Raw genomic sequence first — 57,671 nt, forward strand, 5'->3', positions numbered from 1 at the left:
CGATCACGTTGAACGCGGCAAGTTACTTTTGACCGGCGTGCAGATCATGGTGGTGGATGAGGCAGATCGGATGCTCGATATGGGTTTCATTCCAGATATTGAGCGGATCTTCAAACTCACCCCCTTCACCCGCCAAACCCTATTTTTTAGCGCGACAATGGCGCCAGAGATCGAGCGGATCACCAATACGTTCCTCTCAGCGCCTGCAAAAATAGAGGTGGCCCGCGCCGCCACCACCTCCGATACCATCACCCAATCTGTCATCATGTTCAAAGCCAGCCGCAAAGATCGTGATGGCAAAGAGAAACGGGCACTCTTGCGGGGCATGATTGCCAGCGAAGCGGAAAACTGCACCAATGCCATTATCTTTTGCAATCGTAAGATGGATGTGGATGTAGTGGCCAAGTCCATGCAAAAATACGGCCTTGATGCAGCGCCAATTCATGGCGATCTGGATCAATCTAAGCGCATGGAAACGCTTGATAATTTTCGATCCGGCGCCCTGCGATTTCTGGTGGCCTCTGATGTGGCGGCGCGCGGGCTTGATGTGCCGAATGTGAGCCATGTTTTCAACTATGACGTTCCCAGCCATGCGGAGGACTATGTCCACCGCATCGGTCGCACAGGCCGGGCCGGAAAGTCTGGCACAGCGATGATGATTTGCAGCCCCCGAGATGATAAGAATTTTGCCGCAATCGAAGGGCTGGTGAAAATGGAAATTCCCCGGATGGAGCACGCGATGTCTGGCAAGACTGCCGAGGCTGAAACAGCTTCCGAGGATCGCACAGAAAAGAAACCGGCAAGACGCGGCCGCACTGTCAAAGCAAAGACATTACCTGCAGAGCCACCGTCCGAGGCGCAGGCCCTGCCAGAGGCAATCGATACGGCTTCGGCGCCAGAAGATGCTGCGCCGGCAGTCGTGGCCACAGCTGAAGACGCAGCGCAACCGCTCACCCCAGCACGCGAAGATCATAAAAACAAGCGCGGTGGCCGTGGACGTGGTCGCAGCCGCGACGCAGAGCCGCGCAACAACAATCGTGGTGGGGCGGCTTTGGATGCCTCCATGCCCAATTTTATTGCGCAAAGTTTCACCGAACGTTTGTTGGCAGAGGGCAGAGATCCATCGGCTTCCAATACCGCGCCCGAGGATGCTGAACAGCTCAGCAGCGACGGTGACACCGAAGATCTTAGCCTGACGGCCCAGGCGCCAGAGGACAATACGTCTTTTCAGGAAGACCACGCTTAAAGCGATCTGGGCATAACAGACAATTGCAGCAAATATTCCCTGCCCCCTGGCAACATCGGGCAGGGTCTGAAACGGTTTGCTTACGACAAACGGCTAATCACAACTGTGACTTCTGGCTTTTTGCCAATCTCCGATTGGGCGGAATGCCGTGCAATGCGGCGCAGCTCGTCTTCAAGCTTTTTATCGTCAAGCAACGTCTTGCGACCTGCACGCATCATAAATTGGTTCAAGTCTTCTTCAAGAACTTCGGCCAAACCAGCGCGGCTATTACCAATTTCTGGCAGACCCTTGATTTCACACCAAGGTTCGCCCAACGGGCCATCATCATCCAATATCACACTCACCATCACGTGACCGTTGAGCGACATGCGAATACGGTCGCGCACCACCCCATCCAAAGCACCGATCTGCACAGATCCATCAATATAGGTGCGACCTGTTTCAATGAATTCCTCAACCTTAGGCGCGTTGCCTGACAGGTTGATTACCATCCCATTGACCGCAACAACCGATTGCATCCCCTTGGCTTTGGCCAAATTGGCATGCGCACGCAGATGGCGGTGTTCGCCATGCATGGGCACCAAAATCTGTGGCTGCATCAAAGCGTGCATCGTCTCCAGATCCGGGCGGTTGGCATGGCCCGACACGTGATAAGCCCCGGTAGAGTCATCCACCACATCCACGCCAATTTCAGACAGTTGGTTAATGATCTTAATCACGCCACGTTCGTTGCCTGGAATGGTTTTTGATGAGAAGAGGAACAAATCCCCTTCCTTCAACTTATGCCCACGATATTTACCATTGGCCAATTGCGCAGAGGCTGCGCGCCGCTCGCCCTGACTGCCAGTGACCAAGAACATCAGATTGCCCCGCGGCACATCCAAAGCTTCCTCCAGGCTAATCACCGGAGGAAAATCTGATAAAACACCAGCTTCAAGCGCCGCTTCCACCATTTTGTTCATCGCACGTCCCATAAGACAGACCGAGCGCCCCGCACGGCGCGCTGCCTCTGCCAGGGTTTTGACCCGTGCCACATTGCTGGCGAAGGTGGTGGCCACCACCAATTGATCGGCGGATGCCACCAATTGCGTGATATTGTCACCCAAAGTCGCCTCAGACCGTCCCGGGGACAAAGAAAATACGTTGGTGCTGTCACAAACCAAAGCCTTGACGCCGGGTTTGGCAATCTCGCCCCAAAGGACAGGATCCCAACCTTCGCCGACCAACGGCGTCTCATCCAGTTTGAAATCCCCCGTATGCACAACCCGCCCTTCGGGCGTGTCGATCACCAAACCCGAACTTTCAGGAATCGAGTGGCTGATGGGCAGGAAACCCACTTTAAACGACCCCAAAGCCACTTGGTCAGGCCAAGCTCCCATGACCGTCACCGCATTGGCGGCCACACCATGCTCCTCCAGTTTCCGCCGGGCGATATTGGCCGTGAAGGCGCGGCTGTAGATTGGGGCGCCCAGCCGGGCATATGTATGGCCGACCGCTCCCACATGGTCTTCATGTGCATGGGTAATGAACACGCCATCAATGCGGTCTTTGCGCGCCTCGAGCCAAGAAATATCAGGAATAATCAAATCAACCCCGGGGGAGCTATCCATATCTGGAAAGGTCACGCCAAGATCAACGACAATTAGGCGCTCTTTGTCTTGGGGTCCGTACCCGTAGACATAACAATTCATTCCCACCTCTCCGGCGCCGCCGAGAGGGAGATACATTAAACGTTCTTGGCTCATCAAATTTCCTTATTGAATTGATGGATCACGGTAAGACCGTGCATTGTAAGCTCATCTTCGTAAGCATCGAACAGATGAACTGAGTGTTGAAAAAGCGGCGCCAGGCCGCCCGTAGAGATAACTTTCATCGGTTTGCCGTGTTCTGCTTTGATCTGCTCGCAGATCTCCCGCACCAGGCCAACATAGCCCCAAAACACACCCGACTGCATGCAGGCCACAGTATTGGTGCCGATCACACGTTGGGGCCTTGAGATATCCACATGAGGCAGTGCCGCGGCCGCTTGATGCAATGCTTCAAGGCTGAGATTAACCCCCGGCGCAATGGAGCCGCCGACATAAGCACCATCGCTGTCGACCACATCAAAGGTGGTGGCTGTCCCAAAATCTACAATAATCAGATCGCCGCCGAACAAATCATGCCCAGCCACGGAATTGACCAACCGATCCGGTCCGACCGCCGTGCCCGCATCGACACGAACATCAATCGGAAGCCGGCAATCCGTACGCCCAACCACCAGCGGCCGCGTCCCAAAGTATTTATCTGCCAGAACCCTAAGGTTCAGCACAACCCGCGGGACGGTCGAGGAAATCACCATCTCATCAATGTCGCTGGCGATGCCATCGAGGGTCATCAACGTATTGAGCCAGACAAAATATTGGTCGGCTGTGCGTTTATGGGACGTGGCAAGCCGCCAGTTGGCGATGAACTGAGTGCCATCCCAAATCGAGAACACTGTATTGGTATTTCCGCAGTCAATCGCGAGTAGCATCTTTACGGGCCCTAGAAATAGATATCAGCGGCTGGTATGACCCTCTTGCCGCCTGCCGTCAACAGCAGCAAATTGCCCTGTGCATCCAGCCCTTCAAAACGGCCGGTGATCTCCTCTTGGCCTGTGCGCGCAGTAATATTCTCACCTAAACGCGCCGCATGCGCCGTCCATTCCGCGCGAACTTCGGCAAAGCCTTGCTCGTCTAAAACCGCCTCAACCGCTGCAAATTCTGCCGCAAGCATTGAAAGAAAGGCATCCGGGAAAAGGCTCTGGCCGGTCACATCCGCCACGCCAATCGGAGCAAAACTGGCCTGCGCGACATCCTGAGGCGCATGACTAAGGTTCACCCCTATCCCGATCGTCAACCGCTCCACCAGCTGTCCAGACCCGAAAGATTCAAGCAAGATCCCAGCGACTTTCCCGCCATTCAGCAAAACATCGTTTGGCCATTTTTGAGCCAGAGCCCCTGCGTCCACCACGCTGGCCAAAGCCCTCCGCAAAGCGCAGGCTGCAACGAATGACCGCTGCGCGGCCTTTGAAGGGGAGCAGCGAGGCTGCATAACCAAACTGGCAGAAAAGGCGCCGGCTGGGCTTAGCCAACTGCGCCCCTGCCGTCCGCGGGCATGAGTTTGCGTGCCGGCCAAGATCCAATGCGGAAATCCCTGGGCCCCGTCATAACTGCGCGCCAAATCCATTGTGGATGCCGCCCGCGCATGAAAACTAGCGCTGACGCCAGATGGCAAGTTAATTTGCAAGAGACTCCGCCGCCAATTGCGCCAAAGGCTCGATGCCAAATAGGCTAAAGGCTGCACCCACGGTGATTAGAGCGGTAGAGACCACCAAAATCAAAGTAAGCCGACGCGGCGTCTGCGTATCGAGCGGCTCACTGTCCGCGCCAAAATACATGAAGTAAACGATGCGTATATAATAGTAGGCGCCAATCACAGAGGCCACCACCCCGGCTATCGCGAGCCAAGCCAAACCCGCCTCATAAGCGGCACGCAGCACGTAGAATTTGCCGAAAAATCCAACCATCGGCGGGACACCTGCCATAGAGAACATAATGAAAACCACGCAAAGGGCGCGCAAGGGCTGATATTTTGACAGCATGCTAAGGGACGCAATGTCGCTCACGGGGCGGCCGTCTCGCTCCATGGAGAGGATCAGGGCAAACATGCCGATGTTCATGGAGATATAAATTGCCATATAGATCAGCATGGCTTGGACGCCGAACACGGTGCCCGCGGTCAGCCCCATCAAAGCAAACCCCATATGGGCAATCGAGGAGTAGGCCATCAGACGCTTTATGTCTTTTTGTCCAATCGCCGCCACTGCGCCAAGAAACATTGAAAAGACAGATAAAACGGCTACAATTTGCTGCCAGTCGGCAGTCACACCGCCGAATGCGTCATGCACAACCCGCGCAAATAGACCCATCGCCGCCATCTTTGGCGCCGTAGCAAAAAAAGCGGTGACAGGTGTTGGCGCCCCTTCATAGACATCTGGCGCCCACATGTGAAACGGCGCTGCAGAGACCTTAAAGCCCATGCCAGCGATCACGAAGACCAAGCCCAACAACAAACCGATGGATATATCCCCATCGCTGGTTGCGGCCATAATACCGGAAAATTCTACCGTGCCGGCAAAGCCATAGACCAAAGAGGTGCCATACAGCAGGAGGCCAGACGACAAGGCTCCCAGCACAAAATATTTCAATCCCGCTTCGGTCGATCTGGCACTGTCACGGCGGAAAGCTGCGATCACATAAAGCGCCAAAGATTGCAGCTCTAACCCCATATAGAGTGTCAAAAGGCTTCCAGCGGAGACCATCACCATCATACCGACAACCGACAGGGCCACCAACAGCGGGTATTCGAACTTCAGCATATCGTGTTTGGCCGCGTAATCCTGGCCCATGACCAAAATCAAAGCCGCCGACAGTAAGATCACGATTTTGCAAAAGCGCGCGAAGCTGTCATCCATGAACATCCCGTCAAAGGCGGCTGTGCCAGTTGGCGTACCCATCGCCAAGACCAACGCCAGAAGCAAAAATACACCGCTGGTCAACCAAATCGACAGCACCGCATGCCGATCCTTGCCGGTATAAACGAAAACAACCAAAGCCAGCATAGCATAAAGCGACAGAAGAACCTCAGGGAGAACAGTCGTGAAATCAGAAGCGATCATGATCCAAAATTCCCCTTTAATGGGACGCAGTGGATGCGGCCGAACTCACAATGCCGTGAGCGGCCACATTGCTGTGATAGGTTTCAACCAAAGCCGCAACCGACGGCCCAATGATGTCAAGAATAAGCGCCGGATAAACACCCAAAATCAGTGTCATTGCCACAAGAGGGGCAAAGATCATCTTCTCACGCGGCGCCATATCGGTAATGGATTTCAAGCTCTCTTTGATCAAATCGCCCAATACCACGCGGCGATACAGCCACAAAGCATATCCAGCCGATAAAATCACCCCAGAGGTCGCAAAGAGCGCCACCCAGGTGTTCACTTGAAAAATCCCCATCAGGGTAAGGAATTCACCCACGAATCCAGATGTGCCGGGCAGGCCAACATTGGCCATAGTAAAGAACATAAAGATCAATGCATAGCTGGGCATCCGATTGACCAAGCCACCATAGGCGTCAATGTCGCGGGTGTGCATCCGGTCATAAATCACCCCAACACACAGGAACAAGGCGCCAGAGATAAAGCCATGACTCAGCATCTGGAATATCGCGCCATCAATCCCTTGCTGATTGGCGGCAAATATTCCCATAGTGACATAACCCATATGCGCTACTGATGAATAGGCAATCAACTTTTTCATATCTTGCTGCGCCAAGGCGACCAGTGACGTGTAGACGATCGCAATCGCCGACATCCAAAACACCAAGGGTGCTAGAAAATCGGAGGCGACAGGGAACATCGGCAAAGAGAACCGCAGAAACCCGTAGCCACCCATTTTTAGCAAAATAGCCGCAAGCACCACAGAGCCAGCCGTGGGCGCTTGCACATGGGCGTCCGGCAACCAAGTGTGCACCGGCCACATCGGCATTTTCACCGCAAAAGAGGCAAAGAAAGCCAGCCACATGAGTGTTTGAGCCCCACCAATAATATGAAATCCTGCAACACTCAGAGTTTCAGATCCAAAATTATGGCTCAAAAGCACGACCATATCCGTCGTACCTGCATCAGCGAACATGGCCACCATGGCAACCAGCATCAGAACCGAGCCTAAGAAGGTGTAGAGAAAGAACTTGAACGACGCATAAATCCGCTCTTTTCCGCCCCAAATGCCAATGATCAGGAACATTGGGATCAAACACGCTTCAAAAAACATGTAAAACAATACCAGATCCAAAGCGCAGAACACGCCGATCATCAGGCTTTCAAGCACCAAAAAGGCGATCATGTATTCCTTTAAACGATGCGTGACATTCCAAGAAGCTGCAACAACCAAGGGCATCGTGAAGGTGGTCAGCAAAACAAATAACAGGCTTATCCCATCGACCCCCATCTTATACTGCATGCCCAACAGCCAGCTGCGCTCTTCGACAAATTGAAAGCTCGTATCATTTGGCTCAAAACCCGACAGCAGCATAAGGGAGGCCAGAAATGTAAACCCGGTCGCTGCCAGCGCCAAATATTTCACATTGTTTTGAGAGGCCTCACCATCCCCGCGGGCCAAAAGCGCCAAAATGATCGCTGCGACCAGAGGAATGAATGTAATTAGGCTAAGAAGGTTGCTCATTATTTACCTCCCGCGATGGTCATCCAAGTAACCAAGGCTGCGATACCGATGACCATGCCGAAAGCATAGGTGAAAATATAACCCGACTGCATGCGCCCGGCCCATTTGGTAAAGAAGGGGATAATCCCCATGGCCAAACCGTTGATGCCGCCGTCAATGATTTTGCCATCTCCAATTTTCCAGAAGCTCCGCCCCAACCATTGCGCAGGGCGCAGGAAGATCACATCGTAAATTTCATCAAAATACCATTTGTTGAGCAAGAAGCGGTAGAGCACGGGATTGCTCTCAGCCACCCGGCGCGGCAGGTCCAGTTTTGTCATGTAAAACGCCCAAGCCCCCGCAAACCCCAATACCATGGCGATAAATGGCGATAATTTGACCAACCAATGGACGTGATGGGCATCGTCAAGCACCGTGTTGCTTGGCGCCATATAGATGGCACCGCGACCCAGTTTGTCCTCGCCGCTGTCATGCGCGACCGCATCGGCGTCAGAGCGGCTGGCCGCGCTCGTGGCCGCATGTGCAGGCGCAATCAAGCTAAACCCATCCAGCCCATAGCCCTCGGCGTGATCTGCATCTTCCTGGATGATCCCAAAGAACACCTCAACCTTGTGATGATCGCCAAAAAACGGCTTGTAAAACACCATGCCAGAGAAAATCGCCCCAACCGCCAGCACCGCAAGCGGCACCAACATGACCTTTGGGCTTTCATGGGCGTGCTCATGGGTGTGTTTGTCACCACGCGCCGCGCCAAAGAAGGTCAAGAACATTAAACGCCAGCTGTAAAAACTGGTGAACATCGCAGCTATCACCAACATCCAGAAGGCATAGCCCCCCATTGTTCCCGCATAGGCACTCTCAATAACCGCGTCTTTCGACAGAAAGCCGGCAAAACCATAGTGCGTGAGGGGGATACCCACACCGGTGATCGCGAGCGTGCCGATCATCATAGCCCAGAATGTATACGGCAGTTTCTTACGCAAACCGCCATAATTGTGCATATCCTGCTCGTGATGCATGCCGTGAATAACCGAACCCGCACCTAAAAACAGCATCGCCTTGAAAAAGGCATGGGTTAAAAGGTGGAACATTGCCACGGAATAAACCCCAAGCCCTGCGGCGACAAACATATATCCCAGCTGCGAGCAGGTTGAATAAGCGATCACCCGTTTGATGTCATTTTGGACGAGACCGACAGTGGCCGCAAAGAAGGCCGTGGACGCCCCCAAAAAGACGATAAAGCTCATCGTATCGGGTGCAAACTCCATGATGGGAGACATGCGGCAGACCAAAAAGACCCCCGCTGTGACCATGGTCGCCGCATGGATCAAGGCAGACACAGGCGTCGGGCCTTCCATCGCGTCCGGCAACCAAGTGTGCAAGATCAACTGCGCAGATTTGCCCATCGCACCGACGAACAGCAAGAAGGCGATCAGGTTCGCCGCGTTCCAATCGCGCCACAAAAACTGCAGCTCCATCGTGGCCAGCTGCGGACCGATCAGGAAGATGTCCTCAAACTTGATACTATCAGCCACAAGATAAAGGCCAAAGATACCAAGCAAAAATCCAAAATCGCCAACACGGTTCACCACAAAAGCTTTGATCGCAGCCGCGCCTGCGCTTTGTTTGCGAATATAAAACCCAATCAGCAAATAAGAGGCCACGCCCACACCTTCCCAGCCAAAGAACAGCTGTAATAGGTTGTCAGAGGTCACCAACATCAACATGGCAAATGTGAAGAACGACAGATAGGCAAAGAACCTTGGCCGATAGCTCTCGCCGTCCCGGAAGTGATCATCATGTGCCATATAGCCCATGGAATAGAGATGCACCAAAGCCGAGACGGTGGTGATCACAATCAACATAATCGTCGTCAGACGGTCCATACGAATGGCCCAATCGGTCGACAAGGTTCCGCTCTCAATCCAGCGCAAAATATGAATGCTTTCAGTCTGGCCCGTCAAAGCTGAGGAACAGCACCCAAGACAAAAGCGCCGACAGAAACAAAAGACCAGTGGTCAAAACCTGCGCCGCTTTATCGCCGATAACCCCATGACCGAAGCCTGCAATCAAAGCCCCCACCAATGGAGCGAAAAGGAGTATAGTTTCCATAACGCCTTACCCTTTCATTACGTTGACGTCTTCAACGTCAATCGAGCCTTTGTTACGGAAGAAACACACTAAAATCGCCAAACCAATGGCCGCTTCGGCGGCTGCCACAGTCAATACAAACAGCGTGAAGATTTGCCCAACATAGTCACCAAGGAAGGCCGAAAAAGCAACGAAATTGATATTCACACTCAGCAGCATCAATTCGATGCTCATCAGCAAGATGATGATATTTTTGCGATTTAGAAACAGCCCAAAGATACCAATCACAAACAGGGCCGCCGCAACGGCCAAATAATGTTCAAGTCCGATCATAGTCCCTGCCCCGGTTTCACGTCTTTCAATTCCATAGCTTTTGCGGGATCACGCATCATCTGAGCGACCACATCCTGGCGCTTAACATCGACCCGATGGCGCAGCGTCAGAACAATTGCCCCAATCATCGCCACCAACAGAACCAAGCCGGCCAATTGGAAAATCAATATATAGTCATCATAAAGAATGACGCCCAGCTCGCCCGTATTGGTTCCAGCGCCGAATTCAGCGGCTAAGCGCCCCTCATATCCGGCGGAGTAGTCCCAAACGCCAAACGCAAACATCAACTGGATTAAGACAATCACGCCGATCACCAACCCGAGCGGCAGATATCTTGCCATCTCGGCTTTCAATTCAGCAAAGTCCACATCAAGCATCATCACCACAAAAAGGAACAATACCGCAACGGCCCCTACGTAGACGATGATCAGCAGCATGGCCACAAACTCCGCTCCCAGTAGGACAAAGAGGCCCGCCGCCGAGAGAAAAGCCAAAATCAGCCACAAAACCGAATGCACAGGGTTGCGCGCCACGACTGTGAAAATGCCCCCGATCAAAGTGGACATTGAGAATGCGTAGAACGCGAGTTCCGCGATACCCATTGTAATTCCTTCCCTTGGCCGCTTAGCGATATGGCGCGTCGAGTTCGAGATTGCGGGCAATCTCAGCTTCCCAACGGTCGCCATTTTCTAGCAGTTTGGATTTGTCGTAAAATAACTCTTCACGCGTCTCGGTTGAGAATTCAAAATTCGGTCCCTCGACAATCGCATCCACTGGGCAGGCCTCTTGGCAAAATCCACAGTAAATGCATTTTGTCATATCAATATCGTAACGGGTTGTGCGCCGGCTACCGTCATCGCGCGGCTCGGCGTCAATGGTTATGGCCTGCGCCGGGCAAATCGCTTCGCAGAGCTTACAGGCAATGCAGCGTTCTTCTCCATTCGGATAGCGCCGCAAAGCATGTTCACCGCGAAACCTCGGGCTTAAGGGCCCTTTTTCATGTGGGTAGTTCAAAGTCGCCTTTGGGCGGAAAAAATACTTTATGCCCAATTTGAACGCGGCCCAAAAATCTTGCAGCAAGAAATATTTGACCGTGCGTGTATAATCAATATTTGCCATTGGTTTAGCCTCCCACTGTCCAGCGGGCATAGACGCCCCAGAACCAACCAAATTTCGCTGCAAAGGCCACAAAGACCACCCAGACCAAGGAGAAGGGCAGAAACACTTTCCAGCCCAAACGCATCAGCTGATCGTAGCGATACCGCGGCACCAAGGCTTTGACCATGGCAATAAGGAAAAAGAAGATCGCCATCTTCCCAACCATCCAGACCGGACCATCGGCAATGAAAGGTACAGGCGACGCCCAGCCCCCGAAAAACAACAAGGTGATCAAAGCACACATCAAGAAAATCGCGATATACTCACCAGCCATGAAGAGCAAAAACGGTGTCGAGGAATATTCCACCTGATACCCTGCAACGAGCTCTGACTCGGCCTCAGGCAAATCGAAAGGTGGACGATTGGTTTCCGCCAAAGCGCTGATGAAGAACAAAAACACCATTGGGAAATGCGGGATGAAATACCAGTTGAAAAAGCCCAAATCGCCATTTTGCGCCGCCACAATTGCACCAAAATTCATGGATCCCGTCGAGATAATCACACCGATGATAATCAAACCCATCGAGACCTCGTAGGAAATCATCTGCGCGGCGGAGCGCAGAGAGCCAAGGAACGGGTATTTCGAATTGGACGCCCAGCCCCCCATAATGACGCCGTAAACTTCGAGCGATGACACTGCGAAAACAAAGAGTAGGGCCACGTTGATATCGGCCAAAACCCAAGTGCTATCAAAGGGGATTACGGCCCAAGCCAACATCGCCAATACAAAGGAAACGAGCGGCGCCAATATAAAGACAGGACGATCCGCACCCGCGGGGATCACAATTTCCTTAACAACATATTTCAAGGCATCGGCCACGGTCTGCAGCAAGCCAAATAGTCCCACAACATTTGGCCCGCGCCGCATCTGAACCGCCGCCCAGATTTTGCGGTCGCCATAAACCAAAAATAGCAAGCTGATCATCACAAAGCCAACCACAGCAAGGGTCTGGCCCAAAAGGATCACCGCGACCCCAAGGTTTGTGGAAAAGAATTCGTTCATACCTTTGGTATCCCTCGTTCCTTGCGTTCAGCAGTGCTGATGTGCGCCTGAATATTGGCTGACAGGACAGCCGGGTCGTTTGATGGGCTGTAAACCGTATCTTGTCTAAAAATACCAGCCTTCACCGCATGGTTTTTCGATGAAATTATCGCTCTTTGCGCCGCAAAACCGTTGCAGCCCCAAAGACCGTGCCAAGTCGCATCAATCTTTGGCCCGCAATAGCGGTCTTGCCGGTTCGTCAAAGACACATCCATGAGATTACTCCGCCGCAAGAGGCGCGGAATTCCGCGCTTTTGCATTGGCCGAAAGCTCCGCCATCAAAACACTGGCCCGTGCAATCGGATTGCTGAGATAATAATCACTTATCGCCTGTCCAAAATCACCCTGAGCCATTTTTACACTTGTCACGGCCTGCCATTCATTTTCTGGCACAACATCAATCGCAGCCAAATGGGGGACCGCTGCCACCATGTGCGTGCGCAACTGCGCCAAGTTATCAAAGGGCAGCGCTGCGCCCAACTCAGCCGACAGCGCCCGCAGAATAGCCCAATTTTCCTTGGCCTCACCCGGTGCAAAGCCAGCGCGCTGCGCCAATTGCGGCCGCCCTTCGGTGTTGACAAAAACACCGTTTTCTTCGGTGTAGGCCGCGCCTGGCAGGATAACATCTGCGCGATGCGCCCCGCGATCGCCGTGGCTGCCTTGGTATATCACGAAGGCCCCTGGAGCGATCTCCATTTCATCAGCTCCCAAGTTGTAGATGACCTCAGCGCCATCGACTGCCGCAGCAATACCCCCTTCGGTGGTGCATCCCAGATCCATGGCGCCCACCCGTGCGGCGGCTGTGTGCAGGATCAATAATTTGCTACTTGTTTTTTCACAAAGTTCCATCGTGGCCGCCAAAACCGCCGCGCCATCTTCGCCTTGCAAGGCCGCCTGCCCGAGAACCACGACAGAGGGCTGATCTAGAATGGCTTTATGATCTTTCTTGAGTAAGGCCTGCAAATCTGCGCGCCCTGTGCCAACATGCACATAGTCATAGGTCAAATCGACTGGCTCACCAATCAGACCAATTGTGGCGCCCCGGCTCCAAGCCTTGCGGATGCGGGCATTTAGGACCGGCGCTTCGATCTTGGGATTCGTGCCAATCAACTGGATCATCTGCGCTGTTTCGAGATCCTCAACCCGAGCGGTGCCGACATAGGCGCTCCGGTTGCCCTCTGGCAGTTTTGCCCCATCTGTCCGGCACTCAATTTTGCCGCCCAATCCAGATATCAGCTGCTGAAGCGCATAAGAGGCCTCTGTCGAGACCAAGTCCCCGAGCAAAGCGGTCACCCGTTTGCCCGCCATAGCCGCAGCCGCAGCTGACAGCGCTTCTGGCCAAGTTGCGGGGCGCAATTTGCCTGCCTCACGAATATAGGGCCGATCTAGGCGCTGACGGCGCAAGCCATCCCAAACAAAGCGCGACTTATCGGCCAACCACTCCTCGTTCACCCCATCATGGTTGCGTGGCAAAAACCGCATCACTTCCCGGCCCTTCGTATCCACACGGATATTGGACCCCAGCGCATCCATCACATCAACAGAATCGGTTTTGCTCAACTCCCAAGGACGGGCGGTAAAAGCATAGGGTTTGGACACCAAAGCTCCAACCGGACACAGATCGATGATATTGCCCTGCAAGTTGCTATCGAGCGTTTGGCCAAGATAGCTTGTGATCTCAGAGTCTTCACCGCGCCCGGTTTGGCCCATCTGGGTGAGACCGGCCACTTCGGAGGTGAAACGCACGCAGCGGGTGCAAGAAATGCAGCGCGTCATATGGGTCTCAACCAATGGCCCCAAATCCAAATCCTCTGTCGCCCGCTTGGGCTCACGGAAACGGCTGAAATCTACCCCGTAAGCCATGGCTTGATCTTGCAGATCACATTCGCCGCCCTGATCGCAAATCGGACAATCCAGCGGGTGGTTGATGAGCAGAAACTCCATCACCCCTTCCCGGGCTTTTTTCACCATCGGAGAATTCGTTTTGACAACTGGCAATTGGCCTTCCGGGCCAGGACGTAGATCGCGCACCTGCATCGCACATGAGGCCGCGGGCTTCGGCGGCCCTCCGACGACTTCCACCAGACACATTCGACAGTTGCCAGCAATGGTCAAACGCTCATGATAACAAAAACGCGGCACCTCGACCCCGACCTGCTCACAGGCTTGGATCAACGTCATCGCGCCGTCTACTTCGATTTCTTGATCGTCGATGATGATTTTTCGCAGGTCAGACATATCTACTTCGCTTTCAGCAATTTTCCGATCGCGGAGCCTGCTTCAATTTCAGCAAGCCCCAAGGTGCAATAGGTCGCGGGTTGTTCAGGGATAACCCCATGATCTGCAAGTCGCTCTTGAGCAATGCTCAAAACACGCTTTTTTTCCATGGGATCTTTGACAAAGGCCGTCACCTCTTGGGCCGAATAACCCAGCGATTGCGCCTCTGTCTCGAGAGTTTTAATGTAAAACAGAGCCTTGAGCATCCGTGCCGAGATACTGGGGCAGGTTTTACGAATGACATTGGCCATAGAAATCGCAATCAACCCTTCGTTGAGTGCAGCCTCTTGTGCCAAACCCTTCGCAGCACTCACCGGCGCCGGCACGCAGCACAGCGCAAAGGCACCAGCCTTTAGCGTGGTGCGGATAGCAGCAGGAGGTGAGGCGAATAGGGTCATTTTTATTCAGCCGCCACACCACGCCGGGGTTGACGCTTATGGGCGATACGCGCCTCGATATCGTCGCGGAAATGTCGAATGAGCCCCTGAATAGGCCAGGCGGCCGCATCCCCAAGGGCGCAAATTGTATGGCCCTCGACTTGTTTGGTCACATCCAGCAACATATCAATTTCTTCTGGCTCCGCATCACCGCTCACCAGCCGCTCCATCACACGCATCATCCAGCCTGTACCCTCGCGGCACGGGGTACACTGGCCGCAGCTTTCATGCTTGTAAAACTTTGCCAAACGCCAAACAGCTTTGACCACATCCGTCGATTGATCCATCACAATGACCGCCGCAGTGCCCAGACCTGAACGCTGAGCCCGCAGCCAGTCAAAATCCATAATCGCATCCTGCCGCATCACAGAGCCGGGCAACATCGGCACGGAAGATCCGCCCGGGATCACCGCTTTGAGATTGTCCCACCCCCCACGGATCCCGCCACAATGCTTGTCAATCAGCTCGTCAAACGGGATCGACATAGACTCCTCGACCACGCAGGGATTATTCACATGGCCGGAAATTGCAAATAGCTTGGTGCCCGTGTTGTTGGGACGGCCAAACCCTGAGAACCAGGCGCCACCCCGGCGCAAAATGGTGGGCACGACTGCGATAGACTCCACATTGTTCACCGTGGTCGGACAGCCATATAGCCCCGCCCCCGCAGGAAACGGTGGTTTCATCCGCGGCATGCCTTTCTTGCCCTCAAGGCTCTCCAAAAGCGCTGTTTCCTCACCGCAAATATACGCCCCTGCCCCATGATGCAGGTAAATATCGAAATCCCAGCCTGATTTGGCCGCATTCCTACCAACCAGCCCGGCGTCATAGGCTTCATCAATCGCGGCCTGTAGCGCTTCTCTTTCGCGGATATATTCGCCGCGAATGTAGATATAACACGCATGGGCATTCATCGCGAAGGAGGCAATCAGACAGCCTTCAATCAGCGTGTGCGGATCATGGCGCATGATTTCACGGTCTTTACAGGTACCCGGCTCAGATTCATCCGCATTCACGACCAAATAGGACGGACGGCCATCGCTTTCCTTGGGCATAAAGGACCACTTCAACCCGGTTGGAAATCCCGCCCCGCCGCGGCCGCGCAGCCCGGAGGCCTTCATCTCATCGATGATCCAATCGCGGCCCTTTTTGATCAAAGCGGCCGTGCCATCCCAATGGCCCCGCGCCTTGGCACCTTTCAATGTGCGCTCATGCATCCCATAGAGATTGGTGAAAATACGATCTTGATCTTTCAGCATGTCATTTAGCCTTTATCTGCATCGCGGCGCGCACGCCAAATTTGAAAAGTGACAACCAGTGACCAAACCATTGCAGCCATAACGGCTAAATCCAGCAACAGCATGTAACGGCTGGAAATATCAAGCTGCACAGCGGCCCATTGCATACCCAGCCAAATCAGCATCGCACCGGCAATGACCAGACTGGCTGTCCGGCCTTTCTTGGCTTGCATATGATCTTTTTGACTGTGCATTTCGTGTTTGGTCTTTCAACTCAGTGTCTTTGCCAGTGGGCGTTCGGTTATTTGGTCTCTTTCGCCTTGGCGGTTTTGGCCTTTGGTGCGGCCTTGGCTTTGGTCTTTGGAGTGGCTTTCGCTTTTGCTGCCTTCCCCAACCATGGGGTTAGGAGCGGCACTTCGCTGCCGTCAATGCGTTTGACCGTATCGCCCAAGTCGACAGCCAATTGCACAGAAGCGTTGAAAGCCGCTTTGCCGGCCTCGTGATCTTGCAAGGAGGTCAAGCCCATGGCCGGCTCTGCGGCGTAACGGCCGGTTTGCGATCCGGGCGTCGGCACTTTGCCTGCTGCCAAATCATCAATCAAGGCTGCAAATTTTTCCGCCGTAAGATCCTCATAGTAATCTTTGCCAATTTGCACCATCGGCGCATTTGCGCAGGCCCCTAAACATTCCACCTCTTCCCAGCTGAACTTCCCATCCCCCGAAACGACATGAGGCTTGCTGGCAATTTTTTCTTTGCAAATAGAGACCAAATCTTCTGCACCGCAAATCATGCAAGTGGTGGTGCCGCAGATTTGAAAATGCGCAATCTGGCCCACAGGCTGAAGCTGAAACATGAAATAGAAGGTCGCAACCTCAAGAACCCGAATATAGGCCATGCCCAAAAGATCAGCCACCGCCTCAATCGCTGGGCGTGTCAGCCAACCTTCTTGCTCTTGGGCGCGCCACAACAAAGGGATCACCGCACTGGCCTGCCGACCCTCAGGGAATTTGGTCATCTGCGCTTCCGCCCAAGCCTGATTGGCAGGTGTGAACGCAAAGGCGCTAGGTTGATCTGCGTGTAGACGACGAAGCATATAAGGCCCCTGTTATTTAAGCGTTCAAAGACGCGACATAGATTTCATAAGGAACGGCGTGGCAAGTCATCGGTCGATCTCTCCAAACACCACATCCATCGTACCAATTATTGCAGCCACATCTGCCAGCTGGTGCCCTTTGCACAGGTGATCCATCGCTTGCAGATGCAAAAATCCCGGTGCTCTAATCTTGCTGCGGTAGGGTTTATTCGTGCCATCCGCGACCAAATATACCCCAAACTCACCCTTGGGGGCTTCAACGGCGGCATAGACTTCACCCGCCGGAACATGAAAACCCTCAGTGTAAAGTTTAAAGTGATGGATCAAAGCTTCCATGGATTGTTTCATCTCACCGCGTTTTGGCGGGGTTATTTTCCCGCGCGCCATGACATCGCCCGGCTCCTGGCGCAATTTACCAATCGCTTGCTTGATGATCGACACAGATTGGCGCATCTCCTCCATGCGGCACAGATAGCGGTCATAACAATCGCCATGTTTCCCAACAGGAATATCAAACTCAAACTCATCATAGCATTCATAGGGCTGCGCCCGACGCAGATCCCAGGCAAAGCCAGAGCCGCGCACCATAACGCCGCTAAAGCCATATTTCTGGATATCGTCTTCTGTAACCACACCGATATCCGCATTGCGCTGCTTGAAAATCCGATTTTCTGTCAACATCGTGTCGATGTCTTGCAAAACTGCTGGGAAGGTCTGGGCCCATTCTTCGATATCATCGATCAAAGCATCTGGCAGATCTTGATGCACCCCGCCCGGGCGAAAATAGGCCGCATGCAGACGCGCACCGCAGGCCCGCTCATAAAAAATCATCAGCTTTTCGCGCTCTTCAAACCCCCAGGTCAATGGGGTCATCGCCCCCACATCCATTGCCTGTGTGGTCACATTGAGCAAATGGTTGAGCACCCGCCCAATTTCAGAATAGAGCACTCGGATAAGGCTGGCGCGGCGCGGCACAATTGTGCCGGTCAGCTTTTCGATTGCCAAACACCAGGCGTGCTCTTGGTTCATCGGCGCCACATAATCAAGCCTGTCAAAATAGGGCAAGTTTTGCAGATAGGTCCGGCTTTCCATTAGCTTTTCTGTGCCGCGGTGTAACAGTCCAATATGCGGATCACAGCGCTCCACAATCTCGCCATCCAATTCCAGAACCAGCCGCAACACACCATGCGCCGCCGGGTGCTGTGGACCGAAGTTGATATTGAAATTGCGTATCTTTTGCTCGCCGGTCAAAGCGTCGTCAAATTTGGAGCCGTCCATTATGCACCTCCCTCTTGGCCAAAGTTTTGGCCTGTGATTATCTGTAATATCATGCCAATAACTCCCGATTTTTCCGCCAATTTTCTGGCAGCTCTGCGAAATTATCAGCAAAAAAATCGTATTGCGCCTTCAAGAATTCCAACGCGTCCCGCCGCAAAGCTTCCAGAAAAGGCGCCACAACGCCCACATGTGCCGGTTTAATTTGACGCGCGCTTGTCGCGTTAATCCCCCAATAGGCGCACATGCTGTCAAACTTGGGACCATCCTGCAGGCTCTCCGCAAAACCGACCTGAAATTGCGAGCGATCAAAAACCGCCACAAAACGTGCTATGTTTGATCTATGATCGCCCCGTGTCACAATATGGGTTTCTTCTTGCGTGTAAAAAACACGTTGAAGGATATCTTGACAGTTGACTAAGAAATCCTGTCCTTCATTCAAGCTGCGTTTGGCCAACATGCGCACATTCGACCAGAGGCGTTCCAACGGGTCACGCATCAGATATTGCAACTTCACACGAATGGGCAAGGCCGAAATTCGGGCGATCTCCGCAGGTTTCAGCAAAGCATAGGCCGGCGTGACATCAAGCAACACGGTCTCATCCATCCGCCCAGCCTGCAGGTACTTCAGATAGGCGGAGTCGTCACCGCGATCGATCGATAGCGCCATGGTGATCGCCTTGGTGTCAGCAATCCGTAGGCTCAAGCTCACTATGCGGATGATATTATCCGCAGCTTCAGCCTCGATCAGCCGGGCCTCATATTGGACCACAAGCCGATTTAAAATCTTCAACTGACGAATTAACTTTTTAGATTTAAATTTTGAAAAATAGTGACATTCCTTCACCAATCTCACAAAACACTCCTCGTGATCACGCAAATAGCGATACATCCAAGACGTTCCTGCCTTAGTCGCTCCCACGCGGATCAGAAGTGTTGGATCAGCCATGGCTTATCCCTCGGCCCCATCCGTCTTCTCGTCGCCCGGCAGCACATATTTCGCTCCCTCCCAAGGAGACATAAAGTCAAATTGACGGTATTCTTGTACAAGGGACACAGGCTCATAAACCACGCGCTTTTCAGCCTCGTCGTAGCGCAATTCGGTATACCCGCTTGTTGGGAAATCCTTACGCAGCGGATGGCCGCGGAACCCGTAATCGGTCAACAATCGACGCAGGTCCGGGTGTCCAGAAAAAAGTATCCCAAACATATCAAAAATTTCGCGTTCAAACCAATTTGCCGAGGGGTGCACCTCTACAATCGAAGCCAGCATGTCATCAGCCCGCACAGCTGCCCGCAGACGTACGCGGTGGTTCTGATACATGCTGAGCAAATGATACACGACGTCAAAGCGTTTCTCGCGACCTGGGTAATCGACCGCCGTGATATCCACCAAGGTCGAAAACCGGCAGTTGCGGTTAGACTTCAGAAAATCGACCAGCCCGACTATATTTGACGGCGCGACTTCAATGGTCAGTTCACCGAAAGATACTTCATAGGACAGCACACAATCGGGCCGTTTTGATGCAATCAACGCACCCAATTCTTGTAATGCCTGTGTCATTTCACAACCTTCTTAGCCCGAGAGACGGCGCCAGCTTTCGGCGACTCCTGAGGCTGCAGGGCAACCAACGCGAACCATTCGCGTTGAACTGCCTGATCAACAAACCACGCACAGCGCGCATCCGCATGTTCGCCCAATTCTTCAAAGGTCACCAACGGACCACCACTCTTTAGAGACACAACCGAACCAAGCATAACTTGCATGACCTTACCTTACGATAGTTCCTGTTCTTCGAATTTTTCTTTGTAGCTGCAAAATACCGTAAAGCAGCGCTTCTGCGGTTGGCGGGCAGCCGGGCACGTAAACGTCGACCGGTACAATCCGGTCGCAGCCCCGGACAACAGAGTAACTATAATGATAATATCCGCCGCCATTGGCACAAGATCCCATTGAGATCACATATCGCGGCTCGGGCATTTGGTCATAAACTTTGCGCAGAGCCGGCGCCATTTTGTTTGTCAAAGTCCCGGCTACGATCATCAAATCGGACTGACGCGGGCTGGCCCGCGGCGCCGTGCCAAAACGCTCCAAATCGTAGCGCGGCGTGGAGGCATGCATCATTTCAACAGCGCAGCACGCCAGACCAAAGGTCATCCAGTGAAGGCTGCCGGTACGCGCCCAATTGATGATGTCCTCAGTAGATGTGACCAAAAAGCCTTTGTCCTGGAGTTCACTGTTGAGCTCTCGGGTTGCAACGTCGCGGTCAAAGCCAGCAGTATTCGCCCCTGCCATCACTCCCATTCCAAGGCCCCTTTCTTCCACTCATAAGCAAATCCGATGGTTAGAACCGCCAAAAATGCCATCATCGACCAAAAGGCCAACATACTTATATCCTTGAATGCGACGGCCCATGGGAAGAGAAACGCGATTTCAAGATCGAAGATAATGAACAAAATCGCCACCAAGTAAAAGCGCACGTCGAATTTCATCCGCGCATCATCGAAAGCATTAAACCCGCATTCATAGGCCGAGACTTTTTCCGGATCAGGATTGCGCACCGCGACCACGGCTGCCGCCAATAATAAAACAATGCCCAATCCGATTGCCACCGCCAGCAACATCAATATCGGGAGGTAATCCTGTGCAATATTTTCCACGTTGGCTCCTTACATGTGCCGCTTGTGGCACAGCTTGCTGCCTCTACTACGCGTCAGGCACAAAAGGGTCAACGCCCGGATTGCGCAATCCCAGCGGGTCTTACAAAAAAGTTACCCAAACCCGTCCTCAGATCTGCCAGCTGGGCGCAGTTTTGCCGAAGAAGGCCGCAATTCCTTCCTCCGCCTCCGGACTTTCCCATTGTGCAATCAAAGCTGTGACCGTCATTTCAATGGTCTGCGCATCAATGACCGGCCCGAGCCGCCGCGCCATTTTTTTTGCCGCAGCCACAGCCCCCGGCGCACAGCTCAAATAGGGTGTTACCTCTGCCGTCACCGCCAGATCAAGCGCGTCTTGGGCTACAGTTTTAGCCAAAAGCCCAAGACCTTGCGCGTCTAGCGCCGAAAACTTGCGTGCAGACATAAACACACTCCGCGCCTTCGCCTCGCCCATACGCGCAATCACGTAAGGACCGATGGTTGCGGGAATCAGCCCCAGCTTGGTTTCCGTCATCCCCATCCAAACTGTCTCAACCCCAATGGCTAAATCACAGATAGAGGCCAGCCCGACCCCGCCGCCAAAAGCATTGCCGTGAATACGGCCAATCACGGGCTGCGGCAGAGTGTTCCAGGACTGCAGCATCCCCGCAAGGCCCCGGGCGCCCGCTTGCCGGGTCGCGCGATCGGCGCGCATCTGGGTTTGCATCCACTGCAAATCCCCACCGGCACAAAAACTTTGGCCGCGTGCAGCCAAAATCACAACGCGCTCTGAGCCCTGGCGCAATATTGCGGCCATTTCGGTCAGCTCGTCGATCATCTGCGCCGATAATGCGTTGTGCTTCTCGGGCCGGTTCAGCCAAACCGTACAAACACCTTGTGCATCGGTTTCGCTGTCTATCGTATCAAATTTCATCTGCTGTGCCTTCTCCGCGTCTCAGAATTTTTCGCGCCAAGCGGGCCGCATGCGCCAATTTCATACGATCAGGCCTGCCGGAGATTTCATATCCGCGTGTGATGAGATGATCATAGACCAATTCGGTATCGACATTGCCCTTGGCTCCAGGCGCATAGGGACAGCCCCCCAAGCCAGCGATGGAGGCATCAAAAATCCGCAGCCCATACTCGAGTGACGCATCAATATTCGCTAGGGCCCGTCCAGCAGTATCATGAAAATGCCCAGCCAATGCTTCCACCGGCACCCGCTGCACCACAGCCTCCAACATACCCGCCACTTGCTCAGGATAGGCGGTGCCGATGGTATCGCCGAGGGAAATTTCATCACAGCCCGCGCGATGCAACAGCTCCGCAAGCCGGGCCACTTCGGAAGGGTCGACCGGCCCATCATAGGGGCATTCGGTGACGCAGGAAATGTAGCCGCGCAGCCGCACCCCCTCTGGCGCCTCGGTCGTGAACGCCGCGATCACCTCGTTCACACGCTCCACAGCACCCGCGAGCGAAACATTTGTATTGGCCCGGCTAAAACCCTCAGTGGCCGCGATGAACACACAAACTCCCCGAGCCGGGGTCGCCAACGCCGCCTGCAAACCCCGCATATTGGGGGCCAGCGCATAAAGCTGTGCCGCGCCAGGTGTCACCCCCTGCACCACCTGCGCCCCATCGGCCATTTGCGGCACCCATCTGGGGCTGACAAAACTGGCGCACTCGACCCGCAGCACGCCGGCGCCCGTCAAGGCCTCCGTCAAAGCGATTTTATCCTCTGAGGAGATAAAGGCCGGCTCATTTTGAAGCCCGTCGCGTGGGCCCACCTCAAAAATCTCAACCGCCCGCTTCATTACGCCTCCTCCCGCTCGGCTTGAATGACCGCCAAGACCACACCCGCATCCACTTGTTGATCTTGCGTCGCTGATAAATTTTCAACGCGTCCCGCGTGATCGGCGCAAAGCGTGTGCTGCATTTTCATAGCTTCGAGGACGACAATCGGATCTCCAGCCGCAACCTCTTGCCCCGCATGCACAAAAACCTGCTTGACCAAGCCAGGCATCGGCGCTGTGATCGCCCCGTCGCTGTGAACAATCGCAGTGCGCTCCAAGGGATCAATCACATCGAACACAAAAGTTTGCGCGCCAAAAAGATAGGCTTTGCCGGCGGCCAAGACCGCGGCGCACTGCGATAAGTCACCCAGCCCCAGCTCCACGGTCTCCCCAGCCACATCAACCACGGCCCGCCCCCCCGGGTGTAGGCTCACCGGAAGCGTTTGCAGCTGATCTTTGTGGCGCAGAGCCATGCTTTGGCGCAAGGGTGTAAATAGCGTGAAACCCACATCGCTCTGTCGATCGAGGCCTATGTCCAACAGCCCCATGGCGCACAGAGCAGCCCTTGCCCAATCTACTGCGGCCGGTGCCGGCGCAGAGGTCAGAGCCTCCAAGTCACGCGCGATCAAACCTGTATCAAACGTACCGGCGACAAAATCTTTGTGCTGCAATAGCGCAACCAAAAAATCGCGATTGGTCTTGAGACCTGCGATCTGGGTCAATTGCAATCCCCGCACCAAACGTTGCAGCGCACTGGCCCGATCTGGACCAGTGGCAATTAGCTTTGCAATCATTGGATCATAATAGGGCGTGACCTGCCCCCCCTGCGCCACACCTGTCTCAACACGCAGCCCAGGTCCAAATTTCAGATGGTGCAACTGGCCGATTGAAGGCAGAAAACCCTGATCGGAATCTTCCGCATAAAGCCGTGCTTCGATGGAATGGCCCTGCGCTTGGATTTGGTCTTGCATCAGTGGTAAAAAACCACCCGCTGCAACCTGAAGTTGCCAGGCCACCAGATCTATCCCCAAAATTTCTTCCGTGACGGGATGCTCCACCTGCAAACGCGCATTCATTTCCATGAAATAAAAACTGTCTCCGCGCAGGGGTACGCTGCCATCCACAATGAACTCAACTGTGCCGGCACTGACGTAACCAATCGCCTCAGCCGCCCGCACGGCCGCCTGTCCCATTGCATCACGAACCTCATTTGGCATAAGCGGCGCCGGCGCCTCTTCGATCACCTTTTGGTGACGGCGCTGTAAAGAGCAATCCCGCTCATAAAGGTGCACAGCGGTCTGCCCGTCACCGAAAATTTGAATTTCGATATGGCGCGGGTTGGCAATGAACTTTTCAATCAACACCCGCGCATTGCCAAAGGCACCTTGCGCTTCGGATTGTGCGGAGGCCAGATGGGCGGCAAATTCTTCAGGCCGATTGACACGGCGCATGCCTTTGCCACCACCGCCCGCCACAGCCTTGATGAGAACGGGATAGCCGATCTCTGCGGCGGCCTGTTGGAGCACCTGCAAAGACTGTGCCTCCCCATGATACCCCGGTACAATGGGAACGCCGACCTTTTGCATCAGCGCCTTTGCAGCATCTTTAAGCCCCATGGCCCGAATAGCCTCAGCGGGCGGACCGACCCAGATCAGGCCTGCCTCTTGAACCGCTTGGGCAAATTCAGGGTCCTCTGACAAAAAACCATAGCCCGGGTGAACCGCATCCGCGCCATGCTCTAGAGCCGCGGAAATAATCGCATCGCGGCGCAAATAGCTCTCGGCCGGATTGTGACCGCCCAAATGCACCACCTCATCACAAGACTGTACATGCAGCGCCTCTTCGTCTGCCGCAGAGGCAATCGCCAGAGTGGCAATTCCCATTTCACGGGCAGAGCGGGCAATGCGGCAAGCGATTTCGCCGCGGTTGGCAATCAGCAGCTTCTTTATCATTTCTGCGAGCTCTCTGCCCGATAGCTGCGGTAGCGCCGCCGGAAAATGAAATTGGGGCGATCCCCCTCAAATAGGTAGAAACATCCCCCCACAACCCCCAACGCGTTACACAGATCGTAATATTGCGCTGGTCCGCTTAAAAGCCCTCCATACCCTGAGGCTTGGCTAAAAAAGCGGATGAGAAAAATCATAGGCACAAATAAGGCCGCCAGATAGGCCTGACGGCTGCGCAGCACCAAGCCTGCGCCCGTCAGAAATAACACCACCCCAAAGACCAAACGCGGCAAAGAGCTGCTGCTGCCTAAGACGATCTCAAGACCCCCAATCGCAACAAACCAAAGGCAGATCAACCAAATAACCAGACCAAAACGCCCTTTGGTATGGTCGCGCACTTGCGCCTCGGTAACATAGACCCAATGGCGGCCAAAACTGTCCGGCTGGGTCATAACGGTCATTTCATCACTCATGTCATTACATCCTAAAGACGCCAAATTTTGTCTCGTTGATCGGGGCATTGAGCGCGGCGCGCAAAGACAAAGCCAAGACCTTGCGGCTGTCTCTCGGATCAATCACCCCATCATCCCACAATCGTGCGCTGGCGTAGAGCGGAGCGGATTGAGTCTCAAACATCTCAAGCGTCGGCTGTTTGAAGGCTGCTTCTTGCTCATCGCTCCAGCTGCCCCCCGCTCGCTCTATCGCATCGCGTTTGACGGTGGCCAAGACACCAGCCGCTTGCGCGCCCCCCATGACGGCCGTGCGCGATGTGGGCCAGCTCCATAGAAACCGCGGTTGAAAAGCGCGGCCCGCCATACCGTAGTTGCCAGCCCCATAGCTGCCACCCACAATCATAGTAATTTTCGGTACAGAGGTGCAGGCGACTGCTGTGACCATTTTCGCCCCATGGCGCGCAATTCCCTCGTTCTCATATTTCTGCCCCACCATGAATCCGGTGATGTTTTGCAAGAAAATCAATGGTGTTTTGCGCTGGGAGCAAAGTTCAACAAAATGCGCGCCCTTTTGAGCTGCCTCCGAAAACAATACGCCATTATTGGCAACAATACCTACCGGCATGCCCTCAATATGTGCAAATCCCGTGACCAAAGTGGTGCCAAACCGCGCTTTAAATTCATCGAATGCGCCGCCATCCGTCAAGCGGCAGATCACATCGCGAATATCATAAGGCGTGGTCAAATCACTCGGGATCACTTCAAAAATATCATCCATGCAGGGCGCTGGCACATCGTCCGCCTGCAAAAAAGCGGCTTGCGGCGCATCAGCAGGCAGGTGGCGCACCGCCTCCCGCGCCAACGCCAGAGCATGGGTATCATCCTCCGCCAAGTAATCGGCCACGCCAGACAGGCGCGTGTGCACGTCTCCGCCACCCAAGTCTTCCGCCGAAACCACCTCACCTGTGGCCGCTTTGACCAAGGGCGGACCCGCAAGAAAAATCGTGCCTTGTTCTTTGACGATAATCGACACATCCGCCATGGCCGGCACATAGGCGCCCCCAGCCGTACAAGACCCCATCACCACGGCGATCTGCGCCAAGCCTTTGGCGGACATCTGGGCTTGATTGTAAAAGATTCGGCCAAAATGGTCTCTGTCTGGGAAGACCTCATCTTGGTTGGGCAAATTGGCCCCACCGCTATCGACCAAGGAGACCACGGGCAGATGGCACTCCTGCGCGATTTCTTGGGCGCGCAGATGTTTTTTCACGGTCATCGGATAGTAGGTACCGCCTTTGACCGTGGCATCATTGCAAATGACCATCACATCGCGCCCATGCACTTTGCCGATACCGGTGATGAGCCCAGCGCAGGGCGCCGCGCCATCATACATGCCATGGGCTGCGGTTGCACCGATCTCTAAAAAGGCGCTGCCAGGATCCAAAAGATTGGCAACCCGGTCTCGCGGCAACATTTTTCCGCGCGCAACATGACGGGCCCGCGCCGCGTCTCCACCGCCCTGTGCGGCCACCGCTACGGCCTGCTCAACCCGCGCCAAGGCTTCCAGATGCAGCTGTTTGGCATTTGAGGCGTTCGTCTGTGTCACCGCAGCCCGCCTCTAATTTTTCAATACACAATAGTCTGCGGTGGAGCGCCCTTCGAGGCAGGCTGCATATTCACCGCTCAAACCGGCTAGTTCTGTGATCTGACAGCCAAGCTGTTTGGCCGCCAAAGGTAGGTTGCCTTCAGGATCCCCATCGGCCTGGCATTTCTGCGAGACATAGTTGATCCAGCCACTCAAAATACTCGCTAAATCTTCGGCAGATTTTACTGTGATGGCCTCCGTCACATCCTCCTGCAAAAGCCGCATAGACGCGGTCCAACCTTCGCGTTCGCTTTGCAGGCAAGCCACATGCGCCGTTGAGGCCACCTCAAAGCTGGCACAGGGTTCAAAAATTAAGCTCAGACATTGGCCCCAACTGGTGCTTTGCCCCATGTTCTCCAAACAGGCCATTGAATTCACATGCGTCTGCGGCAATTTCGTATCCGCCTGAGCCGCCGTGGCCAATACCACCAAGCCCACACTAAATAAAAGGTTTTTCATACCATTTTCCCCATCAATTCACGTCCAACCAACATGCGACGAATTTCGCTGGTCCCTGCTCCGATTTCCATCAATTTTGCATCCCGAAACAAACGTGCTACGGGTGCATCGTTCAAAAAACCTGCCCCTCCAAGCGCTTGTACGGCTTGATGGGCCTGCTTCATTGCCTCTTCACTGGCAAAAAGACAGCAGGCCGCCGCGTCTTGGCGTGTCACCTCACCGCGATCACAGGCTTTGGCCACCTCATAGACATAGGCCCGCGCGGCGTTCATCGCTGTATACATATCAGCAATTTTGCCCTGCATCAGTTGGAAGTTGCCAATCGGTTGGCCGAATTGCTTGCGCTCGGCCATATAGGGCATGACCTCATCCAAACAGGCCGCCATGATGCCGAGGCCTATGCCAGCCAGAACCACACGCTCATAGTCGAGGCCAGACATAAGAACCCTTGCCCCGGCACCCTCTTGTTGCAGCACATTCTCGAAGGGAACTTCCACATTTTCAAAGATCAACTCCGCTGTATTTGATCCGCGCATGCCAAGCTTGTCGAAATGACTGCTAGTCGAAAACCCCACCATATCACGCTCGATCAAAAAAGCGGTCAAACCACGCGATCCTGCCTCAGGATCGGTTTTGGCATAAACGATCAAGACATCAGCATCTGGCCCATTGGTGATCCAGAACTTATTGCCATTGAGGCGATAGTATCCATTGCGCTTCTCGGCTCTCAGGCTCATCGAGATCACGTCAGAGCCCGAGCCCGCCTCACTCATCGCCAGCGCCCCAACATGATCGCCCGAGATCAGTTTGGGCAGGTATTTGCTTTTTTGCTCTGGGGTTCCGTTGAGACTTATTTGATTGACGCAGAGATTCGAATGCGCCCCATAAGACAGGCTAACACTGGCCGATGCTCGGGCGATTTCTTCCATCACCACCGTGTGGGCCAAATAGCCCAAACCCACGCCGCCGAATTCTTCATCTACAGTGATCCCAAGAACCCCAAGATCCCCAAGCCGCTTCCACAATTGCGCAGGAAATTGATTGTCGCGATCCACAGCTCCAGCCAAGGGTTTAATCTCGTCCTGGGCAAAACGATGCACCACTGTTTGAAGCGCGTGGATATCCTCTCCAAGATCGAAACGCATACTGGCTGTAAACATAGAACCTCCATTTATTGAACGGTTGTTCAATTTAAGCAAAGTTTTGTCACCCTGTCCAGCCTATGCACCCCACCTGTCGCAAATAAGCTCAAAGAGGCCGGACAGACGTTTCACCCTGCCGAAGCCTCTTCAGCCACTTCCTGGGCGATAATGCGGGCCACAGTGGCGCAATCATCCGAAGAGAAGGTCAAAGGCAAACGCATATCAACAATACCGTGCAGGATTCGATCGCTTTTCCGCATGGCGCTGCTCGGCGCATAGGTCCAGCTATCATAACGGCTGGTGAATCCAACCGGATCTGGAGCCCCAAACCATTTTAGCTCCACCCCACGGGCCAAACAGCGGGCCAGTACAGATCGGATCGCCTCTGCTGGCCAATCGAGCAATAGGAATTGATAGGAGGAGGCAACAAATTTTTCTTGCTGCGGCCGCTTGATACGCGTGAGGCCCGCAACATCAGCAAGCCCCTGGTCCACCACGCGATAGCGATCATTCCAAGCGGTGCATTGCGCCTCAAGCTGGCGCAGCTGTGGTCGCAAAATCGCAGCGCGCAGATTATCCATCCGCCCTGAGATATTGGGGGTGACCAGCCGCACCGCCTCATAAGCCTCGCTCGGCGGCCCTGCTCGGTGTTTTCCATAGAGCATATAGCTGCCCGACAACATGATGGCCCGCGCCATAATTTCATCATCATCACAGATCAAAAGACCGCCTTCGCCGGAATTCACATGCTTGTAGGTTTGGCAGGAATAACACCCAATGATCCCAGCGCGCCCCGACCAAGTGTCGCTCCATTTCGCGCCCATTGTATGGGCGCAGTCTTCAATCACTTTGAGATTATGCGCCTGCGCCAGAGCCATCAAAGCATCCATATCGACAATATGCCCGCGCATGTGAGACAACATCAAAATGTCGGCTTGATCGGCCTTGGCCGCCAGATCCTCAAGATCAATTACCAAAGCTTCCGTTACACCAACAAAGATCGGTACAGCACCAACAGAGGCAATGGCCCCGGGCACAGGCGCCAGTGTGAAAGCATTGGTCAAAACCCGATCGCCAGGCTTCACGCCCAGCGCGCGCAGCGCAGTCGCAAGCGCATAGCCACCCGAGGCCACGGCAAGGCAATAGCGCGCGCCCATTTGCGCGGCAAACTCCTGCTCCAAAAGTGCGGTTTGCGCCACTTCATCCGCCGCCTCGTTGTAGCGATGCAACCGCCCGTGCAGCATGACTGCCACGGCCGCCTCGATCGCTTCGTCCAAAATGGGTTCTTGCTGGGTGAAGTTACCCGTGAATATCTCTGTCATGCGGCAGGTTTTGGTCTTGCAGCCAGCAAAGTCAATCCACTTTTACCTGCCATGTCGCAAACAGATCAGAATTTACATGCTTGCATGGCAGGATTAAGACTACGGGAGAAGCCGATATGACGACACCAAACGGAATTTTAGACTTCATTTCTGAGATCTCCTGGGACGACCTGCCACCGCAGGTGCGCCTGCAAAGCAAATTGTGCCTGTTGGATCTCATTGGCGTTGGAGCCGGTGGCGCCAGCACAAAATTGTCTGGCATTATCCGCGATTATTGCGCTCTGGATATGAGCGGTGCGCTGCCCATGATGTTCGACGGGCGTGGCGCCTCGGCCTCGGGTGTGGCGCTTGCGGGCGGGATGACCATTGATGCGCTCGATGGCCATGATGGCTTTAACCCGGCCAAAGGGCATGCGGGCTGCGGCGTGCTGCCGGCGCTATACGGGCTGACGCAAGAATTAATCGATGTGACGGGGCAAGAATTTTTACTCTGCCTCACGCTTGGCTATGAGCTGGCCTGCCGCACTGCTTTGGCGCAGCACGCCAGCGTTCCAGATTATCACACCTCCGGGGCTTGGGTGGCGGTGGCTGTCGCCGGCATAGCCGCACGCCTGATGCGGCTCGACCGTGCGCAGACTGCGCATGCCATGGGGATTGCAGAGTATCACGGACCCCGGAGCCAAATGATGCGCTGCATAGATCATCCGACCATGCTCAAGGATGGCTCAGGTTGGGGCGCAATGTGCGGGGTCGCGGCGGCACGGTTGGCCGCGGCAGGCTTCACCGGCGCCCCTGCGCTCACGCTTGGCACAGACCATTGGCAAGATTTGGGAGACCGCTGGCTCATCTGCCAACAATATTTCAAGCCTTATCCAGTCTGCCGATGGGCACAGGCTCCGATTGCAGCGGTGCTGGACCTGCAACAGCGCCACGGCTTTGCCAGCCAAGATATCACGGGTCTGCACATCGTATCCTTTCATGAATCAGTACGATTGGGGACGAAACAGGTCACAACGACCGAAGAGGCACAGTATTCAACCTCTTTCCCTTGCGCCCTGGCCTTAGTGCATGGAACCATTTTGCCCGAACATGTCGCAGATGCAGCGCTGAACCACCCGGAGGTTCAGCGTCTGTCATCGATTTTAACCATGGGCGAAGACGCGTCTGCCAATTCGGCATTTCCGAACCGGCGAATGGCGCGCGCTGAGATTACTCTGGCGTCAGGAGGTCACCTTCAATCTGATTGGTTCGAACCAGAGTGGGACCCAACGGCCCCACCAAGCCAAGAGGATTTAAAGCGAAAATTTTTCAGCTATGCCGGCCCCGCTCTGGGCCTCGCGCGCAGCCAAGCGATCCACCACGCTGTTGAAACCCTTGATCACGGCTCCAACGCGCAGCCCTTGCTTGATCTTCTGGCTCAACCAATCAGCTGAGCCACGACATCGGGCAAATCGTCAAAGTGATGCAGCAAAGCTGCAGGCACCAAGGCCTCCATATCCCCCCCACCGGGCCCGAAGGTCACCAGCACCGATGGGATATCAGCATTCGCAGCGGTTGAGCGATCTGTCACCGTATCACCAATCAAACAGACCCGCTTGCGATCTCCGCCAGCACGGTCGACCGCTTCCCACAGCGGCGCTGGGTCTGGTTTGCGCTGCGCCAGAGTGTCGGCGCCCACCAAAGCGTCAAAATGGGCGCTGGCGTTTAAAGCCTGCATCAATTGAATCGCTAGAGCTTCGGGCTTATTGGTGCAAATCGCCACCGCATATCCAGACGCCCGCAGCCGAGCCACAGCATTCAGGGCACCGGGATAGAAGATCGTCAATTCCGAAATATCAGCGCCATAGGCCTCAAGTAAGATAGGATATTGCCGATCTATTTCTGACATATCCGTCCAGCCGGCTCGTTCAAACCCCGCCAAGAGCATGGCCCGACCGCCGCGCAAAGCTGTACCGCTGTCCCTTGGCGCCTGCAGCACGTTTCCCAGCCCAAGGCCTCGAAAACAACTATTGGCCGCTTTCAGCAAATCGCCACTGGTATCGGCAAGCGTGCCGTCCAGATCAAAGACCACACAGGGTTTGAGCATATTCTTGCCTCCTTGGTTACGCCAATTGCAAAAAGCGGCGTTTATGCAAAACAGCTTGTCGATTTCCACTATACCCTTAAAAGGGCTCCATTGATTTATAAAGGACTTAGATCCGCAAATGAATATCGCACTCATCATTCTTGCCGCAGGAAAAGGCACCCGGATGCAATCTGAGCTGCCGAAAATTTTGCACAAAGTGGCCGGTGCACCCATGTTGGTCCACGCCATGCGCGCCGGGCGGGCTTTGGAGCCTAAACGGACCATTATTGTCGCAGGCCATGGCTTTGAAGCTGTAAGCGCCGCCGCCCACACCGAAGATCCGGACGTGGAAATTGCCGTGCAAGAGGCGCAATTGGGCACAGGCCATGCCGTTGATCAAGCCCGGGACGCATTGGGTGATTTTGATGGAACGGTCCTTGTGCTGTACGGCGATTGCCCCCTCATCCAAACGCGCACCCTCGAAGAGTTGACGGCCACCCTCAACGACTCGGCGGTATCCGTGCTCGGATTTGAAGCAAAAGACCCGGCCCGATATGGCCGTTTGATCACGGATGGTGACAAATTGAAGCGAATTGTTGAATTCAAAGATGCAAGCCCGGCAGAAAGAGCGGTGACGCTTTGCAACAGCGGCGTCATGGCCGCGCCCGCACACCTCCTTTTCGACCTTCTGTCTGAAATTGATACGGACAACGCCTCAGGTGAGCTCTATTTGACAGATGTCGTTGGCAAGGCCGTGGCGCGGGGGTTGCAATGTGCTGTAGTCCGCTGCGCGGAACGCGAAACTCTGGGCGTCAACAGCCGGGTTGAGTTGATGCAAGCTGAAAAAGAGTTCCAAAATCTGCGCCGCGCGGAAGCTTTGGAAGATGGCGTCTCCATGCCGGCACCCGAAACCGTGCATTTTTCCTTTGATACCGTCATCGGCCGGGATACGGTCATTGAACAGAACGTGGTGTTCGGCCCGGGTGTCACGGTCGAAAGTGGCGTCCAGATCCGCGCATTTTCACATTTGGAAGGTGCGCATGTCTCGCGCGGTTGCATCATTGGCCCGTATGCCCGCCTGCGCCCGGGCGCTGAACTGGCGGAGGATGTGAAAATTGGCAATTTTGTGGAAATCAAGGCCAGCGCGCTCGACGAAGGCGCCAAAGTCAACCACCTGTCCTACATTGGCGATGCGCATATTGGCGCCCGGGCCAATATTGGCGCCGGCACGATAACGTGCAACTATGATGGGGTGATGAAACATCACACCTATATTGGCGAAGAGGCCTTTATCGGCTCAAATACCATGCTGGTTGCACCGGTCACAGTCGGGCAAGACGCTATGACGGCCAGCGGATCGGTGATCACGCAGAATGTGCCCGCCGGAGATCTCGCGATTGCCCGGTCCAAACAGGATAACAAACCCGGTTTTGCTCTAAAATTGATGAAAAGATTGCGCGCGCTCAAGGCCGCAAAACAAAACAAAAACTAAGGATTGAACCCATGTGCGGAATTGTTGGCGTATTAGGAAATCACCAAGTCGCTCCAATCTTGGTCGAAGCACTCAAACGCTTGGAATACCGCGGCTATGATAGCGCCGGTATTGCCACAGTAAACGCAGGCCATCTCGAACGCCGCCGTGCGGTTGGCAAGCTCGTCAACCTGTCTGACCGTTTGGTTTCAGAACCTTTGTCGGGCAAATCGGGCATAGGCCACACCCGCTGGGCGACCCATGGCACTCCCACAATCGTGAACGCCCACCCCCATCAAGCCGGTGCTGTGGCTGTGGTGCACAATGGCATTGTGGAAAATTTCAAAGAGTTACGCTCCGCATTAAGCGCTCTAGGTGTGAGCCATGAAACCGACACAGACACGGAAACCGTCGCGCTGTTGACCCATCACTATATGTCCGAAGGCCACAGCCCCCAAGAGGCCGCGCAAAAATCGATAGCCCGCCTTGAGGGTGCGTTCGCCCTCGCGTTTCTCTTTCAAGGCGAGGATGACTTGATGATTGCTGCGCGCAAGGGCTCCCCATTGGCGATCGGCCATGGCGATGGCGAATCCTATGTGGGCTCGGATGCCATTGCACTCGCCCCTTTGACCGATAAAATCACATATATGGAAGAGGGTGATTTTGCCGTGATCACCCGAACATCTGTTGAGATTTACGACGAAAACGGTAGTTTGGCCGATCGCGAAACCCGCACGATCACCATTGATGCCGCAAGGGTGGACAAAGGCGGCTTTAAACATTTCATGGCCAAAGAGATTGCCGAACAGCCCTCTGTGCTGAAAAAAACTCTGAGCCGCTATCAAAACGCGGATGCCTCAGAGGTTGAATTGCCAGAACATAGTATTGATTTGGCCCATATTGACCGGCTGACGATGGTGGCTTGTGGCACTGCCTTTTACGCTGCACTGACAGCAAAGTATTGGTTTGAGAAAATCGCGCGCTTGCCGGTCGATGTCGATGTCGCCTCAGAGTTTCGCTACCGCGAACCCCCGGTCAGCCCAGGAACCTGCGCCCTCTTTGTCAGCCAATCGGGTGAGACCGCAGATACGTTGGCGGCGCTGCGCTATATGGCCTCGCAAAATGCCACCATTCTGTCAGTGGTGAACGTACCGGAAAGCTCCATTGCGCGGGAAAGTGATCTGGTGTTGCCAATTCATGCGGGGGTCGAAATTGGTGTCGCCTCGACCAAAGCCTTCACCGCGCAGCTGACGGTGCTGGCCCTGCTGGCCATCAAAATCGCCTATACCAAGGGTACAATTGATACCGCGCAATATCGTGCCTATATCGCAGAGCTCAACCGCTTGCCGGGTCTGATCAGCCAAGCGCTGAGCATTGATAGCGCTGTGCAAAATATTTCAAAGAAATTAGCGGCGGCGCAGGATATTATCTTCGTAGGGCGGGGCGCGCTCTATCCTCTCGCCATGGAAGGCGCCCTCAAGTTAAAAGAAATCAGCTATATACACGCAGAAGGTTATCCATCTGGCGAATTAAAACACGGACCCATCGCCCTCATTGATAAAAACGTACCTGTGGTGGTCATGGCCCCTATGGATCCACTTTTCGATAAATCTGTCTCCAACATGCAAGAAGTTATGGCCCGATCTGGCCAAGTGCTGCTTATCTCCTGCAAGCAAGGTCTCAAGACAGCGGCAGAGGGCACCTGGGCACAAATCACGATGCCCACAACCCCTGATTTGCTGGCCCCCATCGTCTACGCCATCCCGGCGCAGCTGCTCGCCTATCATACGGCTCAGGCCAAGGGCACCGATGCCGATCAGCCACGCAACCTGGCAAAGTCCGTTACGGTTGAATGAGTTAAAAGTCACGTATATAGAATTTAAAACTCAATTACTAATCATAACATCACAGCCTGGCAAAGCCGGTCACAGCTCATTCATCACCCTAGGGCTGACAGAGCGGGAAATTGCTCCAAAATCCACCAGCTGAACTGGGTAAATTGCCCAGTCACCATCATCAGCCCAACGGTCCAGAGCAGCAACCCCATGATACGTTCGATCCGCATCATATGACGCTTCATCCAAGCCATCAGCCCTGTGAGAGACGGAAAGAACACCGCCACCAACACAAAGGGAATACCAAGGCCCGCCGCATATGTGGCGAGCAAGATGATCCCTTTTGCGGGATTGGCGGTATCGGCGGCAAGCGCGAGGATTGTGCCCAAAATGGGCCCCAAACAGGGCGTCCAGCCAAAGGCAAAGGCCAGCCCCAAAATATAGGCACCAAAGGCCGAGCCACCGCGGTCACCCCCCGCGATCCGCGCTTCCCTGTCCACAAGGCCAATGCGGATGACGCCTAGGAAATGCGCTCCAAACACCATGACCAAGATGCCTGCGCCGCTGACAAACCAATCTTGATTGGACAAAAACAGGCGGCCAAAACTTGAGGCGGTAAAGCCCAGCAAGATGAAGACGGTGGATAGGCCCAATACAAAGAATAGAGCGGCCAAAACCACGCGCCGGCGCGCCTGCGCTGTGGCGCTCATGTCATCCATGCTCACCCCGCCCATATAGGCCAAATAAGGTGGAACAATGGGCAGTACGCAGGGGCTCACAAAGCTGATCAACCCGCCGAGCAGCGCCACAAACATAGCCGGAATCAGCCCGGCATCCCATAGATCAATTCCCAACATTAAAGCGGCCTTTTCTGGTCTTGGGCTGTCTTAGGCTATCTAAGCGCTGGCGTCATCTGAAAGTTTGTCACATCACTGTGCCCATATGATCGGCAAAATACCCCCTGCTGCCTCTGGCGCGCAGGAAAATTTTACGGCATGCAGGACGCAGGAGATTGCAATGATCGACAATGGGGCGCTGTGATGACTTGGGACGAAGACTTGGATGCCATTGGGCTCTTATGCCCCTTACCGGTGCTCAAAGCCCGCAAGCGTTTGATGGCAATGGCTCAGGGGGCGGTCTTGTTGATGCGGGCCGATGACCCAGCAGCCATCATTGATGTGCCGCATTTCTGCGCTGAGGCGGGCCATACTCTGATAGCGCAATACAGCGAGGGTGCGGAATTGCAATTTTTCATTCGCAAAAGCGACAGCTAGGCTTAGGTCTCACCGGTGAAGATAAAAGGGCCCCGCAATCGCGGAGCCCTTTGCATGTGGCAATATCTTTAGCCGCGTGACCACCAACCGCGTTTTTTGGGCGCAGCCGGTTTTTCGGGCGCAGGCCCCGATTGCGCAACCGGCGTCGCGATCGCGTCTGGTGCCGGTTCGGGTTCCATGGCTTTTGGCGCAGAGACTTCCGCAGGCACATTAGCCGCGGTCTCCTCGACCGGAATGGCTTTTTTCACAGCAGGTTTGCGCACGCGCTTGGGTTTTGCCGCAGGCTTTTCAACCGGGGCCTCTGGCACCGTCTTTTCAGTCACAACGACCTCGTCGACCACAGCGGCAGGACCGGCGGTTTGCGCTACCGCGGCCTCCTCAGCCTCACGCTGCGCTTTAGTTTTGCGCGGTTTGCGCACTCGTTTGGGTTTTTCGGCTGGCGGTGTTTCCGCCACTGCCGTAACATCCTCGTCCACCGCAACAGGCTCTGGCGCGGCGGCAATAGCGACTTCCGCCGCCTCAGCCTCTTGAGCAGAATGATCTTCAGAGTTTTCCTCAACCTGCTTGTCCGCAACCGGATTGTCATCAACAGGCTTAGCTTTCGCCCCACCGCGTGTTCGGCGGCGGCGTTTTGGCTTATCCTCTTCGCCGGCACTTTCAACAGCAGCTTCGTCAGCCGCCGCCTCATCGTGGGATCCATCCTCTTGGCTCGACTCGCCCACCACCGCATCACTGCCGCCCCGCCGACGGCGACGGCGACGGCGACGCTTCTTCGGCGCATCTCCCTCTTCGGTGGTTTCAGTAGCCTCAATCACATCAGCCTGATCATCCTCTTGACCTTGCTCGTCAATTTCTTCCATCAAAGCAAAATCCACTGAGCTGACCGTCGTGGCGTTTGCCGGAACGATGCGCGTGGCAGTCTTGAATTTCTCAATCGTATAATCTGGGCTTACCAAGAATGGATCCGCTTCGATCCGCACGGCCATTCCATGGCGTTGCTCTATCTGACTGATATGCTCACGCTTTTGATTGATTAAGAAATTAGCAATGCTGATCGGAGCTTTAATCAGCACTTCTTTGGAACGGGCACGCCCCCCCTCTTCTTCCAACTCACGCAGAATGGTCAGACCCAAACTGTCTTGCGAGCGGATCAAACCGGTGCCGTGGCAATGAGCGCAGGGCTGCGTACTGGCTTCCAACATGCCTGGGCGCAAACGCTGCCGGCTCATCTCCATCAGGCCAAAGCCACTGATCCGACCCACCTGAATGCGTGCACGATCAGATTGCAGCTTATCTTTCAGGCGTTTTTCGACCGCGATATTGTTGCGGCGTTCATCCATGTCAATGAAATCAATCACGATCAACCCGGCTAAGTCGCGCAAGCGCAGTTGACGCGCCACCTCTTCGGCGGCCTCCAGATTGGTGTTCAAAGCTGTCTGCTCAATGCTACCCTCTTTGGTTGCACGGCCTGAGTTTACGTCAATGGCCACCAAAGCCTCGGTGATGCCGATGACGAGATAGCCACCAGATTTCAGCTGCACCGTGGGGTTAAACATTCCATCCATAAAGGATTCGACCTGAAAACGGGCAAAGAGTGGCATCGGATCCACATAATGCTTCACGTTTTTAGCATGGGACGGCATGATCATTTTCATGGTGTCTTTGGCATTGCGATAGCCCGCCGCACCTTCTACCAAAACTTCATCAATATCGCGGTTGTAAAGATCGCGAACCGAGCGTTTGATCAGATCGCCCTCTTCATAAATAGCCGCTGGAGCAGATGATTTTAACGTGAATTCACGAATTTGTTCCCACATGCGTTGCAGGTATTCGTAATCGCGTTTGATTTCCGTCTTGGTACGCTTCGCGCCAGCCGTCCGCACAATCAAACCTGCCCCTTCAGGCACAACGATTGTCGTAGCTATTTCTTTGAGTTTCTTACGGTCAGCGGCATTGGTAATTTTACGGCTGATCCCGCCGCCGCGCGCTGTGTTAGGCATCAACACGCAATAGCGACCCGCGAGCGATAGATATGTGGTCAAAGCTGCACCTTTGTTGCCGCGCTCTTCTTTGACCACTTGGATCAACATGATTTGGCGCACTTTGATCACTTCTTGGATCTTATAGCGCCGTGGACGTGGCTTGCGCACCGGGCGCACATCTTCGCTGTCATCTTCCTGGGCTACAGATTCGATCCCATCGTCGGACAGATCGTCCTCATCTTGATCTTGCTCGCCCGCGTCATCCTCGGTCTCAAGAGCTGCCTCGGGATCAAGCACCGAATCATCGTCCTCAGATCCGGTATCCGCCTCTGGGGCAGCTTCTGCTGTATTCTGGCTCTCAGCGGTTTCGGGTGCAGCCTCAAAAGGGTCACTATCCATCAAAGGCGCTGTCGTTTCCACCGCTTCCTCCGGGATGAGATCAATGGTCTCCATCCCATCAACGGCGCTCACTTCCCGCGTTTCAATGGGATCTGAACTGCGCTGCGCCGCAGGTTTTCCCCGGCGTCGTCGCGTGCGCTTAGGATTTTGCTCTTCCTGCTCAGCTTCCGCCGCCATAGCTTTCGCATAGGCTTTTTCTTCGGCCATCAAAGCTTCACGATCCGCAACTGGGATCTGATAGTAATCCGGATGAATTTCAGAAAAGGCCAAAAACCCGTGACGATTGCCGCCGTAGTCAACAAAGGCAGCTTGCAACGAGGGTTCCACCCGCGTCACTTTTGCCAAATAAATATTGCCAGCTATTTGCCGTTTGTTTTGTGATTCAAAGTCAAATTCCTCAACTTTGTTTCCGTCCACCACCACAACACGGGTTTCTTCCGCGTGCGTGGCATCGATAAGCATCTTTTTTGCCATTATATCCACTTGCATCACTCAGCAGGCCCCCGGAAAGGAGGCCAAAACCGAAGGGATGTCTATTAAGGGCGATGCACGCAACATGGGGGCGGCTCAAAGGCCTGCCTTCATCCAATGTTATAACCTGCGCCTGTGTCATCGCGTTGCTTTCTATGACAGAGTTTACCTGCCTGTTAATTGCCCTTGCCTTCGATCACATCTGAAAACTAGGGTCATCTCTCGTGGCTCCTAAGTGCCATTTTCCGTCACAGCCCTGCGCATTTTATAACGTGCAAGAGACTGCGAAAAAAACCAGTCGCTTACGGTGTCTTGCAACCATATAGCTAATTGGACTCTAAAGGGGAAGCGGGGGGGAAGACAATGGCTAAATGCACTTACGATCGCAATCTCTTGCAAACAGTGGCAGCTTGAGAATTGGACAGGCGAGCAACCCGCTGATTTGTCCAAAAGATGGTCCCATCTCCTGCCCGTCTTGCCGCACCGATTTCAGCCGATATAATCAGCGCGGGTGAGGCTATATTTTGCCATTTTTTCATTCAAGGTCCGGCGCGGCAAGCAAAGCTCTTCCATCACACTTGCGATAGAACCCCGATGCCGCCGCATGGTATTGTCAATCAGCATACGCTCAAACGCCTCAACATATTCCTTCAGCGGTTTGCCTTCGGTCGTCATGACGGGCCGATCATCATCGCCCTCTGACATCAAAAGCGAAGCGATTGTGCCACTTCCTCTGCGGCTTTGTAATACCGCCCGCTCGGCCACATTGATCAGCTGACGCACATTACCCGGCCATGGGGCCTGAAGCAGTTGCGCCGCCTCTTGGGCCGTGACGCTGGGGCTGTCGCACCCGTATTCTTCTGCAAACTGATCGGCATAGCGCGTAAAAAGCGTCAATATGTCTTCGCCGCGCGTGCGCAAGGATGGCAATTCAATGCGCAAACTCGCCAAGCGATAGTAAAGATCAGGACGCAACACATCTTCGCAGGTCTTGCCTTGCTCTTGCAGGTTGCAAATTGCGATGATGCGGGTTTCAGAGGGATCGCCTTGGGCATTTATGGCTTTTATCAAGCGCGATTGCACCTGATGACTCAAAGCCTCAATGTCCTCCAAGACCAAGGTTCCGCCCCGTGCGGCTTCTAAGACCGGCAGGCGATCTTCTTCGCCCGCAGGACCAAATAGACGCCGCATAATCGTCTCCTCCTCCTCACCCGCGCAAGAGAAGATAATAAATTTTTTGCGGGCCCTTGCAGAAACTGCATGAAGCGCATGGGCCACGAGGGTTTTGCCAGTGCCGGTTTCCCCCTCAATCAGCACATGACCATCCGCTTGCCCCAGATCTAAAATATCTTCCCGCAACCGCTCCATGACGCCATTGGCGCCTACAAGCTTATCCATTATGGAGCTGCCAGAAGATAGTTCACGGCGCAGTTGCCGATTGTCCAGTACCAGACGCCGCGCCCGTGTAGCCTTTTTGGCCAAATCTGTCATCGTATCGGGATTAAAGGGTTTTTCCAAAAAATCGAAAGCGCCCATGCGCATGGCCTCAACCGCCATCGGAACATCCCCATGCCCCGTGATCATGATCACCGGCAGATTGCTATCGATGCCCTTAACCTTCCTTAAAAATTGCATGCCGTCCATGCCAGGCATTTTGATATCTGTCACGATTATCCCAGGGTAATCTGCGCTCAATCCTTTGAGCGCATCGCCCGCTGAAGCGAAGGTTTCGGTCTCAAAACCCGAGAGCGCCAACCATTGGCTGATGGATTGCCGCATATCTTGCTCATCATCTATGATTGCAATTTTCATAGCCTGGGCCATGTTCAATCCTCGTCTTTGTGGTTATCAATAATCGGCAGCGTCACCTCAAATACAGCGCCCGATTGTTCACTGTTGCGCGCGACCAAACGCCCCCCGAGATCGGATACAATCCCCGAAGAGATCGCCAAACCAAGCCCAACACCATCGCCGGGTTTCTTGGTGGTGAAAAACGGCTCAAACAGGTCATCAAGGTCTGAAATTCCTTCCCCGTTATCCCGCACGGTCAAAGTCGCTGTCTCACTGCCGATCAGCAAGAGCTCGATCTCGGGCATGTCGATCATCGAGGTGGCATCTAATGCATTGCGCAACAAGTTTACGACGACCTGCTCCAAACGTAATTGATCCCCCATAATCATGACAGGAGTGCTCGGCACTGATGTAGATAAGGAGACTTGCCGCAATTTCAATTGCGGCTCCATGATTTCCAATGCTCCGTTCAGAGCCGCTCGCACATCCACCGGCACCAAATCATCGCCACCTTTGCGCGCATAGGATTTAAGTTGCCGGGTAATGGCACTCATGCGGCCAATAAGATCGTCAATCCGTTGAAAAGAGCTTAAGGCCTCATCCATACGTTTGCGTTGTAGCAACAGCTTGGCCCCAGCAAGATAGGTTTTCATAGCGGCCAAAGGCTGATTCAACTCGTGGCTGACCGCCGCTGACATTTCCCCCAAAGCGGCCAGTTTCGAAGATTGCGCCAGGGTTTGCTCTGCCACTTGCAGGTTCTTCTCAACCTTTTGACGCTCTGAAATTTCACGCTGCAAACGCAGGTTGAGTTGCCGTAAGTCATCAGATTCTTGCTGGAAAAACAGTGCACGCGTCAAGGTTTGGCGGGATAATTGGTAAAAAGCTAAGGTAAAGAGGATCGAAAATCCCATGATCTCCAAGGCTAAAACTGCATTAACCCTCTGGCGAATTCCACCATAGGTCGTGAACAACACCATGTTCCAGCCACGAAATGGCACGCGCAATTCGCGCCGCATAACCGCCCGCCCCTGCACATAGGCATCAGCCGGCAGGGCGGTCCAATCTTGCGTGGCCCGAATAGCGCGTTCAATCGCACTGGGCGCCGAACGCAGCGCCAGCGCCTCCTCTTCAGGCAGGCCAATCCAAGTTTTCTCTGTGGCCAAGACAATCGGACCATTGGGAAGAGACACGATCACCGCGTCAGATATTCCCGCCCAAGCCGATTGAAACTTGCGCAAATCCACCTCAACCACGATCACACCAAGGGTTTTGTTATTGGCAACCACGCGGCGTGAATAGGCAAAATCATACCCGCCCGCATCCATTTTGTGGGTGGTAAACACCGTTTCGCTGGCCCGGGCAGCCTCGACGAAATGTGGCAAATTGCGTTGCAATTCTCCCAATCGATTGCGATCAGTCGCCGCCACAACGCGGCCATCCAAATCCAACAGCAAAATTGCCGCCGCACCAATTTCATCCACAAATGACAGCAAGCGTTGCGAGGTCCGCTGATAATCTCTAGAGCTCAAAGCCCCCACCAGCTCCGCGTCACTGCTGAGCAACCTGGGCACGATCGAGTTGCGTTGCAGCTCGCTGACCATATTGCCAGAGTATAGCGCCAAACGCAGCTGGACACTTTGAAGGGTGGATTGAGTGAATCTGGCGGTGAGCAACTGGTTGGTAAAATATACGGTTGCGACTGCAATCAAGAAAATCGTCAACAAAGCAATCCGCACCCGCCAAGACAGGTTGACGACACGCGGCGCGAGTGTTTCGGAATTTTCAGTAACGGAAGACATGCACTAGCGTTACGGTGCTACGCGGCGCCATTCAAGCGGCCAAGCCTAGGGCTGGGCCGTTTGCTCCACCAACGCGCGGAAAAGCGCCTGCCCGTCAGCCGATCCCATCTGCGCATCCATCGCCCGCTCCGGATGCGGCATCATACCCAAAACGCGGCGATTGGCGGATAATACACCGGCAATTGAAGACATTGACCCATTGGGATTGTCGCTATAGCGAAAAGCCACCCGGTCCTCATCCTCCAGAGCTCTAAGCTCATCATCTGTAGCATAGTAATTGCCGTCATGATGCGCAATTGGCACTTGGATTTCAGGGCCTTGGCTATAGCCAGCGGTAAAGGCGCTGTCCTGTGTTTCAACGGTCAACCCAACAGTTTTGCACACAAATTTCAATCCCGAGTTGCGCATCAACGCTCCGGCAACCAGACCTGTTTCGCTCAAAACTTGAAACCCGTTGCAGACCCCCAAGACATAACCGCCACGATTGGCATGATCGACCACCGCCCGACAAATAGGAGATTGCGCCGCAATTGCGCCGCACCGCAGATAATCACCAAAGGAAAACCCACCGGGAATCGCCACAAGATCTAGCCCCGTCGGCAATTCGGCGTCTTTATGCCAAACCTTGGCCACATCCGCGCCAGATTGGCGCAGCGCCTCAACCATGTCACGATCACAGTTCGAACCGGGAAATACAACAACTGCAGCGCGCATTATGCGATGTCCAGCTGATAGCTTTCGATCACCGCATTCACCAAAAGGCGATTGCACATTTCATCGATCACCGCCGGGTCTGTCCCCTCGGCCAAGTCCAGTTCGATCACCTTGCCCTGACGCACGGAATTTACCCCGTAAAAGCCAAGGCCTCCGAGCGCCGATTTGACAGCCTCGCCTTGCGGGTCGAGCACGCCATTCTTGAGCATAACTGTGACGGTAGCTTTCATTGTCTTGTCCTTCAGGTCAGTTGATCAAAGTGGGCTTGCTGATGGGCGCGGGCCTTTCCGGCAAGACCCGTAAACGGCGCGCCACCTCGGCATAGGCATCTGTCAAACTGCCCAAATCACGACGGAACACGTCTTTATCTAGTTTTTCACCCGTTTTGAGATCCCAAAGCCGGCAACTGTCTGGACTAATTTCATCGGCGATTATCAGGCGTTGATAATCACCCTCATAAACGCGGCCAATCTCAATTTTGAAATCCGCAACCCGAATTCCAACCCCATACATAACGCCGGATAGAAAATCATTCACACGCAAAGCCAGTGCCAACATATCGTCCAAATCCTGTTGGCTGGCCCAGTTGAACGCGATGATATGTTCCTCTGACACCAATGGATCACCCAGAGAATCATCTTTTAAACAAAATTCAACAATCGGACGTGGCAGGGCCGTGCCCTCCTCTATGCCCAAACGCTTGGACATGGTGCCGGCGGCATAATTGCGCACGATGACCTCCAAAGGCACGATCTCAACCGCGCGGATCAATTGCTCACGCATGTTGAGGCTTTTGATGAAATGGGTCGGAATACCCAAAGTATTGAGACCGGTCATGAAAAATTCGGACAAGCGGTTGTTCAACACGCCTTTACCTTCGATGATATCTTTTTTCTCTGCATTGAATGCCGTGGCATCATCTTTGAAATACTGAACCAAGGTGCCTGGCTCCGGACCCTCATAGAGAATCTTTGCCTTGCCTTCATAAACCAACTTGCGACGTGCCATGTGACTCTCCGTGCTTTGCTCGCTCATATGACAATGTACGACGGGCGGCAAGTCGGCATAGAAGAACTCACCCCCTGCCTACCGCAAGTTTTTCGCCACAGCCGCAGCGCCTAGGATGAGATCAAATTGCCCTGCCCTGTTGGAGGGAACGTTTTGGCGGGCCGGGGGGCTGAAGTTTATCGCCAAATTTTCATAATCTTCATGATGAAAATCAATTTCACTCATGTTTTGCTTTCAGGCATGACGTAAGATCAAGGTTACTTAGAAGGCCATGACATGACAACAGACTCGCAAAGCCCTTTGCAGCGTATGCTTGCACAGCGCGATTGGCTTTTGGCCGATGGCGCCACCGGAACCAATTTGTTCAACATGGGGTTGTATTCGGGAGACGCGCCGGAGCTCTGGAATATCACCGCGCCAGAGAAAATCAAAGCGCTGTACAAAGGCAGTGTGGATGCTGGATCCGATCTATTTCTAACCAATTCCTTTGGCGGCAATAGATCCCGACTAAAACTTCATGGTGCAGAGGCACGCGCCGCCGAACTGTCGCGCATCTCGGCGCAGATTGGCCGCGAGGTGGCGGATGCCTCTGGTCGAGAGGTCATTGTCGCCGGCTCCGTCGGTCCTACTGGCGAAATTATGGAGCCCATGGGCCCGCTTTCCTATGCGGGGGCCGTGCAAATATTCCACGAACAAGCCGAGGGTTTAAAGGCTGGTGGCGCAGATGTGGCTTGGGTTGAGACGATCTCTTTCGGCGACGAGTATCGCGCCGCAGCAGAGGCTTTTGCTCTCGCAGATATGCCCTGGGTCGGCACTATGAGTTTTGATACGGCCGGGCGCACAATGATGGGTATCACCGCGCCGGACATGGTGAAATTACTGGAGAAAATTCCGAACAAACCGCTCGCCTTTGGTGCCAATTGTGGCGTGGGGGCATCGGATCTGCTAAGGACGATCTTGGGATTTTCCGGCACTGGTACGCAGGCGCCCATCGTTGCGAAAGGCAATGCGGGCATTCCAAAATATCACGACGGTCACATCCAGTATGACGGCACGCCAGGGCTGATGGCCCATTATGCCAGGTTGGCCCGCGACTGCGGCGCAACCATCATTGGCGGTTGTTGCGGCACCACACCTGACCACCTGCGGGAGATGCGCGCGGCATTGGAAGCGCATGTGCCACAAAACCGCCCGAGCTTGCAGGTGATCGAAGCTGCTCTGGGCGGCTTTTCCTCAGCCAGCGACGGCACAGATGGCAATGGCCCCACCCGCTTGCGGCAGACCCGAAGGCGTCGCAGCAGCTAAGGCGCGTCAACCACCACAAACTGGCAGCAGTTGGCAAAAGGTCGGTAGCGGCAGACTTGTTGTCGCAATCGGTGAAGACCAAAACGATCCGCCGACCGCATACGGGTAAAGATACATAACACAAGAAGGCGCTGGCCAATGTCTGACCAAGAAGACGATATCATCCTATCCGACTTGAATGACGAAGATCTCGTCGCTCAAATGTTTGACGATCTCTACGACGGCTTGAAAGAAGAGATCGAAGAAGGCGTTAACATTTTGCTGGAACGCAAATGGGAGCCTTACCGCGTTTTGACCGAGGCTTTGGTGGGTGGCATGACCATCGTGGGCAATGACTTCCGAGACGGCATTTTGTTTGTGCCCGAAGTACTCCTTGCCGCCAATGCAATGAAAGGCGGCATGGCTATCTTGAAACCGTTGCTGATTGAAACCGGCGCGCCGCGCGTGGGCAAAATGGTGATTGGCACGGTCAAAGGTGATATCCACGATATCGGCAAAAACTTGGTCGGCATGATGATGGAAGGCGCCGGATTTGAGGTTGTGGATCTTGGTATCAATAACTCGGTCGAATCCTATCTCGAAGCCATTGAAGCTGAAACTCCAGATATTCTGGGCATGTCTGCACTGTTGACCACGACAATGCCATACATGAAAGTTGTGATCGACACGATGGTCGAAAAAGGCATGCGCGATGATTACACTGTTTTGGTTGGTGGAGCGCCACTGAATGAGGAATTTGGCAAGGCGATTGGCGCTGATGCCTATTGCCGCGATGCCGCGGTTGCTGTGGAAACGGCCAAGGAATTCATGGCCCGTAAACACAATAGTTTGGCCGCCAACGCATAACAAAACCCAGCAAAACGCTATGCGGCCCAATAGGTGTTGGGTGGGGCCGATTTTGCAACAACCACGCGGAGATGAAGTGAGATGGTAAAGCCCGTTTCAGACGATCAGCTCGCGACCGAAGGCATGCAGCTGCACAGTCAAGGTCGCGTGCTGCTGATTGCCTGTGGGGCTTTGGCACGGGAAATCCTGGCATTGATGAAGGCAAATGGTTGGCAGCATATGGATTTGCAATGTCTACCTGCCGTCTACCATAACACCCCAGATAAAATTACGCCAGCCGTCAAAGCCTGTATCGAAAAATATCGGAGCGACTATTCGGAGATTTTTGTAGCCTATGCCGATTGCGGCACCGGGGGGCAGCTACAAACCCTCTGCGATGCGATGGGCGTGTCGATGATTTCCGGGCCGCATTGTTACAGTTTCTATGAGGGCAACGCCGCCTTTGAAGCGCGCGAAGAGCTAACTTGCTTTTATCTCACTGATTTTTTGGTCCGACAGTTTGATGCTTTCTTCTGGCGACCTATGGGCTTGGACAAACACCCGCAATTGCGAGATATGTATTTTGGAAATTACACCACCCTCGTCTATCAAGCACAGCTCAAAGACGCCGCACTTAAGGCCAAAGCGCAGGACTGTGCGCGTCGAACGGGGCTTGCCTTTGAGTATCGCTATACCGGATATGGCGATTTGACGCCGGCTTTGTCCGCGCTCTCCCCGACCTCTTAAGCCGCCGCTGCTGCCGTCTGCACCACGCGTGCCACCATGGCCGTCAATCCGTTTGACCGCTGCGAGGACAGATGTTCATTAAGGCCCAATCGCGCCAATTCCGCGGTAACATCGACCTTGCCAATTTCATCAATAGCAAGACCGGAATAAAGCGTTATTAGCACTGCGATGAGCCCACGCACGATGATCGCATCGCTGTCGCCAATGAAGGTCAGATTGCGATTTTCTATGGTAATATGCAGCCAGACCTGTGAGGCACAGCCCTCAACCTTTTTGGCCGGGACTTTGAGCGCCTCTGACATATCAGGCAGAGCCTTGCCCAGCTCAATCACATGCCGATAACGTTCCTCCCAATCATCTAGAAATTCAAATGTTTCAACTAGATCTTCAAAACCGGCTTGCGCCATGGAACTCTCCTATCTCGCTTGCATCTGGACCATGGTCACAGCTCAAACAGTTTCACTTTGTTGCCCTTCACAGCCAAGCCCACCTTGCCTTCACAAAGCCGCAAAGCATCCGAGCCGAAGACATCCATCCGCCACCCCTTTAAAGACGGCACGTCACGTTGCCCAGCGGCCAAAGCATCCAGCTCGGCCGTGCTGGCGATCATCTTTTGCGCCACATCAGAGCGTTCAGATTTGGCTTTCAATAGCACCCTTAAAAGATCGGCCAGAGCCGGATTGACCTGGAGCTTGTCGTTCACCTTCGGCAGCCGTGGATAGCTGTCCGTATCCATAGCGTTCACCGCTCTGATCGCGCTCAAAATTCCTTCAGCGATGTCACCTTTGCGCGCTTCGCGCAGCAACAGGCGCGCCTTGTTTAAATCTTCCAGCGTGCCGGGTTTCGTGGAGGCCAACTCGACCATCGCATCATCTTTAAACACGCGATTGCGCGGTATATTTCGCGTCTTTGCATAAGATTCCCGAAAGGCGGCCAATTCGCGCACATATGCGAGGAACTTATTTGAATTTGTCCGTGTTTTCACACGGCGCCATGCCTCAGATGGAACAGTATCATAGATGGAAGGTTCCGTTAAAGATTGAGTTTCCTCAACCACCCAAGCGGTGCGCTTAGTGCGCTCCAGCTCAGCTTTTAAAAATTCATAGACTCCCCGCAAATGGGTCACATCCGCCAGCGCATAGGCCTTTTGCGCCTCGGTCAGCGGGCGTCGCGACCAGTCGGTAAAGCGCGAAGATTTGTCCACCTGTTGCTTGACTATTTTGCGCACCAAAGTCTCATAGCCTACCTGCTCGCCAAAGCCGCAGACCATAGCCGCGATTTGCGTATCAAACAGAGGCGTCGGAAAAATTTCAGCATCATTCCAGAAAATCTCAAGATCTTGACGCGCCGCATGGAACACTTTCACGACCGAAGTGTCGCTAAACAGGCGGTACAGCGGCTCAAGCGACATATCAGACGACAGAGGATCGACCAAAACAGCATCCCCCTCACCATCTCCCGGAACCGCCATTTGTAACAAGCAAAGCTTCGAATAGTAGGTACGCTCTCTGAGAAACTCAGTGTCTATGGTCACATAGGGATGGCCCTGCGCCCGTTTGCAAAAGGCGTCGAGCTCGGCTTGTGTGGTCAATGTATGCATGGGCTATCCGGCTGTTTGAGAGATATTCGGGACACAATATGGCGAAACCCTATGAAAAGAAAGCGGCCATAACTTGAGTTAGCTAGGCGGCTCAAAACGGGTCAAAAAGGCTCGCAAGATCTTTGGATAGAGCAGGTGTTCTTGCACCAGTACGCGATCTGCAAGATCCTGGGCCGTGTCACCGGGCAAAATGGGAACTTCACTATATCCCAAAATCGGGCCGGCATCCAATTGCGGCACAACCTCATGCACCGAGCATCCCGCAAGCCAGTCACCGGCCTCCAAGGCCCGCCGATGTGTGTGGAGCCCTTGATATTTTGGCAAAAGCGAGGGGTGAATATTGATCATACGCCCATGCCAAGCGCTGACAAAACCCGCGCCCAAAATTCGCATAAACCCAGCCAAACATATCACATCAATCTCATAGGCCATTAGGATCTTGTGCAGCTTAGTTTCAAACTGGGCCCGGTCGTTACCAAAACTTCGGTGGTCCAGAACTTCTGTGGCAACGCCCATCGCCTGTGCCTTGGCCAGCCCACCGGCCTCCGGCCGGTTGGACAGCACCAGACGCGCCCGCCCGGGATGGGGCAGAGCCATATCCTCAAGCAACCGCTGCATGTTACTGCCGCCACCAGAAATCAAAATAGCAACGTTTAAAATGGCAGTTGCCCCATATAGCTAACGCCCTGACCAGGGATCACCTCGCCCAAGCGGACCGGGCTCATGCCCTGCGCGCTCAAAGCGGCCTCAACCGCCGTGACCTGCTCCTGCTCTATCGCTAAGATCATGCCAACGCCGCAGTTAAAGGTCTTGAGCATTTCTGCCTCAGAAATTCCACCTGCTTGCGCCAACCAGGCCATAATCGGCAAAACTGGAATGCGCGCTAAATCAATCGTCGCGCCCAGATCATCAGGCAGCACCCGCGGTAAATTTTCAGTCAACCCGCCGCCGGTGATATGCGCCATGGCGTGAACCCCACCCGCTTTGAGCGCGGCCAAACAGACCTTAACGTAGAGCGCGGTCGGGGTCAAAAGAGCCGCGCCAAGCGTGCCGGTGCCCGATGGCGCAGGGCTATCCCAGGTCAATCCTTGATCGGCCACAATTCTGCGCACCAGGGAAAATCCGTTTGAATGCACCCCGCTGGACGGAAGGCCGATAAGCACGTCGCCCGCGGCAACCCCTTGAGGCAACTGGGTGCCACGTTCCATCGCGCCCACGGCAAAGCCTGCCAAATCAAAATCATCCTTGGCATACATTCCAGGCATCTCGGCTGTTTCCCCGCCGATCAAAGCGCAGCCAGACAAGCGGCAGCCCTCAGCAATCCCCTCAATGACCTTGGTCGCCTGCGCCACATGCAGCTTGCCAGTCGCAAAATAATCAAGAAAAAACAATGGCTCTGCGCCTTGACAAATCAAATCATTTACGCACATGGCCACAAGATCAATACCAACCGTTGAGACATCGCCCGTATCAATCGCCAAACGCAGCTTGGTGCCCACCCCATCGGTTGCGCCGACAAGAATCGGATCTTCATAGCCGGCCGCCCTGGGATCAAACATCGCGCCGAAACCGCCCAAACCCGACATAGACCCGGAGCGTTGGGTGGATTTGCTAGCCGGCTTGATCCGTTCCACCAATTCATTGCCCGCATCGATATCAACGCCGGCCTGCGCATAAGTTAAACTTGGGGTCATTTGAGCACCATTTATTGCAAATTTGCCGCTCCGATACCAGGCTCGGCGACACATGTCCATCAAGCCTGCTTGACCCCTGGGATTTCTCTGATAATGAGGTCCCACGGGGGCCTGTAGCTCAGCTGGTTAGAGCAATCCGCTCATAACGGATTGGTCGCAGGTTCAAGTCCTGCCGGGCCTACCATTTTTACTTGTTTTGTCGGGTGCCCTGCACCCAAGATCTATAGGTTTAGCGCTCACCACTGATGGCGAATGGGAAAACTTTCCAGAGCCGGGCCCAACGCAAAATTGGGCCATCTTCAAAAAAATACTTATTGAGATCAAAATTTTATGCGTAAATTATGTCACCCATGGTAAACATAATATAGAGATGAAATCCCAATAATATGGCTGGAACAATATAGCCCTCAGCTGTCGCCTTGACACCCTCAACTTGCGCCCAATTGCCCTTAACAGTCGTATACCCAAATACGAGGAACAAGGCCGCTTGGATCGTTCCAAAGGCAAAGACACTCCATGCCCCAACTGGAGAGGTCAACAATAATATGACATAAATAAGCGATTGCGTGAACGTGTAAGTGCCACTCAGCTTGACCATAAATTCAGACCCCGCACCAAGCCCATATTGAGCGATGAACCCATGGGTTAGAAACAGGCACCGGTAACCATAAAATCCGCCCATGAGGGCTGGAATTAGGATCGCTATAAAGTTGGTGAATCCGCCACTTGCATCAATCATGTCTTCATCTCCTGTCTTGTCGGGTTTTAACCAAATTTTAAGTGGAGATACCTACGGCACTCATCACCACTACAGTTATTTCGTATTTTGAGTTTGGAAGGGGATTAACAGACGATCTAGTTCGAATGTTGAAGCAGTTGTAATGCCGCCCGTGAAGCGCCGCATTCGTCAAGCCACGAGGCACTCAAATTCAACCTAAGGCTTTAAAACACTAATCCTAAAATTGACAGCCTGATAGCACCTAAGGTCGGGCGCGCAAAACGGGTCAGAAAATGCAATATTATTTTCATTATATAAACGCAGTAGCAGATTGGAGCTTTGTCCCGCAGTCAGCCAAACCCAGCATAAAGGACAGGCCAGCGCCTCAAGCACTATACCTGTGCTCACTTGAGATAACAGATCGGGAGTGCGTGGCTTGGCGGTGGGCAATATTTGGGAAAAAGCGATGGAGCTAATAGAGGCTTCAGTATCAGCAATCTTCGGGTTTCGTAATAAGTTGTTTGCAGAAGTGTTATAGGTAGCTTACTCCAAAGACCAACCCCAAATGATACATGGTATTAGATATGTTTTCCCAATCAAACAGCGATGACCTTTCTTCTCGGCAGAGTTTTTCTAAGGAGCCAAGGCTACGTCGATCAATTTTGCATGATGGCATAGTTATCAAAGGCGATTGGCAAAGTGACGGTACAGTAGAATTTGGCGGCAGGATTACAGGCGATTTAACTGTAGATGTCCTCGTAGTGACTGGCACCGGCAATGTGGACGGTAATGTGAGGGCGCGATCTGTCACGGTCGACGGTTATTTGAACGGCACCATAGCAGCTGTGGAAGTGGTACTGGGGTCAACAGCCGTTGTCATAGGCCAAGTGGTTGCGGAGAAAATACGAATAGATTTTGGCGCAAATGTCGTAGGTCGCTTGTCAGCCACCGGTAACCCAACAACTGACAGCACTCCAGCCCAAAATAAAGCCTCTAATGCGACCACTAAAATTGACGATACGTCGTCATCAACCCCACGCTTGCTGTAGCCTGCCAATCTTAGAAGCCTTCGCTGAAAGCAGAGAAGCTAAAGCTCATGTAACAAATCAGATTACAACGTTTAAGATCCTTTTAGAATGTAGTCGTATATATGCTTCTGGATCTTTAATAATTTATATCTTCTTTGAAAATAACTTACTTCAACCGCTCGAAGCTGGTTTAATTAACGAGGGTTTTCTCACTGTCCTCGATGGACGGGCTAATATTATGTTGTGGCTTTTAATTCTGATGAATATGAGTGCATATTTTAATATTGCATTCAAGATCATGTGCTTAATATCTATAATTGTTATGTTAAATGCCACGGTTGATAATTTGGTTCTTTTTACTGGATTAGTGAGTTTTGAGGATCGTCCGTACTTAACAATATTTATAATTCCTAGACCACTGTTTTTGGGAGAAATTATTTGGATGGGTATCTTTTACAATAGTGCGCTTGCAGATGACTAAGCACATCATCGTCAAGGGCCAAATAAACCCTCTAACATCCCGCAGCACCAACTGAGCATCGCCTGTGGCCTCTGCAAGCGCCACACGCTTCTGGAGCTAGCAAACCTGATAGCTGCCGTTGATGACGATACCAATGCCGCCTTTGTATCCATCAATGGTTTAGCGGCCACCTCGTCTTCGGGATGGCTTTCAGGTGACAGCTTTATCCGCAACATTTCTGGAGAAGGCAGACTGCAAATATCTGATCATTTCGACAAGGCTGGGCCCGATCTAGCTCACAAAACCTCAACATACTTTGCTGTTGGCGGCGAGATCCCCGCAGTGTTTGCACTGATCCAAAACGACGTTGCTCCAAACGCAACTGATATCAGGCTTTTTGAATTCATGATTAAACCCAGCGGCGACATAGAAGCGGTCAACAGGAAGTGTGTTGCTGCTCCTCTACTATCCAGAAGGGACTATCAGGATTTTCTGACGGATGCGATTGCGTATAACCCGGCTAAAGCTGACTTAATTTTGGCCTCTGGATTCCTGTCGGACTTTCGTTCACAGAGATAGATGTGACATAACGTTTTGGGTCTCCCAAAACTCGTTCAGCACGTCCCGAGTAGTTTTCACTGCAGACATCTAGCCGTTTCCAACGTCATTGCTGGGCCTCAATATGAGGGGCTTCATCCTTGGCCATTGGGGCCGGCGTCTTTGTCCGCGTTTGTCATCCAGATATCAAGCTCGGCGATTTCGGCCTTGCTCATCCGAAGCCCTAATCGCGAGCGCCGCCAAACCACATCTTCAGCGGTGCGGGCATATTCCTTATCCATCAGCCAGACAATCTCGCGCTCAGTTAGCGTTACGGCAAAAGCTTTGCCCATATCCCCGATTGATTTGGCATCACCAAGGATCAGCCGGGCCTCGGTGCCATAGGCCCTGATCAGACGCCGCGCCCAAAAATCATCCAGAAACGGATAGGTTTCGCGCAATTCCTGGATCAGAGATGCCACACCATCCACTGGAAAATCTCCACCGGGAAGGTTTACGCCCGCGGTCCAGTCCGGACCGGCCTTGGGGAAAAACGGTGTGATCTTCTCAAGCGCGGACTCTGCAAGTTTACGATAAGTGGTTATTTTTCCGCCAAATATGTTCAACAATGGCGCGGCTTCACCATCCTGATTTACTTTCAGAACATAATCCCGCGTCGCCGCGGTCGCGGAACTGGCCCCATCATCATATAGCGGGCGCACACCGGAATAGCTCCAGACGATATCATCCTTGGGAATTGGCTGTTTGAAGTAATTTGACGCAAAGGCTCGCAGATAGTCGGCTTCGGCCTCAGTGCATTGTGGTTTTACGGATGCGTCTTCATGATCTGCATCCGTCGTACCGATCAAGGTGAAATCTGTCTCATAGGGAATCGCAAAAATGATCCGCCCATCTTCACCCTGAAAGAAATAGCATTTGTCGTGATCAAACAGTTTGCGCGTCACGATATGGCTGCCACGCACCAGACGCACACCTTCAGACGAATTGATCCGAGCGGTGTTGCGAATGATCTCTTCGACCCAAGGCCCGCCCGCGTTGACCAGCATTCTGGCGACGGTCAGCTGGGTTTCTTTCGTGCTCTGATCTTCGGTGGTGATATGCCAAACGTCATCGACCCGCTCTGCTGACACCACCTTGGTCCGGGTCATGATTTGCGCGCCGCGCGCCTGAGCATCGCGCGCGTTCAAAACCACCAAACGGGAATCCTCGATCCAGCAGTCAGAATACTCATAGGCCTTGGCAAAGCGATTTTGCAACGGCTTGCCGACAGGATCGGCAGCCAGATCAACCGTTGTCGTGCCGGGTAAGATTTTCCGCCCCCCCAAATGATCGTAGAGAAACAGTCCAAAGCGGATCAGCCAGGCAGGCCTGCGCCCGCACATCCAGGGCATGACAAGGCTCAGAATCTTCGATGTCGGCGTGTTAACCTCAAACCGCATATCCTTGTGGTACGGCAATACAAAGCGCATTGGCCAACTGATATGGGGCATCGCGCGCAGCAGTGTTTCGCGCTCTTTCAGAGCTTCGCGCACGAGGCGGACTTCGAAAAATTCGAGATAGCGCAGCCCGCCATGGAAAAGCTTGGTCGAGGCCGAAGATGTCGCAGATGCCAGGTCGTTCATTTCCGCCAGCACCACAGACAGCCCACGGCCCGCGGCATCCCGAGCAATACCGCAGCCGTTGATGCCCCCACCGACGACGAAGAGATCGACTTCTGAATTTTGTTCTTTTGGCGACATAATGGCCTCCTTGCCATCTGTTGTGCTGAGCCAAAGCCTTTTTGAAAGCTTTGGCTTCATAATTTTCTGTTTCAAGACAGAACCCTTAAGCGGCCAATTGGTTCTGACGTGCAGCTGAACCTATGTGGCAATTCCCTAAATCGAAGACCGCGGCACGGTTCAGCTTGAAGTTGAGGCGTGAGTAAAGGTGGTGCGCCTGCAGCCCCATCCAGCCAACCTAACCCCACACCCAGCCTGTCTAGCGCATTAAGCGAACCGCAGCCACCTCAGCTTGAAATTTACGCATGAATAGAGATGGCGTTGCTGTACCCTCTCACAGTCAACCTAAGCTCACACCCAGCTTGAGTAGCGCCTTTAGTGGAACACCATGGCCTCAACAGACAAATACCGAGTTTCTGCCCGCTTCAACCGAGTTTAATCTGACATTGCCTTCAAGGTTGTTGGCTATTCCAACTTCAAACATATATGCTTATGACCATACAACTAGAGCCGTAACAATGTCCCCAGAATTCATGTTGGTAACCTTTGTACTGTTTTTAGCAGGCTCGATTGCTGTGCCAATCGCTTCGCGTTTGGGGCTAGGTTCAGTACTTGGCTACCTTATTGCAGGTATAATCATCAGCCCAATGTTTAACGTAATGGGAGTTGATGTTGCGGCACTTCAACATTTTGCTGAATTTGGCATTGTAATGATGTTGTTTCTAATTGGTTTAGAGATGCACCCCCGTGAATTGTGGCTGATGCGAAGCAAGATTTTTGTTATGGGCGGGCTACAAATTGGCCTCACGACCATTCTGGTTATGACTATCTCAATGGGTTTTGGATATGTCTGGACCATGTCATTAACAATAGGCTTGGTCTTTGCTCTGTCTTCAACAGCCATTGTTAACCAGACACTTATAGAAAAACGATTACTAAAATCAACGGGAGGACGATACACTCTTGCAGTGCTTCTGGCTCAAGACATTATGGTAATTCCCATTTTAATAGTGCTACCGCTATTAGCCGCGCCTGATTTGATCGAATTAGTTTTGATAGAATTACTGGAGCTTACTGATGTAAATCAGCAAGATTATCACGTTACTGTAAATACCGTGTCACTGGTTGACGGCTTGAACGGCTGGCAAGCTGCGGCTGTGACGTTTATGGCAGTGGGAGGCGTCATTGTTTTAGGTAAATTTGCCGTTACGCCACTTTTCCGTTTCGTAGCACAAGCGCGCCTAAGAGAGCTGTTTTTAAGTACAGGCCTTTTGGTCGTGGTGGGCATTGCCCTGTTGATGACACTGGTAGGACTGCCACCAGCTCTAGGGGCCTTTTTGGCAGGCGTAGTTCTGGCCAGTAGCGAGTACAAATATGAATTAGAGAATAATATTGATCCATACCGTGGACTTCTTTTGGGGCTATTCTTCATAACCATCGGCGCCGGAATTAACTTTGATTTGTTATTAAATAGCTTTACCATAATTATCAGCCTCACTGTCGGATTGATCGTCCTGAAGTCAGTGGTTTTGATGCTGATAACCGTTATTTATAATTTGAAAGGTATCGATCGGTGGCTATTCAGCCTAGGGCTGGCTCAAGCAGGTGAATTTGGTTTTGTTCTTGTCACACTGTCAATAACAAAGGCCGTACTGCCCAGAGAATTAGCCGACACTCTAATTTTGATTATTACTCTGTCGATGCTGTTGACGCCTATGATTTTTTTTATCTATGACAAGTTTATAGCACCGCTGAATAATAATACACAAAAACAAAAAACAAACAATATTGATGAAGAAATTTAGGAATTTAGATTACAATATTTGCAGACAAACTTAAATTTTTAATAGCTGGAAGGCAGCACTTAAATCCATTTACTGGTCAGACGACTAAAAACTTGCATCAGATTGCTGCCACAGCCTAAATCTGTGCGCTCAATAATCGACACCACTCGGCGAGCGCGGCGGTATTGTGACAGTTTCCTGTATAGCTATATAGCACCTTGTCACATTAACGGTGTCACTCCCCCGAAACTGAACCAATAGTGGTTTACATCACTGAAAGGCTGATCACTGGCAAATGCCATATATAGTTACTCCATACACCCCCTGTGGCCCATGCATAGGCCCTCTAGTGCTACAATAACGATTTCCTGCGGTGCTGTGATTAGGGGGGAAGGTCACCCGCATGGATCAAGCGCAGTAACCCCCGACGTTGGTCCACGGACAGCAGCCCAAGTAAAACTATCCACCAGTAACTGTGTCGCAGCAACACTATAGGCAGGACGTGGGTGCATGCTCAATGGTCCGATAGTGCTTAGGCTCTTGGTTCCCGATCCACATGCCTAAGCAATA

General features: G+C 53.5%; 53 protein-coding genes, 1 tRNA gene and 2 pseudogenes. 12 read left to right on the plus strand and 44 right to left on the minus strand.

All coding sequences use genetic code 11. The features are described from left to right. A partial coding sequence (locus tag ABLW18_RS05385; protein ID WP_347823828.1) for a DEAD/DEAH box helicase occupies positions 1-1,246 on the plus strand: 1,246 nt, incomplete at its 5' end. Between the two features lie 80 nt (positions 1,247-1,326). On the opposite strand, the gene ABLW18_RS05390 is transcribed toward ABLW18_RS05385, so the two are convergent. The 30 genes and pseudogenes from ABLW18_RS05390 to ABLW18_RS05535 form a co-directional block, all read right to left on the minus strand. Then, complete coding sequence (locus tag ABLW18_RS05390; RefSeq protein ID WP_347823829.1) at positions 1,327-2,991, minus strand: ribonuclease J; 1,665 nt, start codon at positions 2,989-2,991, stop codon at positions 1,327-1,329. Beyond that, positions 2,991-3,761: a type III pantothenate kinase gene (locus ABLW18_RS05395; RefSeq protein WP_347823830.1), complete on the minus strand. Its 771-nt coding sequence runs from the start codon at positions 3,759-3,761 to the stop codon at positions 2,991-2,993. Before ABLW18_RS05395 ends, ABLW18_RS05390 begins: the two co-directional genes overlap by 1 nt. An 11-nt stretch (positions 3,762-3,772) precedes the next feature. Beyond that, complete coding sequence (locus tag ABLW18_RS05400) at positions 3,773-4,516, minus strand: biotin--[acetyl-CoA-carboxylase] ligase (protein WP_347823831.1); 744 nt, start codon at positions 4,514-4,516, stop codon at positions 3,773-3,775. Continuing rightward, entirely contained in the window at positions 4,506-5,948 is a 1,443-nt protein-coding gene (nuoN, locus tag ABLW18_RS05405) for an NADH-quinone oxidoreductase subunit NuoN (RefSeq protein ID WP_347823832.1), read from the minus strand. Before nuoN ends, ABLW18_RS05400 begins: the two co-directional genes overlap by 11 nt. 16 nt (positions 5,949-5,964) lie before the next feature. Beyond that, entirely contained in the window at positions 5,965-7,515 is a 1,551-nt protein-coding gene (locus ABLW18_RS05410; RefSeq protein ID WP_347823833.1) for an NADH-quinone oxidoreductase subunit M, read from the minus strand. Beyond that, positions 7,515-9,627: pseudogene (nuoL, locus tag ABLW18_RS05415) on the minus strand (NADH-quinone oxidoreductase subunit L). Before nuoL ends, ABLW18_RS05410 begins: the two are co-directional and overlap by 1 nt. Before the next feature lie 6 nt (positions 9,628-9,633). After that, positions 9,634-9,939, minus strand: coding sequence for an NADH-quinone oxidoreductase subunit NuoK (gene nuoK, locus ABLW18_RS05420; RefSeq protein ID WP_044049702.1), 306 nt, complete (start codon positions 9,937-9,939; stop codon positions 9,634-9,636). After that, complete coding sequence (locus ABLW18_RS05425) at positions 9,936-10,535, minus strand: NADH-quinone oxidoreductase subunit J (RefSeq protein ID WP_347823884.1); 600 nt, start codon at positions 10,533-10,535, stop codon at positions 9,936-9,938. The genes nuoK and ABLW18_RS05425 overlap by 4 nt, the downstream gene beginning before the upstream one ends. 28 nt (positions 10,536-10,563) lie before the next feature. Next, positions 10,564-11,058, minus strand: coding sequence for an NADH-quinone oxidoreductase subunit NuoI (gene nuoI, locus ABLW18_RS05430; protein WP_347823834.1), 495 nt, complete (start codon positions 11,056-11,058; stop codon positions 10,564-10,566). Positions 11,059-11,062: 4 nt separating this feature from the next. Beyond that, positions 11,063-12,100, minus strand: a complete 1,038-nt coding sequence (gene nuoH / locus ABLW18_RS05435) for an NADH-quinone oxidoreductase subunit NuoH (RefSeq protein ID WP_347823835.1) — start codon at positions 12,098-12,100, stop codon at positions 11,063-11,065. After that, positions 12,097-12,354, minus strand: coding sequence for a hypothetical protein (locus ABLW18_RS05440; RefSeq protein WP_347823836.1), 258 nt, complete (start codon positions 12,352-12,354; stop codon positions 12,097-12,099). The genes nuoH and ABLW18_RS05440 overlap by 4 nt, the downstream gene beginning before the upstream one ends. Positions 12,355-12,358: 4 nt before the next feature. Continuing rightward, positions 12,359-14,377 carry an NADH-quinone oxidoreductase subunit NuoG gene (gene nuoG / locus ABLW18_RS05445; RefSeq protein ID WP_347823837.1) on the minus strand — a complete coding sequence of 673 codons (2,019 nt, stop codon included), beginning with the start codon at positions 14,375-14,377 and terminating at the stop codon, positions 12,359-12,361. A 2-nt stretch (positions 14,378-14,379) separates the two neighbouring features. Continuing rightward, positions 14,380-14,814 (minus strand): DUF5333 domain-containing protein, encoded by a 435-nt coding sequence (locus ABLW18_RS05450; RefSeq protein ID WP_347823838.1) that lies wholly within the window; start codon positions 14,812-14,814, stop codon positions 14,380-14,382. A 2-nt stretch (positions 14,815-14,816) separates the two neighbouring features. Then, complete coding sequence (nuoF, locus tag ABLW18_RS05455; protein WP_347823839.1) at positions 14,817-16,112, minus strand: NADH-quinone oxidoreductase subunit NuoF; 1,296 nt, start codon at positions 16,110-16,112, stop codon at positions 14,817-14,819. A gap of 5 nt (positions 16,113-16,117) precedes the next feature. Continuing rightward, complete coding sequence (locus ABLW18_RS05460) at positions 16,118-16,345, minus strand: DUF5337 domain-containing protein (protein ID WP_347823840.1); 228 nt, start codon at positions 16,343-16,345, stop codon at positions 16,118-16,120. 131 nt (positions 16,346-16,476) lie between these two features. Next, positions 16,477-17,184: pseudogene (gene nuoE, locus ABLW18_RS05465) on the minus strand (NADH-quinone oxidoreductase subunit NuoE); the annotation flags it as partial. Positions 17,185-17,250: 66 nt separating this feature from the next. Continuing rightward, positions 17,251-18,462, minus strand: coding sequence for an NADH-quinone oxidoreductase subunit D (locus tag ABLW18_RS05470; protein ID WP_347823841.1), 1,212 nt, complete (start codon positions 18,460-18,462; stop codon positions 17,251-17,253). A 49-nt stretch (positions 18,463-18,511) separates the two neighbouring features. After that, positions 18,512-19,408 carry a hypothetical protein gene (locus ABLW18_RS05475; protein ID WP_347823842.1) on the minus strand — a complete coding sequence of 299 codons (897 nt, stop codon included), beginning with the start codon at positions 19,406-19,408 and terminating at the stop codon, positions 18,512-18,514. 3 nt (positions 19,409-19,411) lie between these two features. Beyond that, positions 19,412-20,023 (minus strand): NADH-quinone oxidoreductase subunit C, encoded by a 612-nt coding sequence (locus ABLW18_RS05480; protein ID WP_347823843.1) that lies wholly within the window; start codon positions 20,021-20,023, stop codon positions 19,412-19,414. Further along, a complete protein-coding gene (locus ABLW18_RS05485) occupies positions 20,020-20,226 on the minus strand; it encodes a DUF2158 domain-containing protein (RefSeq protein ID WP_347823844.1) in 207 nt (68 codons plus the stop codon). The genes ABLW18_RS05480 and ABLW18_RS05485 overlap by 4 nt, the downstream gene beginning before the upstream one ends. A 4-nt stretch (positions 20,227-20,230) precedes the next feature. Further along, complete coding sequence (locus ABLW18_RS05490) at positions 20,231-20,764, minus strand: NADH-quinone oxidoreductase subunit B (protein WP_271487982.1); 534 nt, start codon at positions 20,762-20,764, stop codon at positions 20,231-20,233. Further along, positions 20,755-21,120: an NADH-quinone oxidoreductase subunit A gene (locus ABLW18_RS05495; protein WP_044049689.1), complete on the minus strand. Its 366-nt coding sequence runs from the start codon at positions 21,118-21,120 to the stop codon at positions 20,755-20,757. The genes ABLW18_RS05490 and ABLW18_RS05495 overlap by 10 nt, the downstream gene beginning before the upstream one ends. A 127-nt stretch (positions 21,121-21,247) precedes the next feature. After that, a complete protein-coding gene (locus tag ABLW18_RS05500) occupies positions 21,248-22,030 on the minus strand; it encodes a crotonase/enoyl-CoA hydratase family protein (RefSeq protein WP_347823845.1) in 783 nt (260 codons plus the stop codon). Further along, positions 22,020-22,910 (minus strand): hydroxymethylglutaryl-CoA lyase, encoded by an 891-nt coding sequence (locus ABLW18_RS05505; RefSeq protein WP_347823846.1) that lies wholly within the window; start codon positions 22,908-22,910, stop codon positions 22,020-22,022. The genes ABLW18_RS05500 and ABLW18_RS05505 overlap by 11 nt, the downstream gene beginning before the upstream one ends. Further along, positions 22,910-24,841 (minus strand): biotin carboxylase N-terminal domain-containing protein, encoded by a 1,932-nt coding sequence (locus ABLW18_RS05510; RefSeq protein ID WP_347823847.1) that lies wholly within the window; start codon positions 24,839-24,841, stop codon positions 22,910-22,912. The genes ABLW18_RS05505 and ABLW18_RS05510 overlap by 1 nt, the downstream gene beginning before the upstream one ends. After that, positions 24,838-25,308, minus strand: coding sequence for a hypothetical protein (locus ABLW18_RS05515; protein ID WP_347823848.1), 471 nt, complete (start codon positions 25,306-25,308; stop codon positions 24,838-24,840). The genes ABLW18_RS05510 and ABLW18_RS05515 overlap by 4 nt, the downstream gene beginning before the upstream one ends. Positions 25,309-25,312: 4 nt before the next feature. Next, positions 25,313-26,860 carry a carboxyl transferase domain-containing protein gene (locus tag ABLW18_RS05520; RefSeq protein WP_347823885.1) on the minus strand — a complete coding sequence of 516 codons (1,548 nt, stop codon included), beginning with the start codon at positions 26,858-26,860 and terminating at the stop codon, positions 25,313-25,315. Between the two features lie 45 nt (positions 26,861-26,905). Next, the gene (locus ABLW18_RS05525) at positions 26,906-27,391 is read right to left on the minus strand and encodes a hypothetical protein (RefSeq protein WP_347823849.1); all 486 of its coding nucleotides are present in this window, start codon (positions 27,389-27,391) and stop codon (positions 26,906-26,908) included. Beyond that, the gene (locus ABLW18_RS05530) at positions 27,388-28,551 is read right to left on the minus strand and encodes an isovaleryl-CoA dehydrogenase (RefSeq protein ID WP_347823850.1); all 1,164 of its coding nucleotides are present in this window, start codon (positions 28,549-28,551) and stop codon (positions 27,388-27,390) included. The genes ABLW18_RS05525 and ABLW18_RS05530 overlap by 4 nt, the downstream gene beginning before the upstream one ends. A gap of 110 nt (positions 28,552-28,661) precedes the next feature. Beyond that, positions 28,662-29,855 (minus strand): DegT/DnrJ/EryC1/StrS family aminotransferase, encoded by a 1,194-nt coding sequence (locus ABLW18_RS05535; RefSeq protein ID WP_347823851.1) that lies wholly within the window; start codon positions 29,853-29,855, stop codon positions 28,662-28,664. Positions 29,856-29,971: 116 nt separating this feature from the next. Here ABLW18_RS05535 and ABLW18_RS05540 point away from each other — a divergent pair, with 116 nt between their 5' ends. Beyond that, entirely contained in the window at positions 29,972-31,288 is a 1,317-nt protein-coding gene (locus ABLW18_RS05540) for an MmgE/PrpD family protein (RefSeq protein ID WP_347823852.1), read from the plus strand. Here the strand turns inward: ABLW18_RS05540 and ABLW18_RS05545 are convergent. Beyond that, complete coding sequence (locus tag ABLW18_RS05545; RefSeq protein ID WP_347823853.1) at positions 31,273-31,941, minus strand: HAD-IA family hydrolase; 669 nt, start codon at positions 31,939-31,941, stop codon at positions 31,273-31,275. The genes ABLW18_RS05540 and ABLW18_RS05545 overlap by 16 nt on opposite strands. A 118-nt stretch (positions 31,942-32,059) precedes the next feature. Between ABLW18_RS05545 and glmU the strand changes: the two genes are divergently transcribed. Together glmU and glmS are read left to right on the plus strand one after the other, a co-directional pair. Next, positions 32,060-33,412, plus strand: coding sequence for a bifunctional UDP-N-acetylglucosamine diphosphorylase/glucosamine-1-phosphate N-acetyltransferase GlmU (glmU, locus tag ABLW18_RS05550; RefSeq protein WP_347823854.1), 1,353 nt, complete (start codon positions 32,060-32,062; stop codon positions 33,410-33,412). 11 nt (positions 33,413-33,423) lie between these two features. After that, positions 33,424-35,247: a glutamine--fructose-6-phosphate transaminase (isomerizing) gene (gene glmS / locus ABLW18_RS05555; RefSeq protein WP_347823855.1), complete on the plus strand. Its 1,824-nt coding sequence runs from the start codon at positions 33,424-33,426 to the stop codon at positions 35,245-35,247. A gap of 83 nt (positions 35,248-35,330) precedes the next feature. Here glmS and ABLW18_RS05560 read toward each other — a convergent pair whose 3' ends face one another. Next, positions 35,331-36,083, minus strand: a complete 753-nt coding sequence (locus ABLW18_RS05560) for a cytochrome c biogenesis protein CcdA (protein WP_347823856.1) — start codon at positions 36,081-36,083, stop codon at positions 35,331-35,333. A gap of 183 nt (positions 36,084-36,266) precedes the next feature. Between ABLW18_RS05560 and ABLW18_RS05565 the strand changes: the two genes are divergently transcribed. Continuing rightward, positions 36,267-36,500 carry a sulfurtransferase TusA family protein gene (locus tag ABLW18_RS05565; protein ID WP_347823857.1) on the plus strand — a complete coding sequence of 78 codons (234 nt, stop codon included), beginning with the start codon at positions 36,267-36,269 and terminating at the stop codon, positions 36,498-36,500. Positions 36,501-36,568: 68 nt separating this feature from the next. Here the strand turns inward: ABLW18_RS05565 and ABLW18_RS05570 are convergent, their stop codons facing one another. The 6 genes from ABLW18_RS05570 to purC form a co-directional block, all read right to left on the minus strand. Continuing rightward, positions 36,569-39,355 carry an Rne/Rng family ribonuclease gene (locus ABLW18_RS05570; protein WP_347823858.1) on the minus strand — a complete coding sequence of 929 codons (2,787 nt, stop codon included), beginning with the start codon at positions 39,353-39,355 and terminating at the stop codon, positions 36,569-36,571. A 486-nt stretch (positions 39,356-39,841) separates the two neighbouring features. Continuing rightward, positions 39,842-41,176, minus strand: coding sequence for a sigma-54 dependent transcriptional regulator (locus tag ABLW18_RS05575; protein ID WP_347823859.1), 1,335 nt, complete (start codon positions 41,174-41,176; stop codon positions 39,842-39,844). A 2-nt stretch (positions 41,177-41,178) separates the two neighbouring features. After that, positions 41,179-42,942 carry an ATP-binding protein gene (locus ABLW18_RS05580; protein ID WP_347823860.1) on the minus strand — a complete coding sequence of 588 codons (1,764 nt, stop codon included), beginning with the start codon at positions 42,940-42,942 and terminating at the stop codon, positions 41,179-41,181. Positions 42,943-42,987: 45 nt separating this feature from the next. Next, positions 42,988-43,656, minus strand: coding sequence for a phosphoribosylformylglycinamidine synthase subunit PurQ (gene purQ / locus ABLW18_RS05585; protein WP_347823861.1), 669 nt, complete (start codon positions 43,654-43,656; stop codon positions 42,988-42,990). After that, the gene (purS, locus tag ABLW18_RS05590; RefSeq protein WP_347823862.1) at positions 43,656-43,886 is read right to left on the minus strand and encodes a phosphoribosylformylglycinamidine synthase subunit PurS; all 231 of its coding nucleotides are present in this window, start codon (positions 43,884-43,886) and stop codon (positions 43,656-43,658) included. The genes purQ and purS overlap by 1 nt, the downstream gene beginning before the upstream one ends. Before the next feature lie 16 nt (positions 43,887-43,902). Then, positions 43,903-44,664 carry a phosphoribosylaminoimidazolesuccinocarboxamide synthase gene (gene purC / locus ABLW18_RS05595; protein WP_347823863.1) on the minus strand — a complete coding sequence of 254 codons (762 nt, stop codon included), beginning with the start codon at positions 44,662-44,664 and terminating at the stop codon, positions 43,903-43,905. 276 nt (positions 44,665-44,940) lie between these two features. Between purC and bmt the strand changes: the two genes are divergently transcribed. The 3 genes from bmt to ABLW18_RS05610 all read left to right on the plus strand — a co-directional run bounded on the left by bmt (position 44,941) and on the right by ABLW18_RS05610 (position 47,541). Further along, complete coding sequence (gene bmt / locus ABLW18_RS05600) at positions 44,941-45,969, plus strand: betaine--homocysteine S-methyltransferase (RefSeq protein WP_347823864.1); 1,029 nt, start codon at positions 44,941-44,943, stop codon at positions 45,967-45,969. A gap of 138 nt (positions 45,970-46,107) precedes the next feature. Then, positions 46,108-46,815 carry a B12-binding domain-containing protein gene (locus tag ABLW18_RS05605; RefSeq protein ID WP_347823865.1) on the plus strand — a complete coding sequence of 236 codons (708 nt, stop codon included), beginning with the start codon at positions 46,108-46,110 and terminating at the stop codon, positions 46,813-46,815. A gap of 81 nt (positions 46,816-46,896) precedes the next feature. Further along, the gene (locus ABLW18_RS05610; protein ID WP_347823866.1) at positions 46,897-47,541 is read left to right on the plus strand and encodes a DUF1638 domain-containing protein; all 645 of its coding nucleotides are present in this window, start codon (positions 46,897-46,899) and stop codon (positions 47,539-47,541) included. Here the strand turns inward: ABLW18_RS05610 and ABLW18_RS05615 are convergent. From ABLW18_RS05615 to purM, 4 genes are all read right to left on the minus strand, one after another. Further along, positions 47,538-47,948 carry a SufE family protein gene (locus ABLW18_RS05615; RefSeq protein ID WP_347823867.1) on the minus strand — a complete coding sequence of 137 codons (411 nt, stop codon included), beginning with the start codon at positions 47,946-47,948 and terminating at the stop codon, positions 47,538-47,540. The two genes, ABLW18_RS05610 and ABLW18_RS05615, sit on opposite strands and share 4 nt — an antisense overlap. Positions 47,949-47,983: 35 nt before the next feature. Continuing rightward, complete coding sequence (gene rnd, locus ABLW18_RS05620) at positions 47,984-49,141, minus strand: ribonuclease D (protein ID WP_347823868.1); 1,158 nt, start codon at positions 49,139-49,141, stop codon at positions 47,984-47,986. A gap of 78 nt (positions 49,142-49,219) precedes the next feature. Then, complete coding sequence (gene purN, locus ABLW18_RS05625) at positions 49,220-49,801, minus strand: phosphoribosylglycinamide formyltransferase (protein WP_347823886.1); 582 nt, start codon at positions 49,799-49,801, stop codon at positions 49,220-49,222. Beyond that, positions 49,795-50,835 carry a phosphoribosylformylglycinamidine cyclo-ligase gene (gene purM / locus ABLW18_RS05630; protein ID WP_347823869.1) on the minus strand — a complete coding sequence of 347 codons (1,041 nt, stop codon included), beginning with the start codon at positions 50,833-50,835 and terminating at the stop codon, positions 49,795-49,797. The genes purN and purM overlap by 7 nt, the downstream gene beginning before the upstream one ends. Positions 50,836-50,942: 107 nt before the next feature. Between purM and ABLW18_RS05635 the strand changes: the two genes are divergently transcribed. Continuing rightward, positions 50,943-51,019, plus strand: a tRNA-Ile gene (locus tag ABLW18_RS05635). 144 nt (positions 51,020-51,163) lie between these two features. Here ABLW18_RS05635 and ABLW18_RS05640 read toward each other — a convergent pair. Then, complete coding sequence (locus ABLW18_RS05640) at positions 51,164-51,574, minus strand: hypothetical protein (protein WP_347823870.1); 411 nt, start codon at positions 51,572-51,574, stop codon at positions 51,164-51,166. A 563-nt stretch (positions 51,575-52,137) separates the two neighbouring features. Here ABLW18_RS05640 and ABLW18_RS05645 point away from each other — a divergent pair. Both ABLW18_RS05645 and ABLW18_RS05650 read left to right on the plus strand, forming a co-directional pair. Beyond that, the gene (locus tag ABLW18_RS05645) at positions 52,138-52,602 is read left to right on the plus strand and encodes a polymer-forming cytoskeletal protein (protein ID WP_347823871.1); all 465 of its coding nucleotides are present in this window, start codon (positions 52,138-52,140) and stop codon (positions 52,600-52,602) included. Then, positions 52,565-53,062 carry a hypothetical protein gene (locus ABLW18_RS05650; protein ID WP_347823872.1) on the plus strand — a complete coding sequence of 166 codons (498 nt, stop codon included), beginning with the start codon at positions 52,565-52,567 and terminating at the stop codon, positions 53,060-53,062. The genes ABLW18_RS05645 and ABLW18_RS05650 overlap by 38 nt, the downstream gene beginning before the upstream one ends. 671 nt (positions 53,063-53,733) lie before the next feature. Here the strand turns inward: ABLW18_RS05650 and glpD are convergent. After that, positions 53,734-55,338 (minus strand): glycerol-3-phosphate dehydrogenase, encoded by a 1,605-nt coding sequence (gene glpD, locus ABLW18_RS05655; RefSeq protein ID WP_347823873.1) that lies wholly within the window; start codon positions 55,336-55,338, stop codon positions 53,734-53,736. A gap of 497 nt (positions 55,339-55,835) precedes the next feature. Here glpD and ABLW18_RS05660 point away from each other — a divergent pair, with 497 nt between their 5' ends. Further along, positions 55,836-57,122, plus strand: coding sequence for a cation:proton antiporter (locus ABLW18_RS05660; RefSeq protein WP_347823874.1), 1,287 nt, complete (start codon positions 55,836-55,838; stop codon positions 57,120-57,122). Positions 57,123-57,671 lie beyond the last annotated feature (549 nt).

Source organism: uncultured Planktomarina sp., assembly GCA_943788425.1.
Taxonomy (GTDB): Bacteria; Pseudomonadota; Alphaproteobacteria; order Rhodobacterales; family Rhodobacteraceae; genus Planktomarina.

What these genes read in the sequence shown, in the direction of transcription:
- ABLW18_RS05390 (WP_347823829.1), bottom strand. Translation starts at nt 2,991, where the DNA reads ATGAGCCAAGAACGTTTAATGTATCTCCCTCTCGGCGGCGCCGGAGAG.
- ABLW18_RS05395 (WP_347823830.1), bottom strand. Translation starts at nt 3,761, where the DNA reads ATGCTACTCGCGATTGACTGCGGAAATACCAATACAGTGTTCTCGATT.
- nuoN (WP_347823832.1), bottom strand. Translation starts at nt 5,948, where the DNA reads ATGATCGCTTCTGATTTCACGACTGTTCTCCCTGAGGTTCTTCTGTCG.
- ABLW18_RS05410 (WP_347823833.1), bottom strand. Translation starts at nt 7,515, where the DNA reads ATGAGCAACCTTCTTAGCCTAATTACATTCATTCCTCTGGTCGCAGCG.
- nuoK (WP_044049702.1), bottom strand. Translation starts at nt 9,939, where the DNA reads ATGATCGGACTTGAACATTATTTGGCCGTTGCGGCGGCCCTGTTTGTG.
- nuoI (WP_347823834.1), bottom strand. Translation starts at nt 11,058, where the DNA reads ATGGCAAATATTGATTATACACGCACGGTCAAATATTTCTTGCTGCAA.
- nuoH (WP_347823835.1), bottom strand. Translation starts at nt 12,100, where the DNA reads ATGAACGAATTCTTTTCCACAAACCTTGGGGTCGCGGTGATCCTTTTG.
- ABLW18_RS05440 (WP_347823836.1), bottom strand. Translation starts at nt 12,354, where the DNA reads ATGGATGTGTCTTTGACGAACCGGCAAGACCGCTATTGCGGGCCAAAG.
- nuoG (WP_347823837.1), bottom strand. Translation starts at nt 14,377, where the DNA reads ATGTCTGACCTGCGAAAAATCATCATCGACGATCAAGAAATCGAAGTA.
- ABLW18_RS05450 (WP_347823838.1), bottom strand. Translation starts at nt 14,814, where the DNA reads ATGACCCTATTCGCCTCACCTCCTGCTGCTATCCGCACCACGCTAAAG.
- nuoF (WP_347823839.1), bottom strand. Translation starts at nt 16,112, where the DNA reads ATGCTGAAAGATCAAGATCGTATTTTCACCAATCTCTATGGGATGCAT.
- ABLW18_RS05460 (WP_347823840.1), bottom strand. Translation starts at nt 16,345, where the DNA reads ATGCACAGTCAAAAAGATCATATGCAAGCCAAGAAAGGCCGGACAGCC.
- ABLW18_RS05470 (WP_347823841.1), bottom strand. Translation starts at nt 18,462, where the DNA reads ATGGACGGCTCCAAATTTGACGACGCTTTGACCGGCGAGCAAAAGATA.
- ABLW18_RS05475 (WP_347823842.1), bottom strand. Translation starts at nt 19,408, where the DNA reads ATGGCTGATCCAACACTTCTGATCCGCGTGGGAGCGACTAAGGCAGGA.
- ABLW18_RS05480 (WP_347823843.1), bottom strand. Translation starts at nt 20,023, where the DNA reads ATGACACAGGCATTACAAGAATTGGGTGCGTTGATTGCATCAAAACGG.
- ABLW18_RS05485 (WP_347823844.1), bottom strand. Translation starts at nt 20,226, where the DNA reads ATGCAAGTTATGCTTGGTTCGGTTGTGTCTCTAAAGAGTGGTGGTCCG.
- ABLW18_RS05490 (WP_271487982.1), bottom strand. Translation starts at nt 20,764, where the DNA reads ATGGGAGTGATGGCAGGGGCGAATACTGCTGGCTTTGACCGCGACGTT.
- ABLW18_RS05500 (WP_347823845.1), bottom strand. Translation starts at nt 22,030, where the DNA reads ATGAAATTTGATACGATAGACAGCGAAACCGATGCACAAGGTGTTTGT.
- ABLW18_RS05505 (WP_347823846.1), bottom strand. Translation starts at nt 22,910, where the DNA reads ATGAAGCGGGCGGTTGAGATTTTTGAGGTGGGCCCACGCGACGGGCTT.
- ABLW18_RS05510 (WP_347823847.1), bottom strand. Translation starts at nt 24,841, where the DNA reads ATGATAAAGAAGCTGCTGATTGCCAACCGCGGCGAAATCGCTTGCCGC.
- ABLW18_RS05515 (WP_347823848.1), bottom strand. Translation starts at nt 25,308, where the DNA reads ATGAGTGATGAAATGACCGTTATGACCCAGCCGGACAGTTTTGGCCGC.
- ABLW18_RS05525 (WP_347823849.1), bottom strand. Translation starts at nt 27,391, where the DNA reads ATGAAAAACCTTTTATTTAGTGTGGGCTTGGTGGTATTGGCCACGGCG.
- ABLW18_RS05530 (WP_347823850.1), bottom strand. Translation starts at nt 28,551, where the DNA reads ATGTTTACAGCCAGTATGCGTTTCGATCTTGGAGAGGATATCCACGCG.
- ABLW18_RS05535 (WP_347823851.1), bottom strand. Translation starts at nt 29,855, where the DNA reads ATGACAGAGATATTCACGGGTAACTTCACCCAGCAAGAACCCATTTTG.
- ABLW18_RS05540 (WP_347823852.1), top strand. Translation starts at nt 29,972, where the DNA reads ATGACGACACCAAACGGAATTTTAGACTTCATTTCTGAGATCTCCTGG.
- ABLW18_RS05545 (WP_347823853.1), bottom strand. Translation starts at nt 31,941, where the DNA reads ATGCTCAAACCCTGTGTGGTCTTTGATCTGGACGGCACGCTTGCCGAT.
- glmU (WP_347823854.1), top strand. Translation starts at nt 32,060, where the DNA reads ATGAATATCGCACTCATCATTCTTGCCGCAGGAAAAGGCACCCGGATG.
- glmS (WP_347823855.1), top strand. Translation starts at nt 33,424, where the DNA reads ATGTGCGGAATTGTTGGCGTATTAGGAAATCACCAAGTCGCTCCAATC.
- ABLW18_RS05560 (WP_347823856.1), bottom strand. Translation starts at nt 36,083, where the DNA reads ATGTTGGGAATTGATCTATGGGATGCCGGGCTGATTCCGGCTATGTTT.
- ABLW18_RS05565 (WP_347823857.1), top strand. Translation starts at nt 36,267, where the DNA reads ATGACTTGGGACGAAGACTTGGATGCCATTGGGCTCTTATGCCCCTTA.
- ABLW18_RS05570 (WP_347823858.1), bottom strand. Translation starts at nt 39,355, where the DNA reads ATGGCAAAAAAGATGCTTATCGATGCCACGCACGCGGAAGAAACCCGT.
- ABLW18_RS05575 (WP_347823859.1), bottom strand. Translation starts at nt 41,176, where the DNA reads ATGGCCCAGGCTATGAAAATTGCAATCATAGATGATGAGCAAGATATG.
- ABLW18_RS05580 (WP_347823860.1), bottom strand. Translation starts at nt 42,942, where the DNA reads ATGTCTTCCGTTACTGAAAATTCCGAAACACTCGCGCCGCGTGTCGTC.
- purQ (WP_347823861.1), bottom strand. Translation starts at nt 43,656, where the DNA reads ATGCGCGCTGCAGTTGTTGTATTTCCCGGTTCGAACTGTGATCGTGAC.
- purS (WP_347823862.1), bottom strand. Translation starts at nt 43,886, where the DNA reads ATGAAAGCTACCGTCACAGTTATGCTCAAGAATGGCGTGCTCGACCCG.
- purC (WP_347823863.1), bottom strand. Translation starts at nt 44,664, where the DNA reads ATGGCACGTCGCAAGTTGGTTTATGAAGGCAAGGCAAAGATTCTCTAT.
- bmt (WP_347823864.1), top strand. Translation starts at nt 44,941, where the DNA reads ATGACAACAGACTCGCAAAGCCCTTTGCAGCGTATGCTTGCACAGCGC.
- ABLW18_RS05605 (WP_347823865.1), top strand. Translation starts at nt 46,108, where the DNA reads ATGTCTGACCAAGAAGACGATATCATCCTATCCGACTTGAATGACGAA.
- ABLW18_RS05610 (WP_347823866.1), top strand. Translation starts at nt 46,897, where the DNA reads ATGGTAAAGCCCGTTTCAGACGATCAGCTCGCGACCGAAGGCATGCAG.
- ABLW18_RS05615 (WP_347823867.1), bottom strand. Translation starts at nt 47,948, where the DNA reads ATGGCGCAAGCCGGTTTTGAAGATCTAGTTGAAACATTTGAATTTCTA.
- rnd (WP_347823868.1), bottom strand. Translation starts at nt 49,141, where the DNA reads ATGCATACATTGACCACACAAGCCGAGCTCGACGCCTTTTGCAAACGG.
- purM (WP_347823869.1), bottom strand. Translation starts at nt 50,835, where the DNA reads ATGACCCCAAGTTTAACTTATGCGCAGGCCGGCGTTGATATCGATGCG.
- ABLW18_RS05640 (WP_347823870.1), bottom strand. Translation starts at nt 51,574, where the DNA reads ATGATTGATGCAAGTGGCGGATTCACCAACTTTATAGCGATCCTAATT.
- ABLW18_RS05645 (WP_347823871.1), top strand. Translation starts at nt 52,138, where the DNA reads ATGTTTTCCCAATCAAACAGCGATGACCTTTCTTCTCGGCAGAGTTTT.
- glpD (WP_347823873.1), bottom strand. Translation starts at nt 55,338, where the DNA reads ATGTCGCCAAAAGAACAAAATTCAGAAGTCGATCTCTTCGTCGTCGGT.
- ABLW18_RS05660 (WP_347823874.1), top strand. Translation starts at nt 55,836, where the DNA reads ATGTCCCCAGAATTCATGTTGGTAACCTTTGTACTGTTTTTAGCAGGC.